General features: G+C 64.6%; 39 protein-coding genes. 25 read left to right on the top strand and 14 right to left on the bottom strand.

Annotation, left to right across the window (positions count from 1 at the left end):
* Nucleotides 1–2571, bottom strand: a 2571-nt coding sequence (gene rne / locus C1H69_RS11245; RefSeq protein WP_102653505.1) for a ribonuclease E, incomplete at its 3' end; no start/stop codon positions are given.
* Nucleotides 2572–3244: 673 nt separating this feature from the next.
* On the opposite strand from rne, the gene C1H69_RS11240 reads away from it, so the two are divergent.
* Genes C1H69_RS11240 through sppA form a run of 3 tightly spaced genes read left to right on the top strand, consistent with a single transcriptional unit; the run spans nt 3245 to nt 5990 of the window.
* The gene (locus C1H69_RS11240; protein WP_102653499.1) at nt 3245–4192 is read left to right on the top strand and encodes an RluA family pseudouridine synthase; all 948 of its coding nucleotides are present in this window, start codon (nt 3245–3247) and stop codon (nt 4190–4192) included.
* Nucleotides 4193–4237: 45 nt separating this feature from the next.
* A complete protein-coding gene (locus tag C1H69_RS11235; protein ID WP_102653498.1) occupies nt 4238–4888 on the top strand; it encodes an HAD-IA family hydrolase in 651 nt (216 codons plus the stop codon).
* Between the two features lie 22 nt (nt 4889–4910).
* A complete protein-coding gene (gene sppA, locus C1H69_RS11230) occupies nt 4911–5990 on the top strand; it encodes a signal peptide peptidase SppA (RefSeq protein ID WP_102653497.1) in 1080 nt (359 codons plus the stop codon).
* On the opposite strand, the gene C1H69_RS11225 is transcribed toward sppA, so the two are convergent.
* Nucleotides 5987–6574: a Maf family protein gene (locus C1H69_RS11225; RefSeq protein ID WP_102653496.1), complete on the bottom strand. Its 588-nt coding sequence runs from the start codon at nt 6572–6574 to the stop codon at nt 5987–5989. The genes sppA and C1H69_RS11225 overlap by 4 nt on opposite strands.
* A 131-nt stretch (nt 6575–6705) precedes the next feature.
* On the opposite strand from C1H69_RS11225, the gene C1H69_RS11220 reads away from it, so the two are divergent.
* The 12 genes from C1H69_RS11220 (at nt 6706) to C1H69_RS11165 (ending at nt 15950) form a co-directional block, all read left to right on the top strand.
* Nucleotides 6706–7233 (top strand): YceD family protein, encoded by a 528-nt coding sequence (locus tag C1H69_RS11220; protein WP_102653495.1) that lies wholly within the window; start codon nt 6706–6708, stop codon nt 7231–7233.
* Nucleotides 7234–7265: 32 nt separating this feature from the next.
* The gene (rpmF, locus tag C1H69_RS11215; protein WP_102653494.1) at nt 7266–7436 is read left to right on the top strand and encodes a 50S ribosomal protein L32; all 171 of its coding nucleotides are present in this window, start codon (nt 7266–7268) and stop codon (nt 7434–7436) included.
* A gap of 35 nt (nt 7437–7471) precedes the next feature.
* Complete coding sequence (plsX, locus tag C1H69_RS11210; RefSeq protein ID WP_102653504.1) at nt 7472–8509, top strand: phosphate acyltransferase PlsX; 1038 nt, start codon at nt 7472–7474, stop codon at nt 8507–8509.
* 5 nt (nt 8510–8514) lie between these two features.
* Nucleotides 8515–9468: an ACP S-malonyltransferase gene (gene fabD / locus C1H69_RS11205; RefSeq protein WP_102653493.1), complete on the top strand. Its 954-nt coding sequence runs from the start codon at nt 8515–8517 to the stop codon at nt 9466–9468.
* A gap of 55 nt (nt 9469–9523) precedes the next feature.
* Nucleotides 9524–10267, top strand: a complete 744-nt coding sequence (gene fabG, locus C1H69_RS11200; RefSeq protein ID WP_102653492.1) for a 3-oxoacyl-ACP reductase FabG — start codon at nt 9524–9526, stop codon at nt 10265–10267.
* A gap of 123 nt (nt 10268–10390) precedes the next feature.
* Nucleotides 10391–10624 carry an acyl carrier protein gene (acpP, locus tag C1H69_RS11195; RefSeq protein ID WP_008956801.1) on the top strand — a complete coding sequence of 78 codons (234 nt, stop codon included), beginning with the start codon at nt 10391–10393 and terminating at the stop codon, nt 10622–10624.
* A 191-nt stretch (nt 10625–10815) separates the two neighbouring features.
* Complete coding sequence (gene fabF / locus C1H69_RS11190; protein ID WP_422666897.1) at nt 10816–12054, top strand: beta-ketoacyl-ACP synthase II; 1239 nt, start codon at nt 10816–10818, stop codon at nt 12052–12054.
* A gap of 38 nt (nt 12055–12092) precedes the next feature.
* A complete protein-coding gene (pabC, locus tag C1H69_RS11185) occupies nt 12093–12881 on the top strand; it encodes an aminodeoxychorismate lyase (protein WP_102653503.1) in 789 nt (262 codons plus the stop codon).
* Between the two features lie 13 nt (nt 12882–12894).
* Nucleotides 12895–13899, top strand: coding sequence for an endolytic transglycosylase MltG (mltG, locus tag C1H69_RS11180; protein WP_102653490.1), 1005 nt, complete (start codon nt 12895–12897; stop codon nt 13897–13899).
* 46 nt (nt 13900–13945) lie between these two features.
* A complete protein-coding gene (tmk, locus tag C1H69_RS11175) occupies nt 13946–14599 on the top strand; it encodes a dTMP kinase (RefSeq protein ID WP_102653489.1) in 654 nt (217 codons plus the stop codon).
* Nucleotides 14590–15591, top strand: a complete 1002-nt coding sequence (locus C1H69_RS11170) for a DNA polymerase III subunit delta' (protein WP_102653488.1) — start codon at nt 14590–14592, stop codon at nt 15589–15591. Before tmk ends, C1H69_RS11170 begins: the two co-directional genes overlap by 10 nt.
* A gap of 23 nt (nt 15592–15614) precedes the next feature.
* Nucleotides 15615–15950 carry a PilZ domain-containing protein gene (locus C1H69_RS11165; RefSeq protein ID WP_102653487.1) on the top strand — a complete coding sequence of 112 codons (336 nt, stop codon included), beginning with the start codon at nt 15615–15617 and terminating at the stop codon, nt 15948–15950.
* On the opposite strand, the gene C1H69_RS11160 is transcribed toward C1H69_RS11165, so the two are convergent.
* The 7 genes from C1H69_RS11160 to frdA are packed head-to-tail and all read right to left on the bottom strand — an operon-like array spanning nt 15938 to nt 22476.
* Complete coding sequence (locus C1H69_RS11160; protein WP_102653502.1) at nt 15938–17347, bottom strand: AMP-binding protein; 1410 nt, start codon at nt 17345–17347, stop codon at nt 15938–15940. The two genes, C1H69_RS11165 and C1H69_RS11160, sit on opposite strands and share 13 nt — an antisense overlap.
* On the bottom strand, nt 17340–18293 hold the full coding sequence (menC, locus tag C1H69_RS11155) for an o-succinylbenzoate synthase (RefSeq protein WP_102653486.1): 954 nt from the start codon (nt 18291–18293) through the stop codon (nt 17340–17342). The genes C1H69_RS11160 and menC overlap by 8 nt, the downstream gene beginning before the upstream one ends.
* Entirely contained in the window at nt 18293–19153 is an 861-nt protein-coding gene (gene menB, locus C1H69_RS11150) for a 1,4-dihydroxy-2-naphthoyl-CoA synthase (protein WP_102653485.1), read from the bottom strand. The genes menC and menB overlap by 1 nt, the downstream gene beginning before the upstream one ends.
* 32 nt (nt 19154–19185) lie before the next feature.
* Nucleotides 19186–19566 carry a fumarate reductase subunit FrdD gene (gene frdD, locus C1H69_RS11145; protein ID WP_102653484.1) on the bottom strand — a complete coding sequence of 127 codons (381 nt, stop codon included), beginning with the start codon at nt 19564–19566 and terminating at the stop codon, nt 19186–19188.
* Nucleotide 19567: 1 nt separating this feature from the next.
* On the bottom strand, nt 19568–19960 hold the full coding sequence (locus tag C1H69_RS11140) for a succinate dehydrogenase/fumarate reductase transmembrane subunit (protein WP_102653483.1): 393 nt from the start codon (nt 19958–19960) through the stop codon (nt 19568–19570).
* 9 nt (nt 19961–19969) lie between these two features.
* Complete coding sequence (locus C1H69_RS11135; protein WP_102653482.1) at nt 19970–20695, bottom strand: succinate dehydrogenase/fumarate reductase iron-sulfur subunit; 726 nt, start codon at nt 20693–20695, stop codon at nt 19970–19972.
* Nucleotides 20692–22476, bottom strand: coding sequence for a fumarate reductase (quinol) flavoprotein subunit (frdA, locus tag C1H69_RS11130; protein WP_102653481.1), 1785 nt, complete (start codon nt 22474–22476; stop codon nt 20692–20694). Before frdA ends, C1H69_RS11135 begins: the two co-directional genes overlap by 4 nt.
* A 351-nt stretch (nt 22477–22827) precedes the next feature.
* Between frdA and C1H69_RS11125 the strand changes: the two genes are divergently transcribed.
* Entirely contained in the window at nt 22828–24297 is a 1470-nt protein-coding gene (locus C1H69_RS11125; protein WP_102653480.1) for an anion permease, read from the top strand.
* A 12-nt stretch (nt 24298–24309) separates the two neighbouring features.
* On the opposite strand, the gene menH is transcribed toward C1H69_RS11125, so the two are convergent.
* From menH to C1H69_RS11105, 4 genes are read right to left on the bottom strand one after another with little or no spacing between them, the layout of a single operon-like run.
* On the bottom strand, nt 24310–25098 hold the full coding sequence (gene menH / locus C1H69_RS11120) for a 2-succinyl-6-hydroxy-2,4-cyclohexadiene-1-carboxylate synthase (RefSeq protein ID WP_240609910.1): 789 nt from the start codon (nt 25096–25098) through the stop codon (nt 24310–24312).
* Nucleotides 25088–26827, bottom strand: coding sequence for a 2-succinyl-5-enolpyruvyl-6-hydroxy-3-cyclohexene-1-carboxylic-acid synthase (gene menD / locus C1H69_RS11115; protein WP_102653479.1), 1740 nt, complete (start codon nt 26825–26827; stop codon nt 25088–25090). Before menD ends, menH begins: the two co-directional genes overlap by 11 nt.
* 7 nt (nt 26828–26834) lie before the next feature.
* On the bottom strand, nt 26835–28133 hold the full coding sequence (locus C1H69_RS11110; protein WP_102653500.1) for an isochorismate synthase: 1299 nt from the start codon (nt 28131–28133) through the stop codon (nt 26835–26837).
* 48 nt (nt 28134–28181) lie between these two features.
* Nucleotides 28182–28664: a DoxX family protein gene (locus tag C1H69_RS11105; RefSeq protein WP_102653478.1), complete on the bottom strand. Its 483-nt coding sequence runs from the start codon at nt 28662–28664 to the stop codon at nt 28182–28184.
* A gap of 435 nt (nt 28665–29099) precedes the next feature.
* Here C1H69_RS11105 and menA point away from each other — a divergent pair, with 435 nt between their 5' ends.
* The 7 genes from menA to C1H69_RS11070 all read left to right on the top strand — a co-directional run bounded on the left by menA (nt 29100) and on the right by C1H69_RS11070 (nt 36836).
* Nucleotides 29100–30101, top strand: a complete 1002-nt coding sequence (gene menA, locus C1H69_RS11100; RefSeq protein WP_422666896.1) for a 1,4-dihydroxy-2-naphthoate octaprenyltransferase — start codon at nt 29100–29102, stop codon at nt 30099–30101.
* Between the two features lie 39 nt (nt 30102–30140).
* The gene (locus C1H69_RS11095) at nt 30141–30986 is read left to right on the top strand and encodes a TatD family hydrolase (protein ID WP_102653476.1); all 846 of its coding nucleotides are present in this window, start codon (nt 30141–30143) and stop codon (nt 30984–30986) included.
* Between the two features lie 48 nt (nt 30987–31034).
* On the top strand, nt 31035–31592 hold the full coding sequence (locus C1H69_RS11090; protein WP_102653475.1) for a DUF1285 domain-containing protein: 558 nt from the start codon (nt 31035–31037) through the stop codon (nt 31590–31592).
* A complete protein-coding gene (locus C1H69_RS11085) occupies nt 31589–33805 on the top strand; it encodes an ATP-dependent helicase (RefSeq protein ID WP_102653474.1) in 2217 nt (738 codons plus the stop codon). The genes C1H69_RS11090 and C1H69_RS11085 overlap by 4 nt, the downstream gene beginning before the upstream one ends.
* Nucleotides 33806–33818: 13 nt before the next feature.
* Entirely contained in the window at nt 33819–34640 is an 822-nt protein-coding gene (locus C1H69_RS11080; protein WP_102653473.1) for a sulfurtransferase, read from the top strand.
* A 99-nt stretch (nt 34641–34739) separates the two neighbouring features.
* Nucleotides 34740–35717, top strand: a complete 978-nt coding sequence (locus C1H69_RS11075; RefSeq protein WP_102653472.1) for a Gfo/Idh/MocA family oxidoreductase — start codon at nt 34740–34742, stop codon at nt 35715–35717.
* A gap of 15 nt (nt 35718–35732) precedes the next feature.
* Entirely contained in the window at nt 35733–36836 is a 1104-nt protein-coding gene (locus tag C1H69_RS11070) for a DegT/DnrJ/EryC1/StrS family aminotransferase (RefSeq protein ID WP_102653471.1), read from the top strand.
* Nucleotides 36837–36881: 45 nt separating this feature from the next.
* Here C1H69_RS11070 and C1H69_RS11065 read toward each other — a convergent pair whose 3' ends face one another.
* Nucleotides 36882–38552, bottom strand: a complete 1671-nt coding sequence (locus C1H69_RS11065) for an electron transfer flavoprotein-ubiquinone oxidoreductase (protein WP_102653470.1) — start codon at nt 38550–38552, stop codon at nt 36882–36884.
* 396 nt (nt 38553–38948) lie between these two features.
* Between C1H69_RS11065 and C1H69_RS11060 the strand changes: the two genes are divergently transcribed.
* Together C1H69_RS11060 and C1H69_RS11055 are read left to right on the top strand one after the other, a co-directional pair.
* On the top strand, nt 38949–39722 hold the full coding sequence (locus tag C1H69_RS11060) for an electron transfer flavoprotein subunit beta/FixA family protein (RefSeq protein ID WP_102653469.1): 774 nt from the start codon (nt 38949–38951) through the stop codon (nt 39720–39722).
* Between the two features lie 14 nt (nt 39723–39736).
* Nucleotides 39737–40611 (top strand): electron transfer flavoprotein subunit alpha/FixB family protein (locus C1H69_RS11055; RefSeq protein WP_102653468.1); only part of this gene is annotated, 875 nt, incomplete at its 3' end.

Genomic DNA, 40611 nt, shown 5'->3' with positions numbered 1-40611 from the left:
CGCATCGGCCTTCGGCTGCTCGGACTGGGCTTCCGGCTTGGGTGCGTCGGCGGGCTTCTCGGCCGGCTTGGGCACGTCGGCTTTCGGCTGCTCGGGCTGGGCTTTCGGCTTGGGCATGTCGGCGGGCTTCTCGGCCGGCCTGGGCGCATCGGCCTTCGGCTGCTTGGCCTTCGGTTGCTCGGGCTGGGCTTCCGGCTTGGGCGCATCGGCCTTCGGCTGTTCGGCCTTGGATGCATCTACGCCTACGGCTACCTGGTTCGGGGCGTTCTCGGCCTTGGCCGGCTCGGCCTGAAGGCGTTTTTGCTCCGCTTCGGCCTGAGGGTTGATGGCGTGCTGACGCGACCGGTTGCGCGGGTTGTTACGGGTGCGCCTGGGCTTGCCGTCGTCTGCCTTGGCGGTCTCGGCCGGCTTGTCATTGGGCTTTTGCGCGTCTTCGGCCTTTTGGCGACGGGGCGCCTCCTCGCGACTGTGCGGAGGCTGCTTGGCCTGTGGCTGGCCACCCTGGCGATTGTCGTCCTGCTGCTGGCTCCTGTCCTGGCGACCCTGTTCCTGTCGGCCTTGGCCACGGCCGCCGCGACCACCACGAGCCTCGCTGCGGCTGCCGGAAGCGCCATCCTGGCGGGCTTCGCTGCGGCTGCCGTCCTGCTGCCGGCCCTGGCCCCGCTGGCTGCTCTGACGAGTGTCGTCACGCTCTTCGGAGCGCTCGTTGCGAGGGCGGCGCTGACGGCCACGGCCATTGCCATTGCGGTCACCGCGCTCTTCACCGGAAGCCTGCCGTGCCTGGGGGGCAGGGGGCGTTGAAGGCTTGCGGGCTTCGCTGCCATCGGCTTCGCTGGTTTCGGCACTGCCAAGCCATTTGGCGACCCCTTTGACCAGGCGGCCGAGCACGCCGGGAGCCGCTTGGGTGGCTGGCTGAGAAGCCTCGGCGGTTGGTGTCTGCTGCTGCTGCAGAGAGGCAGGAGCAGGTTCGTTGTGAATGACCGTCTTGACGGCGGCTTCGGTTCGGAATACCGGCTTGGCGATGCTGGAGTCCGGCTCCTTGCCGACCTCGGTGTCGACCGAAAGCTCGAAGCTCGACTTTTCCTGCTCGCCCTCTTCCTCGACGTGATCATCGCGTAGGCGCTGCACATCGTAGTGAGGGGTATCCATGTCCGGATTGGGCAGTACCAGCACACGCACGTCCTGGCGGCTCTCGATATCGGCCAGCACGGCACGTTTCTCGTTGAGCAGGTAGGTGGCCACTGGAACCGGGAGAATGGCGCGGATCTGGGCGCTGCGCTCCTTCATCGCCTCTTCCTCGATCAGGCGCATGATGGAAAGCGACAGGGAGCGCACGTCACGGATGGTGCCCTGGCCGTTACAGCGTGGGCATACCACGCCGCTGGTCTCGCCCAGCGATGGACGCAGGCGCTGGCGGGACATCTCCATCAGGCCGAAGCGGGAGATGCGACCGATCTGCACGCGGGCGCGATCGAGCTTGAGCGCGTCGCGCATGCGGTTCTCGACTTCACGTTGATTGCGCGCAGGGCTCATGTCGATGAAGTCGATGACCACCAGGCCGCCAATATCGCGCAGGCGAAGCTGGCGGGCGATTTCGTCGGCAGCCTCGACATTCGTCTGCAAGGCCGTTTCCTCGATATCGCTGCCACGCGTGGCGCGTGCCGAATTGATATCGATGGAGACCAGCGCCTCGGTGTGGTCAATGACGATGGAGCCGCCGGAGGGAAGCTTCACTTCACGCTCATAGGCCGTCTCGATCTGCGACTCGATCTGGAAACGCGAGAACAGCGGCACCTCGTCGGCGTAGAGCTTGATCTTCTGTTGGTAGGAGGGCATGACCTGGCGAATGAACGTCAAGGCTTCCTGGTGCACGACCGGGCTATCGATCAACACCTCGCCGATATCCTGGCGCAGGTAGTCGCGCATGGCGCGGATGATGACGTTGGATTCGCGATAGATCAGAAACGGAGCGGGGCGCTTGCCGGCTTCGTCGGTGATCGACTCCCATACCTGAATCAGGTAATCCATGTCCCACTGCAGTTCTTCGGCACTACGACCGATGCCGGCGGTGCGAACGATCACACCCATCTTGTCGGGTACGGTGAGCTCGCCCATGGCTTCCTTGAGCTGGCTGCGCTCCTCACCCTCGATGCGCCGCGAAATGCCACCGGCACGGGGGTTGTTGGGCATCAATACCAGGAAGCGGCCGGCCAGGCTGATGAAGGTGGTGAGGGCGGCTCCCTTGTTGCCGCGCTCTTCCTTGTCGACCTGGACGATGACTTCCTGGCCCTCCTTGAGCACTTCCTTGATGCTGGGGCGGCCGGATGCCTCTTTCAGGAAGTACTCGCGAGAGATCTCCTTGAGGGGGAGGAAGCCGTGACGCTCTGCGCCGAAGTCGACGAAAGCCGCTTCGAGGGAGGGTTCTACCCGAGTGATCTTGCCGCGGTAGATATTGGCTTTTTTCTGCTCCCGGGCACCGGATTCGATGTCCAGGTCGTAGAGGCGTTGTCCATCGACCAGGGCGACGCGCAGCTCTTCCGGCTGAGTCGCATTGATGAGCATCCGTTTCATGTTGTCTCGCAAACTGGACGCACCGGTGGGCATCGAAGAAGGCGAACCTCTGGGTGCTGCGTGCTCGTGCTCAGCGCATGTCGCGGATGCACAGTGGCGCCCGATCGTACCGGTACCCGCGGTGGGTCCAGCACGACATGATCATGTTGAGTACTCGGCGGAGGCAGGACATGTCTCGGTGGGCTTCTTCCCATCCGGCCCTGCGGTCACCGCCAGACACCTGGCATTCATCGATTCGCCAACGCCGGCCACCGGCACGATGTTGAACGATTCCCGTGGCCACCGCCCGCCGAACAGTGGTTGGCGGGCTGGGATCCGGGCGTGGCGTAACTACTTGTTCCTACCGCAGGTAACTACCATCGGTAATCACCTGTCTGTCACCTATCCGTACTATTCGTAACTGCCTTTCGTCATTACCGAGGTAACGGCTTGTCTTCTATCAGTGCCTGTAACGCTGTGTCACTCGTCGGCGGCGGGACCGAGTCTGCGGGTCGTCGCGGCCTGATTTCGTCGCTCCGGCCTGCGTGTCTGTCGGGCAGGCGCCATGGGACCGAAGGGATCCATCCGAGCGAGCTCGCAATATAGCAGTAATGGCAAGGAGCGGCAATTGGCGCAGCAAGCGCCCGAGTGCGATAGAATGCCGGCTCATAATGAGTGATCGAGCGGAAGTGTCATGACCGAAGGGCGCGAGGTACAGTGGGTGGAAGTGGGCGAAGGCCAGGCCGGCCAGCGCATCGATAACTTCCTGATGACGCGCCTGAAAGGCGTGCCGCGTGCCCTTGTCTACCGCATCGTGCGCAAGGGCGAGGTGCGGGTGAACAAGAAGCGGATCAAGGTCGACTACCGGCTGGTGCCAGGAGACATGGTGCGCATTCCGCCGCTCCGGATGGCCCCGCGCGAGGCGGCGAGGGAGGTCAGTGACGGGTTGCGTAACCTGCTGGCCGGCAGCGTGCTGGTGGAAGGCCGGGACTGGCTGGTGATCAACAAGCCGGCCGGTCTGGCCGTGCACGGTGGCAGCGGGGTCAAGATCGGCCTGATCGAGGCGCTGCGCCAGGTGCGAGAGGATCTCGACTTCCTGGAGCTGGTGCACCGCCTGGACCGTGACACGTCGGGTTGCCTGCTGCTCGCCAAGTCGCGTCCGGCGCTGCTGGTGCTGAATGACGCACTGAAGCAGCACAAGATGGACAAGCAGTACCTGGCGTTGGTGTCGGGGCGCTGGCCTGCCCGTCGTGAGTTCGTCAGTGCCCGGCTGGAGCGGTACGATGCCGGCAACGGGGAGCGCCGGGTGAAAGTCGATGCCACCGGCAAGGTGTCCCGTACGCGTTTCGCGGTACGTGAAGCCTTTGCCAAGGCGACCCTGGTCGAAGCCGAGCCGGTCACCGGGCGCACGCATCAGATCCGGGTGCATGCCGCTCACACTGGCCATCCGCTGCTGGGAGATGCCAAGTACGGCACCCGGGAAGGCGAGGTCGTGGCGAGGAAGTTCGGGTTGACGCGGCTCTTTCTGCATGCGGCATCGCTGACGTTTCCCGAGCCGACCAGCGGCCGGCCGGTACAGATACGGGCTCCGCTACCCGATGACCTGGAAGCCGTGCTGAACCGTGCCCGCAAGTTTTCCTGAGCGCCCTTTGGCCATTGCCTTTCATTTTCCTGACTCGGAGCCTTGATGCGTTATCGACTGGTGATCTTCGATTGGGACGGCACCTTGATGGACTCCGCCGCGCGCATCGTCGCCTGCATGCAGGCGGCCTCCCGGGACGCTGGCTGGAGCGAGTTGGCCGACGAGGCCGTGCGTGACATCATCGGACTTGGCCTGCCGGAGGCCATTGCAACGCTCTGTCCCGGCATCGACCCGGCGCGCTCGGAGCTGTTGCGTAGTCGCTATGCCTTTCATTTCGTACAAGGCGACACGACTCCCATGCCTTTCTTTCCGGGCGTGGAATCTGGCGTTGCGGGGTTGCGTGGCCTGGAGGCGCGACGCCTGGCGGTTGCAACCGGAAAGAGCCGTCGCGGGCTGGATCGCATCTTCCGGGAGAGCAATAGCGGACACTGGTTCCATGCCAGCCGCACTGCCGACGAGACGCGTTCCAAGCCTCACCCGCAGATGCTCGAGGAACTCCTGGCTGAACTGGACGTCGATGTCACCGAGGCCGTCATGATCGGCGATACCGAATATGACCTGGAAATGGCCCGGGCACTGGGCATGGACCGGGTGGCGGTGACCTGGGGGGTGCATGCCCCGGATCGCCTGGCGGCCTGTCGACCCGTCTTTACCGCCGAGGCGGTGCCGGAACTCTTCGAGTGGTTGAACCGATAGACGGCTGTAAGGAACACGAGCCATGAGTGATGACAAGCATGAAGATCGCTGGACCGAGGGTCCTGAGCTGACCCCCGAGCAGGCGAGGGAGGCCAGGCGGGCCCAGGCGAGCGCATCGCCGCCTCCGCCGGAGAGCCCCGAGACCCTGCGCGAGCGCCAGCGGCTGGGCCAGCAGGAAATGCTGGATCGCTGGATTGGAGGCGTGCTGGTCGAGCAGCGGCGCACGAGACGTTGGAAGCTGTTCTTCCGCTTCTTTTTTGCGGCGTTGATTCTGGGCTCCCTCGCGGCCACCCTCTACGGCATCTTTGGTGTCCCGGGCGTTCGTGAACCGGAACGGCAACACCTGGGCGTCGTCACGGTGCGCGGGGTGATCGATGGCGAGTCGCCGGCCAGCGCCGAGCGTATCATCACGGGGCTCAACCGGGCATGGGAGGCCGACAATGCGGCGGCGGTCATCCTGCATATCGACAGCCCGGGCGGAAGTCCGGTGCAGTCCCAGCGGGTCTATGACGAGATCCTCCGGCTGCGCGAGAAAGGCGACAAGCCGATCATTGCCGTCATCGAGGACGTGGGCGCCAGCGGGGCCTACTACATCGCCGCGGCGGCCGACGAAATCGTGGCGGCACCGGCGAGTCTGGTGGGTTCCATTGGCGTGATCTTCGCCAGCTTCGGCTTCGAGGAGGCCATCGAGCGGCTGGGCGTGGAGCGCCGCGTCTATGTCAGTGGCGAGAACAAGGCGTTTCTTGATCCCTTTTCACCGGTGGCGCCCGAAGAGCGCGACTTCTGGCAGGGTGTGATGGATACGACGCACCGCCAGTTCATCGATGCCGTGCAAGCCGGGCGTGGCGATAGGCTTCGCGATGACGCGCGGTTGTTCACCGGGCTGATCTGGAATGGGGAGCAGGCTCTGGAGCTGGGGCTGGTGGATGGCATTGGCAGCCTGGACAGTATCTCCCGCGACCTCTTTGGTGAGCTGCGCGTGCATGACTACACGCCCCGGCTGGACCCCTTCGAGCGTCTGACCCGTCAATTCGGCCGGGTTGCCGCCGAATGGGTAGGTGCCCCGTCGAGCCATTCGCCGGTTCGCTACCAGTTGCACTAGCCGTCGCCAAGGGGGTCCAGTCCCGCTTCTCGCAGCAGGGCGCACAGGCGAATGAGTGGCAGGCCGATCAAGGTATTGGGGTCGTCTCCCTCGAGTTTCTCGAACAGGGCGATGCCCAGCCCTTCCATGCGAAAGCTGCCGGCACTGTCAAGCGGCTGCTCCCGCTCGACGTAGCGGGCGATCTCCGTCTCGCCGAGCTGGCGAAACACGACGTCGTAGCATTCATGACAGACCCAGTGACGACCCGAACCCGTGTCGATCAATGCCAGTCCGGTGAGAAAGCGCACTCTCTGGCCGGAGAAACGTGCCAGTTGGTGGCGTGCCGTGGCCGTGTCGCCGGGCTTGCCGAGTATCGTGTCCTCGAAGACGGCCACCTGGTCGGAACCGATGACCAGGTGGGCAGGGTATTGCTCTGCCACATGGCTTGCCTTGGCCAGGGCCAGGCGCTGCACCAGGGCCCGGGGGGACTCCCCCGGACACGGTGACTCGTCGATAGCGGGGTTCGCCCAGGCATAGGGAAGCCCCAGCCGATCCAGCAGTTGGCGGCGCCAGCGGGAACTGGATGCAAGCACGAGACGGGGCATGCCGGACTCCTTGTGAGCACCCGGCGGGGGCTTGTGGGCCGGGGGGTGCGGTAGCGGGAATGAGGGCCATTGTAACCCGTCATGACGGCGTCTTTGACAGGGGCGGGGGGAGTGCCTATCATTGCGCGCCTATGTTGACCTCACGACTCCCCAATAAGGTCGAGCCCTACAAGCTCGCCGCCCGTGCCGAAAGCCTCCAGGGCCTCATGGCGCTCGATCAGTTCGAGCGGCTGGCCGAGGAGGTTGGCGCGCAAGCCGGTGATTGCCAAGTATGGCTCGAATTCGCCATCGATGCGCAAGGGCGCCGCGAGATTCGCGGGCGTCTGGAAGCGGAGCTTCGGCTGCCTTGCCGGCGCTGCCTCGAGCCGCTGTCACAGCATGTCGAAAGTGAATTCCTGCTGGGCATGGTCACGAGCGACGATCTGGCGGCAGAACTGCCAAGCACCCACGAGCCGGTGCTGGTGGAAAACGAACAGCTGAACCTGCTGGCGGTAGTGGAGGATGAACTCATCCTTAGCCTGCCCCAGGTGGTTTACCACGACGAGGCCCTGTGTCGGGTCTCGCGCGACCAGCTGAGCAGTGGTGAGGAGGCCGAGTCACCGGAGCCGACTCCCGCAAGTCCCTTTGAGGTGCTGCGTCGCCTCAAGGACAAATCCTGATTCATTATCGATTCACTCTGGAGTGACATCCCATGGCAGTTCAAAAGAACCGCAAGACCCGTTCCAAGCGCGGTATGCGTCGCAGTCACGATGCCCTGAGCGCCCCGACCCTGTCCCAGGACAAGGAAACCGGCACTACGCATCTGCGCCACCACATTTCTCCGGACGGTTTCTACCGTGGTCGCAAGGTCGTCGACGCCTGAGTCGACCCCTTGCCGGTGATGCTCGGCAGTTGAGCGTGCGGATTGCCGTCGATGCGATGGGCGGAGACTCGGGCCCCGGGGCTGCCGTTCAGGGATCGGCGGCTGCAGTGCTGGCCTGGCCCGATCTATCGATCGATCTGTTTGGCCCTCGTACCTTGCTGGAAGCCGAGCTTGAGAGCCTGCCGCGGCACCTTGCCGCGGCTGGTTCGCATTTGTCTGTCCATCATGCGCCATCAGCAATTCGCCAGGACCAGCGGCCCTCCGATGTGTTGAGGCGGGGTGGCGATACCAGCATGGCACACATGCTTGGCCATCTTGCCGCGGGAAGGGCGGTGGCGGGTGTCAGTGCGGGCAATACGGGCGCCTTGATGGCATTGTCGCGGCGTGAGCTGGGCATGGTGGGTGGCATTCCGAGGCCAGCCATCAGTACCGCCATACCAACGCGCGGCGACGGGCGCTGCTATCTGCTGGACCTGGGTGCCAACGTCGATGTCAGCGCCGATCGCCTGATCGATTTTGCCCGCATGGGCGATGTCATGGCACGCCACGTCGATGGCCTGGTGTCACCCCGTGTCGCGCTACTCAACGTAGGCAGCGAGGGGACCAAGGGCAGTGCCAGCGTGCGTGAGGCCGATGCCTGGCTGGCGGGTACGACGTCGCTGAACTACTGCGGTTTCGTCGAGGGCAACGGCATCTTTGCCGGTATGGCGGACGTGGTCGTCTGTGACGGGTTTGTCGGTAATGCGGTTCTCAAGGCAAGTGAGGGGCTGACACATATGCTCATCGAGCGAGTGCAGGCGACTTTCGATGCGCATTGGGGCAGTCGCCTGGTGGGTCTATTGGCGAGGCCAGCACTGCGTCGGTTGAAAAGTGAGCTGGACCCGGTGCGCTACAATGGCGCCAGCCTGTTGGGGCTCGACGGTATCGTCATCAAGAGCCACGGCGGTGCCGATGCCACCGGCTTTTCCTACGCTGTGCTGCGAGCGGCGAACGAGGTCAGCCGGGACCTGCCTTCCCGACTGGCTCGTGAGCTGGGCAGCAGGCATGACAGGTCTCAACAAGAGCAAAGGTGAACGACATGACTCAACCCCTTGCCCTCGTCTTTCCCGGGCAGGGCTCCCAGCAGATTGGCATGCTGCGTGAGCTGGCCGAACGCTATAGTGTGGTACGCACGACCTTCGAGGAGGCTGCGGAAGCGTTAGGCTATGATCTGTGGAAAGTCGTTCAGGAAGGACCCGAGGAAGCGCTCAATGTGACCGCCTGCACTCAACCGGCGCTGCTGACTGCCAGTGTCGCCATCTGGCGTGTGTGGCAGGAGTTGGAAGGGCCGCGGCCTGGTGCCATGGCCGGGCATAGTCTCGGTGAATACAGCGCCATGGTCTGTGCCGGGGTGCTCGGCTTCGCCGATGGCGTTCGCCTGGTGAAGCTGCGTGGCGAGGCCATGCAGGAAGCCGTGCCGCTTGGCCAGGGGGGCATGGCCGCCATTCTGGGGCTCGAGGATGCCACCGTTGAAAGGGCTTGCGCAGAAGCCGCCCAGAATGATGTGGTTTCCGCGGTCAACTACAATGCTCCGGGTCAGGTAGTGATCGCTGGCAGCAAGGCAGCCGTCGAGCGCGCCATCGCACGGTGTCAGGAGGCTGGCGCCAGGCGTGCCATGCCGCTGCCGGTCTCGGTGCCGTCTCACTGTGCGCTGATGCGTCCGGCAGCCGAGCGGCTCCAGGCGGCCATGGCCGAACTGGACATGCGTCCGCCGCGTTACACCGTTTACCAGAACGTCGACGCGCAGGCGCATGCCGATGTCGAGACGTTGCGCACACGACTGGTGGAACAGCTCTACCAGCCGGTGCGCTGGACCTCTTGCGTGGAAGCGATGGCCAGTGGTGGCGCCGAGGTCTTCATCGAATGCGGGCCGGGCAAGGTGCTGACTGGACTCGGCAAGCGCATCGCCAAAAGCAGCAAGGGGCTGGCGGTCAACGATCCCGACAGCCTGGAAGCGGCTCTGGAGCTGGCTCGCGAGGCAGCCGCCCAATAAGCCCACGGGGGGCGTCAAGCACCTATGAACCAAACAGCACAATGCGGGGACAGCTATGACGAGCGAACGCAGAATCGCCTTGATTACCGGCGCAAGTCGCGGCATCGGGCAAGCCATCGCCCATGAGCTGGGGCGCCAGGGGCGCGTGGTGATCGGTACCGCCACCACCGAGTCCGGCGCGGCAAAGATCGACGCGGATCTCCGTGCCCACGGCATCGACGGGGCGGGGCGTGCCCTGGACGTGACCGACCAGGAAAGCGTCGATGCCCTGGTCAAGTCGATTACCGACGAGTTCGGTGCGCCTGCCATTCTGGTCAATAATGCCGGTATCACGCGTGACAACCTGCTGATGCGCATGAAGGAAGAAGAATGGGACTCGGTGCTCGACACCAACCTCAAGTCCGTCTATCGAGTCACGAAGGCTTGCCTGCGCGGCATGACCCGGGCTCGCTTCGGTCGCATCGTCAGTATCAGTTCCGTGGTGGCGACCATGGGCAATCTGGGACAGACCAACTATGCTGCCGCCAAGGCGGGCATGGAAGGGTTCACCCGTGCGCTTGCCCGTGAAGTGGCCTCCCGGGCCATCACCGTCAACGCCGTGGCGCCGGGCTTCATCGCCACGGACATGACGCGGGCGCTGCCCGAAGAGCAGCACAAGGTGCTGCTGACCCAGATCCCCCTGTCTCGCCTCGGCGAGCCCGGGGAGATTGCAGCTGCCGTTGGTTTCCTGACCGGCGAGAGCGCCGGGTACATTACCGGTGAGACCCTTCAGGTCAACGGCGGCATGAATATGCGTTGAGGCTCCCGCCGGTCGGCGGTTGCGTCGACGGGGGGGCGTCTATAAACTACCCCGCAGCTTGAGGTTGCGGACCAACCGGCTGGTCATCTGAACGGCTAACTTGAACGACTGGAGTACGTCATAATGAGCACCATCGAAGAGCGCGTGAAGAAGGTTGTGGCCGAGCGCCTGAACGTCAAGGAAGAGGACATCCAGAATAGCTCCTCCTTCACTGAAGACCTCGGCGCTGACTCCCTGGATACCGTCGAGCTGGTCATGGCGCTTGAAGAGGAGTTCGATACCGAGATTCCCGATGAGGAAGCCGAAAAGATTACCACCGTTCAGGAAGCCATCGATTACGTCAACGCCCACCAGTAAGGGCGCGGTCGTCACCGCTTGCTGAGATGAGGGGCCTCGCCCGTTGAGGCCCGTGGAAAGCCGTCCTGAAACCCAGGACGGCTTTCCGCTATATGGGTGGTGTGCTGCCCATGGAGGGGGTATGTTCGATATAATGCGCGCAATGACGGCCCTGATGGCGGGTCGTGTCACCAAGGTTGTCTGGAGGAATACTGATGGCTCGTAGAGTTGTGGTGACCGGGCTGGGTCTGGTTACGCCGGTGGGCAACACCGTCAAGGAGAGCTGGGAGAGCATCCTGGCCGGCAAGAGCGGCATCGCCCCTATCGAGCACTTCGATGCCACCAGCTTCAATACCCGCTTCGGAGGGTCAGTCAAGAACTTCGATATCAGTCCTTACCTCAACCCCAAGGACGCCCGCAAGATGGATCTGTTCATCCAGTATGGCGTGGCGGCTGGCGCCCAGGCCATCAGTGATGCGGGCATCGAGTGCACCGAAGAGAACGCCGAACGTATCGGTGTGGCCATCGGCTCCGGCATCGGCGGCCTGCCGATGATCGAGCACAACCACAACGCCCTCAACAAGGGCGGCGCGCGGCGTATTTCTCCGTTCTTCGTTCCCGGCTCGATCATCAACATGATTTCCGGCAATCTGGCGATCCAGCATGGTTTCCGCGGTCCCAACATCGCCATCACCACGGCATGTACCACGGGTACACACAATATCGGCTATAGCGCACGAACCATTGCCTATGGCGATGCCGATGTCATGGTCTGCGGTGGCGCCGAGATGGCGACCACGCCGCTGGGTCTTGGTGGCTTTTCCGCCGCCCGGGCACTCTCGACACGCAACGGTGACCCCCAGGCCGCCAGTCGGCCCTGGGATCGTGATCGTGACGGCTTCGTACTCTCCGATGGCGCCGGTGTGATGGTGCTCGAGGAGTACGAACACGCCAAGGCGCGTGGTGCAACCATCTATGCGGAACTGACCGGTTTTGGCATGAGTGACGATGCCTTCCACATGACCGCTCCACCGGAAGACGGTCGCGGCGCGGCGCTTGCCATGCGCAACGCCATTCATGATGCCGGACTCGACCCTTCGGACGTCCACTACATCAACGCCCACGGGACCTCGACGCCTGCCGGCGACCTGGCCGAAAGCCGTGCCGTCAAGAAGGTGATGGGTGATGCAGCGAAGTCCGTGGCGGTCAGTTCCACCAAATCGATGATCGGCCATCTCCTGGGCGCTGCCGGTGCCGTCGAGGCGGTCTTCAGTGTGCTGGCGATTCGCGACCAGGTGGCACCTCCGACCATCAACCTGGATAATCCCCAGGAAGGTTGCGACCTGGATTACGTACCGAATACGGCCCGTGAAAGAAAGATCGAGGTGGCGCTGTCCAACTCCTTTGGCTTTGGCGGCACCAACGGCACCCTGGTCTTCTCCAAGGTGTGAGGGAGCTTCCCCGGGTGCCGGATGACGACGCGGTGCCGATGGATGATCGCGGCCTGGCCTACGGTGATGGCCTCTTCGAGACCATTCTGGTGCGTGACGGTGTGCCATTGCTGTGGGAAGCGCACATGGCACGGCTGGAGCGGGGCTGCCGGGTGCTGGGCATGCCACTGCCTGACAGTCGTGCCCTTGCATGCCTGCCGGCCGAAGCCGGCCCCGGGCTGTGCGTGCTCAAGCTGATGCTCACCCGTGGCAGCGGTGGGCGGGGCTACCTGCCGCCCGATGCCCCCACCCCCCGGTTGCGTTGGCAGACCGCGGCCTTCACCCCTCGGCCGGAGCACTGGCGTGATGGGGTGCGGGTGCGGCATTGTCGACTCCGGCTCGCGATTCAGCCGCTCCTTGCCGGTCTGAAACACCTCAACCGGCTGGAGAACGTGCTGGCCCGTAGCGAGTGGAGCGATCCAGACCTGGCCGAGGGTCTGCTCTGCGATAGCGAGGGACGACTGGTCGAAGCCACCTGCATGAACCTTATCTGGCAACGGAATGGTCGGTTGGAGACGCCGTGCCTGGACGGGTGCGGCGTGGCCGGTACACTGCGTGCCGTGCTGCTGGACAGGCTCCCCATCGTGGAGGTGAAAGCCGGTCCTGAGATCGCTGCCGATGCCGAAGCCATCTGGCTCGTCAACTCGGTGCAGGGCGTCTGGCCGGTCGCCCGGCTGGACGACGCGAAGGGCGTTCCACTAGCGAACTGGAAGATCGGCACTGGCCACCGTCGCCTGCAGGCCGAGGCTCACGCTCTGCTGGGCTACCCGGTGGCTTTCGCACGTTGATTGAGGAAACCGCATGCTGCGTCTAGTCAAGTTTCTGGCGGTATTGGTGATAGTGGTCGCCGCGGCGGCCTTTGCCGGTTATCGCTATTGGGAGAGTCGGCTCGAGGCGCCGATCGCCGTTGAGGAGGAGACCCTCTACGAGGTGCCGCGCGGTGCGGGTTTCAATCGGGTGGTGGCGGATCTGGCCAGCCGGGACATCATCCGCGATGACTGGGCCTTTCGCCTGTTGACCCGGATCGAACCCGAGTCGATACCGCGCTTGCGCGCCGGTGAATACATGCTGGAGCCCGGCATGAGTGGCCGGGAACTGGTCGAGCTGCTGGGCAGTGACCGCGTCGTCACCTATCCGCTGACCATTCCCGAAGGATGGAATTTCCGCCAGATGCGGGCCCAACTGGATGCCGCTCCCAAGCTGGAGAGCCGTACGGCCGGGCTCTCCGACGAGGAGGTGATGGTGCTGCTGGAGCGAGAGGGGCGTTACCCGGAAGGCTGGTTCTTTCCCGACACCTACCGCTACCACAAGGGGATGAGTGACCTGGATATCCTGCGCCAGGCGCTGGTGAGGATGGAGCGTATCCTCGACGAGGTGTGGGAAAACCGCAGCGACGACCTCACCATCGAAACGCCCTATGAAGCGCTGATCATGGCCTCGCTGATCGAGCGTGAAACCGGAGCTCCCGAGGAGCGGCGCGAGATCGCGGGTGTCTTCAAGCGGCGTATGGAAAGCGGCATGCGTTTGCAGACGGACCCCACTGTCATCTACGGCATGGGAGAGCGTTACGATGGGCGAATCACCCGTGCCGACCTGCGCGAGGCGACGCCCTACAACACCTATGTGATCGACGGGATGCCACCCACACCGATCGCCATGCCGGGCCGTGCCTCGCTGGAAGCGGCCGTTGACCCGTTGCCGGGCGAAACGCTCTACTTTGTGTCCCGTGGGGACGGCACCCATCACTTCTCGCGTACACTGCGTGAGCACAACAATGCCGTGAACCGCTATATCCGCAATCGCTGACCGGGCAGGGCCGCCTGGCGACAGTAACCGGAGTACAGGAGACTCGATGCAGCAGCGTGGACGTTTTATCACCCTGGAAGGGAGCGAAGGTGTCGGCAAGTCGACCAACCTCGACTGGGTGGCCCACTGGCTGACGTCCCGTGGCGTGGAAGTGGTGCGGACCCGCGAGCCGGGCGGCACCCACCGGGCCGAGGCCATTCGTGAGCTGCTGCTGGACCCTTCCGGAGACGAGCCGCTGGATGCGGATGCCGAATTGCTCCTGGTCTTCGCCGCTCGAGCCCAGCACCTGGCGCACAAGATCCGTCCCTCTCTCGATCGTGGAGCCTGGGTGCTGTGCGACCGCTTTACCGATGCCACGTTTGCTTACCAGGGCGGTGGGCGGGGTATCCCGTTCTCGCGTATCGCCGCACTGGAAGCCTTCGTCCAGGGTGATCTCGAGCCGGACCTGACCCTGTTGCTCGACATGTCGGTGGAACGCGCTCAGCTGCGCCTGCAGGGGCGCCTGTCGGCCAGTGGCACGAATCGCGATCGTTTCGAACGGGAACGCACCGCCTTTTTCGAGGCCGTGCGCCATGCCTATCTGTCCCGGGCGGCGGACTCACCCCAGCGCGTTGCGGTGGTCGATGCCGATGCACCGCTGGAAACCGTACAAGCACGTCTGTCGGCCTGCCTGGAAGCACGGGTGGCACCATGGCTGTAGAGAACGCAGAGGTTTCGCTTCCACTTCCGTGGCAAGGCGGCCTGTGGCAACAGTTCCTGTCACAGTATCGGGATCGGCGCCTGCCCCACGCACTGCTGCTGTCCGGCCCCCACGGCGTGGGCAAGCAGCAGTTTGCCGAGGCGGTGATTGCCCGGCTGCTCTGCGTGACGCCCGGCGAGGCGGTCTGTGGACACTGCCACGGCTGCCATATGCTGGGGGCCGGCTACCACCCCGACCTCCTGCGTGTCTCGCCGGAAGAGGGCAAGCGGCAGATCCGTATCGACCCGATTCGTGCCGTCAACGCCTTCGTTGCCCAGACAGCCCAGCAGGGCGGATATCGCGTCATCGTCTTCAATCCGGCCGAGGCCATGAACGTGGCCGCCGCCAATGCCCTTCTCAAGAGCCTGGAAGAGCCGGGGGAGCGAACCCAGTTCATCCTGCTGGCGGACGTGCCGTCGCGACTGCTGGCCACCATCCGGTCACGCTGCCAGCACTGGAACCTGCCTGTGCCGGAAGCGGGGCAGAGCCAGGCCTGGTTGGCCGAGCGGCTTGGCGGCACGGAAGAGGCGGCTTTCTGGTGGCAGGTCTCGGGTGGTCTGCCGCTGCTGGCTGCCGAACTGGCGGCACCCACGGCGCGCGCCTTGCGCCAGCAACTCCACGATACCTTCGATGCACTGGTGCGCGGGGCGGAGCCGGTGATGGAGGCTTCCCGGCTCGACCGCCAGTCCATCGAGTCCATCCTGTGGTACGGTATCGCCTGGCTTGAAGACCTGATTCGGCTGGGGCTTTCCGGCGATGCGGCCCGAGTCCGCAACCCCGACCTGCTGCCGCTTTTCCGTCAGGCGATCAAGAATGCCCGCGTGCGCGACTGGTTCCGCCTGCTGGACTATGCTCGGGAGCAGCGTCGGCTGTTGGCCGCTGGTGGCAACCCCAATCCCCAACTGGTCCTCGAAGCCTGGCTGGTTCGCTGGTCGGCCCTGTTGCGTTCCTGACGCCAGATCAAGGGAGAGATCACGTGGCACCCCAGAAAGCCCTGTCACTGACCATTCAGGACGAGCAGACGCTGCTCTCCGCCTACATGCCGTTGCTGGAGCGGGGCGGCATCTTCGTGCCCACGCGGGAGCGTTACGAACTGGGCCAGGAGGTCCACCTGCTGCTGGCCCTGCCCGGCGACAGCGACCGGGTGCCGGTGACGGGTCAGGTTGTCTGGGTCTCGCCTGATGGTGTCGTGGGGCGCCGTGTAGCGGGTATCGGCATCCACTTCAGTTCGGAAGACCAGTCGGTGCGGGATCGTATCGAGACGCTGCTGGCCGGCCAACTGGACCCGGGGGCGCCCACCTATACGCTCTGACAGGGCTGATCCGACGCGGCCTCGCTGGCGAGAGAGGCGAGCGCCTGGCGCGACGGCTTGAGCCCCTCGCCCAGGTCGGGCCAGGGTAGCCAGGCATCGGGCACCATGTGGCCGGGCAGCATCTCACGCAGCCAGGTGGCGAGCTCGGCGCCGGCGACGGGGTGTCCGTGCCAGTCGACGAAGGCGACCGGACGTGCGCCCCACTCCTCGCTATCGATCGGCACCACGATTGCCTGGGCCACCCCGGGATGGTCAACCAGGCGTTGCTCGATCGCCTCCGGCTGGATATTCTCGCCGCCTGAGATGAAGCGGTGGTCGAGTCGCCCCTCTACCACCAGTTCGCCGCCTTCGGTGAAGTACCCCTTGTCGCGGGTGTGGAACCAGCCCTCGGCGTCGCGGGCTGGGTCGAGGCGATCGCCGTCGACATAGCCGTCGAACAGGGTGTCGCCCCGCACCAATATCTCGCCGTTGGCGATTCTGACTTCACGACCGGGCAGTGGCTGACCCACTACGCCTGGTCCCGTCGGCACGCCACTACATACCTGGCTGGCCATCTCGGAAAGGCCATAGCTCACCTTGGGTGCAAGCCCGAGGGCCGTGAGCTTTTCCACCAGCGGCGCGGGAATCGCCGCGCCACCGAGCAGCAGCTCGCGCAGGCGAGTGCGGCGCGGCGTGAAGCTTTCGCCGAGCAACCGCCAGAGCTGCGTCGGCACCAGCGAGAGGTGGGTGATGGGCTCGCTCTCCAGCCTGGCCGCGAGCGGGCGGTCGCGGTCGTCCATTACCAGGCGCGCGCCGGCCAGAAAGACGCGAAAGGGGATGGCGTAACCGCCGACATGGAACAACGGCAGCGACAATAGCCAGCCGCACTCGGCATCGAGGGGAATGAGCTCGGCTGAACCGCGAGCCGAGGCGAGGTGGTTGCCGACACGGTGCAGCACCGCCTTGGGTTGGCCGCTGGAGCCGGAGGTCAGGATAGTGTCGCATGGCCGCGCCGGGTCAAGTGCCGGGAGCTGGGATATCTGCGCTTCATGGGAGAAGTCGAGTCGCAGGGTTTGCCAGTTCCCGTCGGGTGCTTCCCCGTTCCGAACGTGGAACGTTCGCACGTCAAGCCGTTTGGCCAGAGTGGCCTGCCTGGCGGGGGGAAAGGCGGGGTTGAGCGGACAGAAGACGATGCCTGAGCGTAGGCAAGCCCAGGCCAGCAATACCTCCTCGAGGTTGCCGCGGGCCGCTGCCATCAGCCGGTCTCCGGGTGTCAGGCCGGATGCAGTGAGCTGTGCACAGAGGCTGGCCAGACGTCTGTCCAGGGTACGGTAGCTAAGGCTTCCCTGCGGGCCCTGGATAGCGGTACGGCTGGGGGCAATGTTCGCCCAATGATGAATGGGGCAGATCTCAGTCATGGCGGTCGTCACGATAACATTCGTCGTAGAAGAGACGGGTCAGAAAATCGGGTCGAGGCTGGTGGCGTTCATCCAGCAACGAGGAGGCCAGCCAGTGACGCGTGTCGAGGCCCGGGGCCTGGCCCGGCGCCCACTCGGCGGCCAGCCGCGCCAGTAAACCGAGTCCCAGGTCGGATTCGAAGCTCGAGGAGGCCACTACCTCGAGTCCCAGCGTTCGGGCCTTGGTGACCAGGGCCTCGCTGTGAGCCAGCGAGCCCAGCAGGGTGGGCTTGAGCACCAGGGCCTTGAGTTGCGCGATGGGGTGCCAGGGAGCGCGACGCGTCAGCAACTCGTCGAGTGCCACCGCGATACCGGTGGCCTCGGCGACGGCGGCGATGTCGGCGAAGTCGGCACAGGGGTCTTCGAGATAGTCGATGCGCCCCGGCTCCAGCTGTGTACAGAAGGCGAGAGCCTGTGTCCGTGACCAGCGGCAGTTGGCGTCGAGTACCAGCTCGAGAGAGGGGTGGTGCTCACAGATGTGCTGGATCGACGCCAGTTCGTCGGCCATGGGGTGGCGAGCGACTTTGAGCTTGACCTTGCGCAGCGCTCTCCCGCGCCGAGTGCCGACAGATGCCAGCCACTCCTCCGGTGTACCGCGCAGCAACGGATAGGGTTCGGGCAGTGGTGCGGCACGTGTCGGCCATCGTCGGCGCGCGCAGTCGAAGCCGAACTGGACCGAGGGCAGCCGCGGGGCGATCTTCTCGCCGCGCCGTAGTGCTGCGAGGCATGTCAGGCTTTCCCCTTCGGCATCGCTCAGGTTCTCCCGGGAGAAGCCGGGCAGTGGGGCGATCTCGCCCCACTGCCCGGCGACATGCACCAGTAGTCCCTGACGTTCGTCCAACCGACGGCCTCCGAGCAGCAGGGGGTGCGTCAGAGGCAGGCGGTAGCGATACAGGGCGAGGGTCATCAGGGATTGCGCGGGTAGCGGGAGAAGTCGGGGCGGCGCTTCTCGTTGAAGGCATTGCGCCCCTCCTGCCCCTCCTCCGTCATGTAGAACAGCATGGTGGCGTTGCCCGCCAACTCCTGCAGCCCGGCCTGGCCGTCGCAGTCGGCATTGAGGGCGGCCTTCAGGCAGCGCAGCGCCATGGGGCTGTGTTGCAGCATCTCGCGGCACCAGCGCACACTCTCCCGCTCCAGTTCGGCCAGCGGCACGACATCGTTGACCAACCCCATCTCCAGTGCTTGTCGAGCGTCGTACTGGCGGCACAGGAACCATATCTCGCGGGCCTTCTTCTGGCCGACGATGCGTGCCATATAGGAAGCGCCGAAGCCGCCGTCGAAGGAGCCCACCTTGGGGCCGGTCTGGCCGAAGATGGCATTGTCGGCGGCGAGGGTTAGGTCGCACATCATGTGCAATACATGACCGCCGCCGATGGCGTAGCCGGCGACCATGGCCAGTACCGGTTTGGGACAACTGCGGATGTCGCGCTGGAAGTCGAGCACGTTGAGATGATGGACGCCCTCGTCGTCCCGGTAGCCGCCGTAGTCGCCGCGGATGCGCTGATCGCCGCCGGCGCAGAACGCCTTGTCACCGGCGCCGGTGAGAATGATCGCGCCCACCTCGCCATCGTGACGAGCCGCACATAGGGCCTGGATCATCTCCGCGACGGTACGCGGGCGGAAGGCGTTGCGCACCTCGGGACGGTTGATGGTGATCCTGGCGATGCCGTCGGTGGAGGTATGGTAGAGAATGTCCTGATAACCGGTGGAGCGATCATGCCACTCGATGGGAGCGTAAAGCTCCGCTTCTGTCATGCCTTCGATCATCTTGGCTCTCCTCTGGTCGGGGTGGGAGACGCTCAGCGCAGCATGCCCAGCAGCACGACGCCCAGCGCCAGGGTACTGAACAGGGCGGCGGCGCCGTACATGAGCCACTTGTTGGTGCCGTCGCTGCCCAGCGTCAGGTCGAACAGGCCGTGACGAATCCGGTGGGCGGCGTGGAAGAGCGGCAGGCAGATCGTCGCCCCGACGAAGATCAGGCCGGGCAGGCCGAACAGCAGCGAGGAGGCGCGCTGGTGGCTCAGCGCATCCGCCGGCAGCAGCCCGGCGGGCAGCAGCAGGGCCAGGAACAGTACCGCCGAGGGCACGAACAGCGCGAAGCAGACGCCACCGGCGCTGAACAGGGCCCACCACAGCGGCTCGTCGTATGCCTGGCGGCGCTCCGGATGGTGCTTGGTCATCTCATGCCCTCCCGAATAGCCATACGAACAGCAGCAGCACGGCCAGCACCCCCGCCCACTGGCCCGCCACCATGAGGCTGGCCGGGACGGCGCGCTTCCCCAGGCGTAGCGGCATCACGCGGGGGAAGAGCTGGAAGAAGGTCCAGGCGTGGTAGAGGCTGGCCGCCAGCGCCAGCGCGTTGAGGGCGACGACCGGCGGGGAGCGCATGAAGCCGAGCCAGCTCTGCCAGGCGTCGGGGCCCCGCAGCAGGGCGACCGTGCCGGCCAGCAGGCAGGCGATGAAGAACACCAGCGGCAGCACCGTGGCTTCCCGCGCCATGTAGGCGATGAAGAAACGGTGCTTGAGCCACCAGTTCCGCGGCAGCGGCGGGTGCGCTCTCGGCGGCTTGTGCATGTGATCTCCTTAGCCTTTGAACAGCGCGATCAGCGTGTGCTTGGCCGATTCCACCTTGCCCTGGTTGACGGCGGCGGCCGGATCGACGTGCTTCGGGCAGACCTGGGAGCAGAAGCCGACGAAGGTGCAGCTCCAGACGCCGTCGTGGCGGTTGAGCTCGGGCATGCGCTGTGCCTTGCCCCGGTCGCGGCTGTCGAGGTTGTAGCGGTGGGCGAGGGTCAGCGCCGCCGGGCCCAGGAATTCCGGATTGAGGCCGAACTGCGGACAGGCCGAGTAACAAAGACCGCAGTTGATGCAGTTGGAGAACTGCCTGTAGCGGGCGAGCTGCTGCGGTGTCTGCCGGTAGGTCTCGGTCGCCTCCTGCTGCTGGGCATCGTCGATCAGGTAGGGTTTCACGGCGGCCAGGTGCTCCAGGAAGATCTCCATGTCGACCACCAGGTCGCGCCGCACCGGGAAGTGGGCCAGCGGCTCGATACGGATCTCTGCATCATACTCTCGAAGGAAGGTATTGCAGCCCAGCTTGGGAATGCCGTTCACCATCACCCCGCAGGAGCCGCAGATCGCCATGCGGCACGACCAGCGGTAGCTCAGGCTGCTATCCAGGCTTTCCTTGACGTGATGGAGCGCGTCCAGCAGCGAGGTGCTGTCGTCGACCGGTACCTCGAACGGCTGCCAGAAGGGGGCGTCGTCCCGCTCGGGAAGATAGCGTCTGATGCTGATCTGCTTGGTGGTCATGGGCGTGATCCTTTGCCGGCGTCGCCATAGACTCGGGCCGCGGGTGCGGAGACGCGGGTGTCCACCTCCTGCCAGCGCAGCTCGGCCGGGCCGTCGTGGCGATGGAAGACCTGGCTATGCTGCAGATAACGGGCGTCGTCCCGCTCCCGCATGCCTTCGTCGAGGCGCTGGTGGGCGCCGCGCGACTCGCACCGCTCCAGGGCGCCCAGGCAGGTCGCCTCGGCGATGTCCAGACCGAAGCCAAGCTCGATGCACTCCAGAAGCTCGGTGTTGTAGACCTTGCTGGTGTCCCCGACCCTGATCTCTCGATAGCGCTCACGCAGCCGGCGCACGGTCTGCAGGGCGTGGCTCATGCCGTCCTCGGTGCGGTAGATGCCGCATCCCGACTCCATGGCCTGGACCAGCTCGCGCTTGAGCTGGACCCAATTCTCGCTTCCCCGACCGTCGCAGAGCCGGGCGAGCTTGGTGCGCTGCCCGTCGGCCTGTTCCTCCAGGGCGCGCATGTCGGCGAAAGTCGTCTCCGCTGCTCGCAGACTGGCCTGTTCCCCGGCCAGGCGACCGAAGACCAGCAGTTCTGTGAGCGAGTTGGAGCCGAGGCGGTTGGCGCCGTGCAGTCCCACCGAGGCGCACTCCCCGGCGGCGAACAGGCCCGTCACGCTGGTCTCGCACTGTGAACCGGTCTCGATGCCACCCATGGTGTAGTGCACCGCCGGACGGATCGGGATGGGCTCGCGCACCGGGTCGACGTTGATGTAGGCCTTGGCGAGCTCGCAGATGAAGGGGAGCCGTTCGTGCAGGAAGGCTTCGCCCAGGTGGCGCAGGTCGAGATAGACTACGTCACTGCCGGCGAAGGTGCCGGTACGACCCGCTTGCTGCTCCTGCCAGAACGCCTGGGACAGCTTGTCCCGGGGGCCGAGCTCCATGTACTTGTTCTGCGGCTGGCCCAGCGGGGTCTCGGGGCCGAGGCCGTAGTCCTGGAGATAGCGATAGCCGTCCTTGTTCAGCAGGATGCCGCCCTCGCCGCGGCAGGCCTCGGTGATCAGGATGCCGGAGCCGGGCAGCCCGGTGGGGTGGTACTGGACGAACTCCATGTCGCGCAGGGGCACACCGTGGCGGTAGGCGATGGCCATGCCGTCGCCGGTGACGATGCCGGCATTGGTGTTGAAGCGGAACAGACGTCCCGCTCCACCCGTGGCCAGGATCACGGACCTGGCGCGCAGCAGGGTCAGCTCGCCGGTGGCCACCTCCAGGGCGATGATGCCGGCCACCGCGCCGTCACAGACGGCCAGGTCGAGGACGAAGTATTCGTCGAGACGCTCGATCTCGGGATACTTCAGCGAGGTCTGGAACAGGGTGTGCAGCATGTGGAAGCCGGTCTTGTCCGCCGCGAACCAGGTCCTGGCGGTCTTCATGCCACCGAAGCGGCGCACCTGCACGCTGCCGTCGTCCTTGCGGCTCCAGGGACAGCCCCAGCGCTCCATCTGCACCAGTTCCCTATGAGCGTGACGCACGAAATAGTCCGCCACCCCTTGCTCGACGAGCCAGTCGCCACCGGCCACGGTGTCGTCGAAGTGCGCCTGCAGCGTGTCGTCCGGACTGGTGACCGCGGCGGCGCCGCCCTCGGCGGCCACCGTGTGTGAACGCATGGGATAGACCTTGGAGAGGAGGGCGATGCGCTGTGGCCGGCGGTCGCTCCTGGCCTGCTCGGCGGCGGCGATCGCGGCGCGCAGTCCGGCGCCGCCGCCGCCCACGATGGCGATATCGCAATCTCGATGCTGCATGGTGATGCGGCCCCTGTCCGGTCCCTGGTCTCCCGCGCCCATGTCACAATGTCAGGCGCGACGTCAGGCGCGAAGGTTGGCGGGAGTTCGCGTAGCTCGATTGGCGTACGACTTCGAATCAAGACTAGCATGCCGTTCCGAGAGGGGACCACTTGAGCTCATCCTCATACATGTCGATCTTGATGCACGTCAAGCTCTCGCCCGTTCCGGCTTCTCCGCTGGGGGTTCGTCATCTAGCCTGCGGTCTAGGGAGCGGAGGGGGCATCCTGTCCCTCGACGTTCCCGGCGCGCCACGTCTTGCAACGACCGATTTATCACGACCGGTTGTAACGACTACGAAAGGAACGGCTCATGAACCTCAACGGGACACCCTTCTCCTCATGGAAGTCACTGGCGCCCCTCATCGTCACCGTCGCGGTGGCGCTGTGGCCGACTCCCGACGGGCTGTCTCCCCACGCCTGGTATTTCTTCGCCATCTTCCTCGGCTGTGTGGTGGGCCTGATCCTCGAGCCCCTGCCGGGTGCGGTGATCGGGCTGATCGGCGTCACCACGGCGGCGCTGCTCGCGCCTTGGGCGCTGTTCTCGCCGGAGCAGCTCGCGGCGCCCAACTTCAACGCGGCCAACCAGGCCTTTGCCTGGGCGGTGTCCGGGTTCACCAACTCCACCGTGTGGCTGATCTTCGGTGCCTTCATGTTTGCCCTGGGCTATGAGAAGACCGGCCTTGGCAGACGCATTTCTCTCTGGCTCGTAAACGCCATGGGCAAGCGCACCCTAACGCTTGGCTACGCGGTGATGATCTCGGATTCCATTCTTGCCCCTTTCACACCATCCAATACGGCGCGTAGTGCGGGCACCATTTATCCCGTCATTCGCAACCTTCCGCCCCTTTACGATTCGTACCCTAATGACCCAAGTATGAGGCGTATGGGTAGCTTTTTGATGTGGACAGCGCTGGCCTCTACCTGTGTTACCAGTTCGCTGTTTCTAACCGCCATGGCTCCAAACTTGTTAGCCATCGCTCTGACCGAGAGCGCAACCGGCATTCAGGTCAACTGGGGACAATGGTTCATGGCAATTGCCCCAGCGGGCATTTTGCTGCTGCTTCTGGTACCGCTACTGTGCTACTGGCTATGCGCCCCTGAAGTGAAAGCAGGCCATGAAGTTTCTGACTGGGCTAGAGACGAACTTAAGAAATTAGGCGCTCTTACTCGTAAAGAGATAGTGCTGGTGCTGATGGTCGTCACGGCCCTATTGATGTGGATTTTTGGCGGCAACATCATCTCCGCATCGCTGGTAGGGCTCGTGGTAATTTGCGGCATGCTGCTGACCGGCATCGTAACTTGGGACGATATCCTCAATAACAATGCGGCCTGGAATACTTTTGTATGGTTTGCCACGCTGGTGGCGCTGGCAGGTGGGCTAAGCCAAGTGGGATTTGTGCATTGGTTTGGTACCGTCGTAGGCGGGCAGATAAGTCACTTCAACCCACTGATGGCCATGGTGGCGTTGGTCGTACTGTTCTACGCTTTGCACTACTTCTTCGCCAGTATCACCGCCCACGTGACGGCGCTGCTGCCGGTGATCCTCGCCGCCGCCTCGGGCATTCCCGGCCTCGACATGCAGATGTTCGTGCTGCTGCTGCTGCCGACCCTGGGCTTCATGGGCATCCTGACCCCCTACGGCACCGGTCCGAGTCCGGTCTACTATGGCAGTGGCTACTTGCCCAGCGCACTCTTTTGGCGCCTTGGGGCGATCTTCGGGCTGCTGTTCCTGGTGGTCTGGCTGGTGGTCGGCGTGCCCTGGCTGGCGCTGATCTTGTGACGCATTGAGTGATCACTCCTGCGGGGAGCCGTCGCGACACCAGGCGCGTACCGCCTCGGCCACGTTGCCGGGGCGGGTGGCGTGCAGGTTGTGCCCGCCGTCGAGCGCCACATGCCTGACGTGGTGGCAGCGCTGCGCCAGTCGGCAAGCCAGCCCATGGAACTTTGCATCGCGGCGGCCGGAGAGATACCAGACCGGCAACCCGGCGTCGCTCAGCCAGGCGACAAGGTCGGGCTGCCTGCCGAGTGAGGTGGCACGCAACATCGCCGCCACAGCGGGGCCGTCATTGTCGAGACGGCGGGCGACATGGCGCCTGCGTGTCGCCGCGTCCAGGTCGGCGAACACCGGCTGTCGATACCAATCCTCCAGCACTGCCTCGAGCGGCTCGCCCCCGAAACGCCCGGCCCAGGCCATGTCGTGCGACAAGCGGGCGGCTCGTTCGTCGACCGGCAGGCCTGGGTGGGCACTCTCCAGTAGCAGGCTCACCAGGCCCGGCGGACGTTGGCTGGCGTGGTAGAGCGCCAGGCGCCCGCCGAGGGAGTAGCCCAGCAGCCGATAGCGCGGGACACCGAGTGCCGCCAGGGCTTCGGTGAACCAGCGCTCGGCCTCGTCGAAGGAGTCGACCTGCCGATGGCGGTTGGCGCCGTGACCGGGCAACTCTAGCGCGATGCACTCCTGCTCGGGGAGCCGCTCGATGAGTGCGCGCCAGTCGCGGCGATCGCCGAGCAGGCCATGCAGCAGTACGATGGGCGCTTCGTCCGGTTTCGGTGGTGGGGCCGGTATCGAGAGGTCAGCGTTCACGCAGACTCGCTCCCAGCGCTTCGATATCCTCGGCGACCTGTTCGCCAGGCACCTTGATTTCGATCAAGGTCGCTCCCGATTGCAGCGCCTCAGCGTAGCATGTCTCGAATTCGTCCAGCGTGGTCGGGGCCGCGTAGCCCAGGCCGAACATGGCGGCGGCATGTTCGAAGCTCAGCCCATGGGGCAGCAGATAGTCGCTCTCCAGAAGGCCTTCCTGGCACGGCACCGGCAGCAGGCGGAAGATGCTGCCGCCGTCGTTGTTGAGCAGGATCACCACCAGCGGGTGTGACGCCTGGCCTAGCAGGGCCAGGCTGTTGAGATCGTGCAGTGCGCTGATATCGCCGAGCAGCAGGGTGGTGGGCTCGTCGCGGCTCAGGGCGAAGCCGCAGGCGGTGGCGATCAGACCATCGATGCCCGAAGCGCCACGGTTGGTCGTTACCCGGCTGGGTCCCGCACCGGTGGTGCCGAGCATCTCCATCAGGCGTGCCGGCAGGCTGTTGCCGACCATCAGTTGGCCATGCACCAGGCGGGCCAGGCGGTGGCAGATGCCTACCTCCGAAAAGTGGCTGCAGGCCGCCTCGACGGCGGCGCTGGTCCTCGCCTGACGCTCGGCCAGCCGGTGCCAGGGCGCGCTTGGCGGAGAAGACTGGGACGGCGAGGGGTGGGCCGCAATGAACTCGCTGGGCCGGCACACCAGGCGCCGCCGCACGCGATGATCGGGATCGAGGCGGGAAGGATGGGGGTCGACCAGCCAGTAGTCGCGCCACGTGTGCCATGCGATGAAGCGTCCCAGGCGCTTCGAGATCAGCCGGGCGCCGAACTGCAGCAACACCTCGGCGCGCCTTAGCTCGTCCACGAAGGCGTCGTCGTGGAGTGCCAGGTCGACATGGCGCAGATTGCGCCCATCGAAGCGGATCTGGCTCTGCAGGTCGGCCACCAGCGGCCAGCCGAGCCGTTCGGCCAGCGCCGCCACCCACCGGCCCTCGGCGGGATCGTCGATGCATCCGGCGACGACCAGGCCGGGCCGAGCCTGGAAGGCTTGCCAATCCGGCAGGGGGGAGCAACCGCCGGGTACCGGTTCCCAGGGGCTCCAGGGGCGAGCGGTGCCGAGCCAGTTGCCCAGCGGCGCCAGGTAGGCGCTGGCGTCGATGGGGCGCTCGCCGGGGTAGAGCGGCTCGGGATAGCGGCAGTTGAGGTGGACCGGGCCGGGGTGGCGACGTTGGTGCGCCAGTGCCTGGTCCAGGGTGCTTAGCACGAAGGCCGCCGCGATGTCGGGGGTAGGGCTGGGCAGGTCGCGGTGGAAGACTACGTGGCGGGCGAACATGTCTCGCTGGTCGATCGCCTGATTGCTGCCGTTGTCGATCAGCTCGACGGGACGATCGGCGCAGAGCAGCACCAGCGGTACGCCGCTCTGGGAGGCCTCGATCACCGCCGGATGGAGGTTGGCCACCGCCGTGCCCGAGGTGGTGATGATCGCCACTGGGCGACGACTGCCCTTGGCCAGGCCCAGTGCCAGGAATCCCAGGCCGCGTTCGTCGAAGTGTCGGTGACGGTGAAACCCCGGATGCGCGGCGGCCGCCATGATCAGGGGCGAGGAACGCGAGCCCGGCGCCAGGACGATGTCCCGGACACCGAGCCGCTGGAGTTCCTCCAGCATCAGCGCGGCCCAGAGGTGGTTGAAAGTATCGTGGTGGCGGGGGAAAGGGGGCGTGGCGGCATCGGTGGACATGGCGATCTCATCCCAGCAAGGACATAACGTCGGCGATCTTGGCTTCCAGCTCGTCCCATTCGGCGGCGGGGACGGAACCGATGACGATGCCTGCTCCGGCATACAGTGTCACCGCCCCGGCGGTGACGCGGGCACAGCGAATGGCCACCGTCAGTTCGGTGGTCTCATGGCTCAACATGCCGCAGGCGCCGGCGTACCAGCCACGCCGGTGGCTCTCGTGACGGCGGATGAACTTCAGCGCCGCGTCGCGCGGCGTGCCGCCGACCGCCGGCGTGGGATGCAACGCGGCCAGGAGGTGCCGATCGCGCACCCAGGGATGCAGCTCGGCCTCGATGTCGCGCCGGATGTGTTGCAGCGCGCGCAGCTTGACGATACCGGGCTCCGCGAGGCTGGCGTGGTGGGAGAGCGGGGCGAGCCGCGCCAGAATGTCGGCATGCACCAGTTGATTCTCCCGGCGGTTCTTGGGATCGGCGAGCAACTCGGCCGCCAGCGCCGCGTCCCGGGCGGGATCGCCGTCGCGCCGCGAGGTGCCGGCCAGCGCCTCGCTGAGCAGCCGGGTGCCCTCGCGTCGGTAGAGGCGTTCAGGGGAGCAGCCGATGAAGGCCGCTTCCGGGGCGAACTGGAAGCCGAAATGGAAGCAGTCGCCGGCGAGTTGGCGCCACTGGTTCAGCAGTATCCAGGGATCCACCGGCTGGGCAGTGGCCAGGCGGCTCTCGCGGGAGAGCACTACCTTTGGCGTCCGTGCCTGGTCGGAGAGGAGCGTGGCCTGCGTTATCCACTCGGCCCACTCCCGAGCGGAGGGACGGTCGTGGCGAGTGAATCCGGTTGGCGTCAAGGGGGCGGGAGACAGCGCCGGGCGCAAGGCGTTCAGGGCCGCTTCGGCTGCATCCAGCTCCGCGTCGCGGTCGCGTCCATCGAAGTACAGGTTGAGATAGAGCACGGCTCGGCCCGCTCGATGCTCGAGTTCGAGGCGTGGCAGCACGAAGCGACAGGCGCCGAAGCCGGGCCAGCCCAGTGCCTCGGCGTCGAAGGCCAGGCCGCCGAAGTAGCGCGGCGTCTCGACGCCGTCCGGTGACGCGGCCGGCTCCCATTCATGCGTCGCGGTGACCAGGTGAGCGCAGCCGATCCCCGCATGTTCGCAGGCGTCTTTCCCTCTGGAGCGCCAGTAGAAACGCGGCAGCACGGATTGCGCACGCAGCCACTCCAGGGGACGCTCGACCATGACGGGCCAGCCCAGGCGTACGAAGCCGCTAGGTGTCTGGGTGCGCATGGCACTCAGGCGCCTGGTGATGGCGGAAGGCGGCATGACCAGGCGACCAGGACCATCAAAACACGGGGGTATCATAGTCCGCCATCATCGCAGGCCGAAACGCGCCCTCAAGTAGGGGAGAACCCAATGATCGCCCCCGTAACGCCCTGCATTGGCGCCTGCCACCAGCAGGAATATCGATAGCATGATCATCCAGGGATTGATGGAGACCGTGCCGGCCATGAGGAACGACATGTTCATGACGATCGCGAAGAATGCCGCCGCCGAGGTGAGTACGCCGAATATCAAACCCAGGCCCACCAGCAGTTCCCCCCAGGCCACGCAAAAGCTGATGAGGTCAGCATAGGGCAGGGCGAAACGCTCAAGGAAGGCGACGTAGTTGGGGTATACGAGACTCCCTTCACGCATCACGGGGTTCTCGACGGCATCCGCAAGGAACCACTCGGCGCTGAATCCTCCCGTGATCTTTCCCCATCCAAGCGTGAGCCATGTGATGCCCAGATAGAGGCGTAGCAATAACCACATACCTGCGGCATATTGATTTTTTCTGAAAAATTCACCAAGCATTCCAGCTCTCCTGTTACTACTTCCAATGTCTCATGAGGCCCCGTGTATAAAAAACGGGCTCATGCTGAGTCGATATGGGGTGATGGTTGATCGGTGATGAATGTATTCGTGGCGGTGATTCATCCTGCCGTGGTTCATTGAAGTCGTACTGAAGGAATCGGTGAGAATATTGTTGGTATATGGATCACAGATCATGAGGAATCGTACATGAATAGCCAGGAGGAAGGCTTGATAAACGTCAAGCTTATCTCAACTAGGTGATTGAAATCCAGCGGTTATGTATCGTCGGCCATGGCATGGCGTGCATTGATATTATCTTGAGGTGCCACTGGTCAGTCGCCGGTTGAGCATTGCCGGCATTCCGATTAGGCTAGCGAAGATACTCCAGACGTGCGGTCGTATCGTCTGGTCCCATGTCAAAACCCCTCTTGTGGCTTGGAATCTATCGATGCCGACGGGCACCCTGTCGTTGCTGATGGTGTATTTATGTCGAAAAGGGAAGGGCCCGAGATCAGGAATTATCCGATGAACCGTGGGCTGTATGCTTGGCTGTTGGCCATGAGACTTCGTACATTGCCCTTGGCCTGTTCCTCCGTACTTCTGGGAGCGGGCCTGGCGGCGAGCCATGATGTCTTCGATATGGGCATACTAGCACTGGCATTGCTCACTGCCGTCTTGCTGCAAATACTCTCCAACCTTGCCAACGATTATGGCGATGCCGTGTCAGGGGCCGATGGAGAAGGCCGGTCCGGACCGGCGCGTACCGTGATGGCGGGGCTTATCGCTCCCCGTCGGATGCTCGTGGCGATTGTCCTGACGGCCCTGATGGCCGCAGTGTCAGGCCTGGCCCTGCTCTACGTCTCGTTCGGTGCCGACTGGCCTCGCATGTTGGCTTTCACCTTGCTTGGCGGAGTCGCCATCGTGGCGGCGATTACCTATACCGTGGGAATGGGGTGTACACCGTATGGCTACCGGGGGTTCGGAGACATCTCCGTGTTTCTTTTCTTCGGCCTTCTCGGTGTGTTGGGGGCCTACTACCTCTTCGCCCATGAGCTCGCATGGATACTGCTATTGCCGGCGGCCGCCTGTGGGTTATTAGCGACTGCCGTGCTCAACATCAATAACATACGCGATATTGCAAGCGATTCGGCCAGCGGCAAGATCACGCTTGCCGTTCGGTTGGGACGCCCGCGAGCCATCGTCTATCATTGGGCTTTGCTGATGACGGCCTCGATGCTGACGCTGGTTTTCTTGGCAATGCGTGGTGCGAATGGCTGGTCCTGGCTTTTTCTGGTCGCCCTCAAGCCTCTCGTCGATGCCGCCAGGACCTTGAGCGAGAGTAGTGATGGAGAAATCCTGACGGCGATGCTGAAGAAGACCGTCATCGGCACGCTGCTCTACAGCGTGTTGCTGTCCATCGGCCTGGTGCTTTCGTGATACCCTGCCTGCCTCGATGTTGAACGAAGAAGCGCCGCCATGTTCGTCGACTCCCACTGTCATCTTGATCGCCTCGACCCTGGTACCCATGGGGGGGATCTCGGTGCAACCCTTGATGCGGCCCGTGCCCGCGATGTGAACCAGTTCCTGGCCATTGCCGTGACGCTGGACGATGTATCCGAGCTGGCGCGGATCAGCCGCGAGCACGATGACGTGGTGATTTCCGCCGGTGTCCATCCGCTGCACCGCGTGGATGGCGAGCCCGATATCGAGGCCATCAGGGAGACCGCCGAGCGGCATGGTGCCGTGGCCATTGGCGAGTGCGGGCTCGATTACCATTATCTGGACAAGTCGCCGGAAAAGGTGCCGTCTCGGGAGGTGCAGCTCGAGCGTTTCCGCCGTCACCTGATCGCCGCCCGCGAGCTCGAGCTACCGATCATCGTGCATACCCGCGAGGCGCGCGAGGATACCCTGGCGCTGATTCGCGAGCACGCCGACCCGTCGACAGGCGGGGTATTGCACTGTTTCACCGAAGATATCGACATGGCCCGGGAGGCGGTGCGCCACGGCTTCTATATCTCGTTGTCGGGTATCGTCACCTTCCGCAATGCCACCGCGTTGCGTGAGCTGGCGCGCAAGATTCCGCTGGACCGCCTGCTGATCGAGACCGACAGCCCCTACCTGGCACCGGTACCGCATCGCGGCAAGCCCAATGAGCCCGCCTGGGTGGTCGAGGTGGCCGAGTGCATCGCCGCCGAGCGGGGCATCAGCGTGGAGGAGGTCGCCATGCAGACCACCGCCAATTTCTACCGGCTGTTTCGGGCTGCCGTTCCCGAGGCACCCGCCGCGATTCGTGACGCCTTGTCCAATGCCGGCCTGGTATAGACTGGTATTCAGCGTCTCGTATCGAGCGAACCAGCCGGAGAGGTGGACATGAACCTGGAACCATTGCTTGAGCACGTGGAGCCTGTCGGCGAAATCCCGCCGCTGGACCGTTGGCACCCCGGCCAGGCCGGTGAGATGGATCTTCTGATCGCCGCGGATGGACGCTGGATTCACGAAGGTACCGTCATGAGCCGGCCTCGCCTGATCAGGCTGCTGTCGACGCTTCTGCGCCGCGAAGAGGACGGTCACTATTACCTGGTGACCCCGGTCGAGAAGCAGCGCATCCAGGTCGAAGATCGTCCCTTCGTGATCGTCGACGCCGAGCATGACGACGAGAGCGACAGCTGGTGGCTGACCACCAACGTTGGCGATAGGCTGCGCCTTGACGGGGAGCATCGCCTGGTGGTGAGCGAGACGCCCGATGCCGTGGCGGTGCCTGAAGTGGCGGTTCGCTTTGGGCTATCGGCTCGTCTGGGACGCAATGTCTTCTATCGCCTGGTGGAGCGTGCCGAGCAGCGTCAGGGCGAGGAGGGGCGCATCGAACTGGGTCTGACTAGCGCCGAAACCTGGCAGCCACTCGGCGATCTGCCGGCCGAGGATTCGTGAGGCTGACGGAAGAACAGCGGGCCGTGATCGAACATGGCCCGGGTCATGCCAGGGTGGCGGCGGTTGCAGGCGCTGGCAAGACAACCACCCTGGTTGCCCGGGTATTGCATCTGCTGTCTCGGGGAGTGCCCGCGACACGTATCCTGGTGCTGATGTTCAATCGCTCGGCGCGCGAGGACTTCCAGCAGCGCCTGGCGGCGATGGCACCTTCCGGACAACGGCTCCCCGATGTCCGTACCTTCCACTCCCTGGGTCACCGGTTGACCGGTAGCCTGACCCGTTGGGGAGTCTTGGCACCGCGGCAACTGCTTTCCGCCGACTGGCAGGTGGAGCGCCTGCTACGCCAAGCGACCCTGGGCGTGCTGGAGGACGATGCCGAGCGTCGCGAGGCGGCCCTGGAGGCGGATACCCTCGAGGCGTTCGCCCATTTTTGCGGCCTGGTAAAGGCCGAGATGACAGCACCCGACGCTCTGTATGAGCATCACGATTACAGTGACGAGACCAAGCATTTCGTGGCGGCATTCCAGCGTCTCGAGACCCTGTTGGCCGATCAGGGCCTGATGACCTATGCCGATCTGCTCTATCGCCCCGTCCGTGCGCTGGAAGCCGACCCGCAGTTGGCACGTCGCGTCCAGGGTTTCCTGGATCATGTGATCATCGATGAATACCAGGACATCAACCAGGCTCAGCTACGTCTGCTGGCGACACTGGCCGGGCGTGAAGCCGATGTGATGGCGGTCGGGGATGCCAACCAGTGCATCTACGAGTGGCGTGGGGCTCATCCCGATACCATGCGTGAGCATTTCACCGCCACCTTCGGGCCGGCCACCGATTACCCGCTTTCCACCACCTTTCGCCACGGCCATGCGTTGGCATTGACGGCCAACCATGTCATTGCCGCCAACCGTCGAGGACCCGATCAGCTGTGCCTGGCTGCCACCGGAAATCCCCGCACGAAGGTAGCCGTCGAACAGGAAAGAGGGGCGTTGCTGGGCGCCCTGGGACGCTGGCAGCGGGAGGGACGCCAGCTCCATGAGGCCTGTCTGCTGGTGCGCAGCTGGGCCTTGTCGGTGCCGTTCCAGCTCCAGTTGCTGCAGGCGGGAATCCCATTCAGGCTTGCCCGGGAGGATCGCTTCGTGTTCCGCCTGCCGCTGGTGCAGGCCCTGTCCGGCTACCTTCGGCTTGCCCGCAATCCTGCGCTGCTCCACGACCCGGCGCTGGTGTTGCGGCTGCTGGAGCAGCCAACGCCTTTCGTGGCGCGTGAACGGTTATCGGCGCTGGCCCTTCGATTGACGGAAACCCAGGCCTTTCCCGGACGGGAGGATTCCTTGCTATCCGGACTCAAGCCGATCCAGCGCCGCAACCTGAAACGGCGCTGGGCCCTGCTTTGTGAGCTGCCGCGTCGCGGCAACTGGACACCGGCTCGCCTATTGGCGCACGTGGTGGAGAGCCTGGATGCCGAGAAGGTGCTCAGGCGTGCCGCGGCGCGCCGTGAAAAAGGCGAGGAGGACGTACGCCTGCTCGATGTGCTCGTCGAGCAGGCGGGTGAGGTGAAAGACATCGATGCCTTCATCGAGCTACTGGAGCGCCCCGTGGAAAACCATGCCGATGGCATGCTGATCACCACCGTGCACGGTGCCAAGGGGCTGGAATGGCCGATGGTGCTCCTTGCCGGCGCCAATGAGGAAGACTTTCCGCACTACAGCAGGGACAACCCGCTGACGCCCGGACGGCTGGAGGAAGAAAGGCGGCTCTTCTATGTCGCGATCACCCGTACACAGGAACGCCTGCTGATCCTGCATGACGGCGGCGAGCATCGACCTAGCCGCTTCATTGCCGAAACCGCCTGGCAGGACTGTGCGAAAGTCGATGCCCGCTTGACCGGCGCCGATACGGACACTTCCCCTCTGGCCGTCACCTCTCCGCCGCTGATGTCGGGCTATCTCGAGGCACTGGGCCGCGAGCTGCCGCTGATAGCCAGTGAGGCATCGGTTGTGGCAGAGCCCGGCGCCGGTTATTCGGTCCATGAGTACCGACCGGGGCAGCGGTTGCGTCATGCCGTCTTCGGTGAGGGTGAAGTTGCCGTGGTGGAAGGGGATCCGGCGGACCCGATCATAGAAGTGCGTTTTTCCCAGGCCGGCCGCCGACGTCTGCTGGCGCGGCGTGCGCCCATCGAGCTGTTGCCCCCTTGGCCGGTACCATCGATACAGTGAAAGGAGAGCGAGCATGCGACACGTGCTGATCACCGCCAATGAACTGGACGAATGGCTGGAGGGGCCTCACCCGCCCCGGATACTCGACTGCCGAGCGCGCCTGGGCGATCCAGGAGCCGGGCATGGCCTGTGGCAGGCAGGCCATATCCCCGGCAGCCATCACCTCGACCTGGACCGCGACCTGGCCGGGGAACCGGGCGAAGGCGGACGCCATCCACTGCCGGCACCTGCCGACTTCACAGCCGTTCTCCAGAGGCTTGGCGTTGCCCCTGGCATGATGGTCGTGCTCCATGATGACATGGGAGGACAGATGGCTGCCGCCCGGGCCTGGTGGATGCTGGCCTGCTGGGCCGGCCACCCGGATGTCAGGGTGCTGGATGGAGGCCTGCGTGCCTGGCAGGAGAGTGGCGGCGAGCTTGTGACAGGAAGCGAACCCCTGCCCATCGCCAGCCACTGGCAGCCACGCTTCGACACCGCGGCCCTGGTTGATGTTGACGAGGTGTTGTCCGGGGGAGACCTGAAGGTCGATGCGCGTAGTGAGGAGCGCTTCCGTGGAGAGGCCGAGCCCATCGACCCGGTGGCAGGGCACATACCCGGAGCCCGGTGCCGCCCCAGCGCCGCCAACCTGACCGATAGCGGCCACTTCAAATCGCCTGCCGAGCTCGATGCCGAGCTGCCCCGGGCCGATTCGACCGTTGCCTATTGCGGGTCCGGCATCACCGCCTGTCACAACATCCTGGCCTATGCCATTGCCGGGCGCGCTCTGCCTCGTCTCTATCCCGGTTCCTGGAGCGAATGGGTCCAGGATCCGTCACGGCCGGTTGAACGCGACTAAGCTTTGATGGAGGCTGGGATAGGGGAGGCTCATCCCCAGGCTATCGACTCTTGGCGATGGAGTGCGGTATTCGGAAGCAAAAGGCCAAGGAGGCATTTCATGAACTTTGCGCTGATTGGTGCGGCAGGATATATCGCGCCTCGCCATATGCAGGCCATCAAGGAAACGGGGAACCGCCTGGTGGCAGCTTATGATATCAACGATTCGGTGGGTATCATCGATTCCATTTCGACGGATTGTGCCTTTTTCACCGAATTCGAGTACTTTCTCGAGCATGCCTGGCGCTTGCGCAGGCAAGGCGAAACGGCAATCGACTACTGGGTCGTATGCTCGCCCAACCACCTGCATAGCGCCCATATCACTGCCGGGCTGCAACTCGGCTGCGACGTCATATGCGAGAAACCTCTCGTGTCGATGCCGTCACAGCTCGATGAGCTGCGCAGTGTGGAGAAGGCGACGGAGCGGCGCGTCTATAGCATCATGCAGCTGCGCCATCATCCGGCGATCCACGAACTGCGCGACAAGGTGAGCGCCGAGAATCGCGCCGGGCGGTACGAGGTCGAGCTGACCTACGTCACGGCGCGGGGACCCTGGTACCTGGCCAGTTGGAAGGGCGATCCGCGCAAGTCGTTCGGCGTCATGGCCGAAATCGGCATACATTTCTTCGACATGCTGCGCGTGATCTTCGGTGACTTGACGCATCAGGTGCTGCATTACCACGACGAGCACAAGGCTGCCGGCTACCTGGAGTACGAGAAGGCCCGTGTGCGCTGGTTTCTCTCCATCGACACCGAAGACCTGCCTGAACGCGTACGTGCACACCATTCAACCTATCGCAGCATTACCTGTGATGGCGAGGAGTTCGAGTTCTCCAGCGGCTTCACTGACCTGCATACCGTCAGCTACCGGGAAATCCTGGCCGGCCGCGGGTTCGGAATCGAGGCCGTGCGTCACTGCCTGGAAACGGTCTATCAGCTGGGCCTGGCCACCCCCGAGCCGCCGCATGAGGGGGAGGCGCATCCCCAGTTGAGTACGCTCGGGCCCGCTCGTCTCGCTACCGGAGCCAATGACCGTTAAACAGAGGGCGTGCCCATGCAATTCATCGATCTCGCGGCCCAGCAGGCCAGGATCAGGCCACGACTGGAGGCCGCCATGCAGGACGTGCTGAATCATGGCCGCTACGTCCTGGGGCCAGAAGTCGGCGAGCTGGAAGCTCGCCTGGCGGAATATGTGGATGCCTTGCACTGCATTGGCTGCGCCAGTGGGACCGATGCCCTGCAGATCGCCCTGATGGCGCTCGATATCGGCCCCGGTGACGAGGTCATCGTGCCCGGCTTCACCTTCATTGCCAGCGCCGAGAGTGTGATGTTGGCAGGTGCCAGGCCAGTCTATGTGGATATCGATCCGGAAACCTACCTGCTCGACCCCGAGCGGCTGGACGCGGCCATCACACCGCGGACCCGTGCCATCATGCCGGTTTCCCTGTTTGGCCAATGCGCCGATATGGAGGCGATGGAGACCGTGGCCTTGCGCCATGGCCTGGTAGTGGTGGAGGACGCCGCCCAGAGCTTCGGTGCCACGCGCCACGGTCGCCGTTCCTGCGGCCTGAGCCGGATCGCCTGCACCAGCTTCTTTCCCAGCAAGCCGCTCGGCGCCTATGGAGACGGCGGGGCGCTGTTCACCGACGATGACGAGCTGGCCGAGGCAGTGCGTCTCGTTGCGTGCCATGGCGAGGCGAGTCGCTACCGTCATACCCGGCTAGGCATGAACAGCCGGCTCGACACGCTGCAGGCGGCTGTCCTGCTGGCCAAGCTCGATATCTTCGACGACGAGTTGATGCAGCGTCAGCAGGTCGCCGAGCGTTATGATCGGCTGCTCCAGGACGTCGGGACCACCTCCACGCCACGTATTGCCGACGGCAATACCAGTGTTTACGCCCAGTACAGTATTCGCGTACCGCGCCGCGAGGAGGTGAGGGCCAGCCTGGCCGAAGCCGGTGTGCCAACCGCGGTGCATTATCCGGTACCTCTGAACCAGCAGCCCGCGGTGGCGGATCACAACGGTCGACTATCGGTCACCGAGTCGGTATGCGAGGAAATTCTCAGCCTGCCCATGCATCCCTACCTCGAGGCCAGCCAGCAGGAGAGGGTGGCACAGGCGCTGCAGCAGGCGCTTGCCTGGCCATACCGCGCATAGCGGTAGAGACATGACGGGGCGCGCCACGACACGCCCTTTTGCCTCTTACATGTTGGGATAATTGGGACCGCCGCCACCTTCCGGTGCCACCCAGGTGATGTTCTGGGCCGGATCCTTGATATCGCAGGTCTTGCAGTGCACGCAGTTCTGGAAGTTGATCTGGAACCGCGGCTTGCCATCGTCGCCCTCGACCACCTCGTAGACGCTCGCCGGGCAGTAGCGCTGTGCCGGCTCGGCGTATTTGGGCAGATTCTCGCGGATCGGCAACTCCGGGTCGTCGAGCTTCAGGTGGCAAGGTTGGTCCTCCTCATGGTTCGTGTTCGACAGGAACACCGAGGAGAGCTTGTCGAAGGAGAGCTTGCCGTCCGGCTTGGGGTAGTCGATCTTCTCGAACTCGCTGGCGGGCTTCAGTGCGGCGTGGTCCGGTGTGGTGTCATGAACGTTGGGCAGCTTGCCGCCGAGCAGCTGGTTGATGAAATTGTAGGCGCCGCCGCCCACGGTGCCGTACTTGTGCATCGCCGGACCGAAGCTGGCGCTCTCCTTGAGTTCGGCATAGGCCCAGCTCGCTTCCCACTTCGCGGTGAACGCGGTCAACTCGTTGCCGCCCTCGTCGCCACTCTTTATCGCCTCGAACACGGTTTCCGCCGCCACCAGGCCGGACTTCATGGCCGTATGCAGGCCCTTGATCTTGGCGAAGTTGAGGGTGCCGGCGTCGCAGCCGATCAGCAGGCCGCCAGGGAAGGTCATCTTCGGCAGGCAATTGAGGCCGCCCTTGGTGATGGCCCGCGCCCCGTAGGCCACGCGCTTGCCGCCTTCCAGGTGCTGCTTGAGCACCGGATGATGCTTCATGCGCTGGAATTCGTCGAACGGCGACAGCCAGGGGTTCCGGTAGGAGAGGTCCATGATCAGGCCGACCACGACCTGCTGGTTCTCGGCGTGATAGAGGAACCAGCCACCGTGGGTATCCTTGGCCAGCGGCCAGCCGGAGCCATGCAGCACCAGACCCGGTTCGTGCTTGTCGGCAGGGATGTCCCACAGTTCCTTGAGCCCGATGCCGTAGTGCTGCGGGTCCCTGCCTTCATCGAGCTTGAACCGGCTGATCAGGCGCTTCCCCAGGTGACCACGAGCGCCTTCGGCGAAGAGGGTGTACTTGGCGCGCAGTTCCATGCCCGGCATGTGACTGTCCTTCGGCGTGCCATCTGCCGCAACGCCCATATCGCCGATCAGGATGCCCCTGACGGTACCATCCTCATCCTGGATGATCTCCTGCGCCGCGAAACCGGGGAAGACCTCGACGCCGAGCCCCTCCGCCTGCTCGGCCAGCCAACGGCACAGGTTGCCGGCGCTGATCACATGGCGGGTCATGCCACCGCCGGTGTTGTGCATGCTCTTCGGCACCAGAGCGTTGGGCAGCTTCTGGGCTTTCTCGGCATCCTTGAGCAGATAGAGCTCGTCACGAATGGCCGGCGTGGTGAGCGGGGCGCCACGTTCCTCCCAATCGGGGAAGAGTTCGGCCAGGGCGCGGGGCTCGAAGACGGCGCCCGAGAGAATATGCGCGCCCACCTCGGAACCCTTCTCCACCACACAAACCGTCAGCTCCTGCCCGGCCTCGCCCGCCTGCTGCATGAGGCGGCAGGCTGCCGACAGGCCCGACGGACCCGCACCGACGATGACCACATCGAAATCCATCGAATCACGCTCTACTTGCTCTGACATCCGGCTGCTCCTCCCTCGGCCACGACGCGGACGGCTAGCGGTTCCGCTCCACCCAACCCGCTATACCACCAATGTCGACGTTTTTAAAACGGTCGTTTGCTTCTAGATATTCTCCATGATAGGCATAATAAACGACTCGGGACACCCCTACGATGGGCAATGTGCCTGACTTGGCCCAGTGAGTCGCCAAGGTTCGAGCGTTGCGGGGATTGTTGCCACAGGCCGGGCTGTGGCACATTGGAAAGGTTTTTCGGTGCGGCGCCTATCATACGCTTGCATGAAACATGAAGGGCATGTCAGCCGGTTGTAAGGAAGCGCTGAGAGACTGGGCACTGACCGGGTCGCTCGGCGTGTCCCTAACCAGACGGTTCCTAGAACGAACCAAGCGAGGACACCATGAAAGTACTCGTCGCGGTCAAACGCGTCATCGATTACAACGTCAAGATCCGCGTCAAGGCGGATCACTCCGACGTCGACCTCACCAACGTCAAGATGGCCATGAACCCCTTCTGCGAGATCGCCGTGGAAGAGGCCGTGCGTCTGAAGGAGCGCGGGGTGGCCACCGAAGTGGTCGCCGTGACCATCGGCCCCAAGGCCGCCCAGGAGCAACTGCGCACCGCGCTGGCGCTGGGCGCCGACCGTGCCGTGCATATCGATACGTCAGCCGAGACCGATGAGCGCGTCGAGTCGCTGGCGGTGGCCAAGCTGCTGGCCAAGGTGGTCGAGGAAGAACAGCCCGGCCTGGTGATCCTGGGCAAGCAGGCCATCGACACCGACAACAACCAGACCGGGCAGATGCTCGCCGCGCTGGCGGGCCTGTCCCAGGGCACCTTCGCCTCCGAGGTGAAACTCAGCGGTGACGAGGGTGACAAAACGCTGCAGGTGACCCGCGAGATCGACGGCGGCCTGCAGACCGTCGAGCTGACGCTGCCGGCCATCGTCACCACCGACCTGCGCCTCAACGAGCCGCGCTACGCCAAGCTGCCCGACATCATGAAAGCCAAGAAGAAGCCGTTGGTCGTCACGACCCCGGCGGAACTCGGCGTCGAGGTGGCGAGCAAGGTCACGCTGCTCAAGGTCGAGTCGCCGGCCGAGCGCCAGGGCGGCATCAAGGTGGGCTCCGTGGACGAGCTCGTGGACAAACTCAAGAACGAAGCCAAAGTGCTTTGAAGGGAGCGGATCGCATGAGCATCTTGATTCTGGCCGACCATCACGACGGCCAACTCGCCGGCGCCACCGCCCACGTGGTCGCGGCAGCCCGACAGATCGGTGGAGAGATCGACATCCTCGTGGCCGGCGAGAACGTCGGCGCCGTGGCCGAGGCCGCCGCGAAACTCGATGGCGTGACCAGGGTGCGCGTCGCCGACCACGCCGCCTACGCCCACCAGCTCGCCGAGCCCATGGGCGCACTGATCGCCGAACTCGCCGGCGACTACGGCCACGTACTGGCGGCCGCCTCCACCACTGGCAAGAATATCCTGCCGCGGGTGGCCGCGCTCAAGGACGTGTCGCAGATCTCCGAGATCGTCGCCGTGATCGACGCCGACACCTTCAAGCGCCCGATCTACGCCGGCAACGCCATCGCCACGGTCAAGAGCGCCGACACCCTCAAGGTCATCACCGTGCGCAGCACCGGCTTCGATGCCTGCCCTGATAGAGGGAGCGAGGGCGGCAGTGCCGCCATCGAAAGCGTGGACACGGTGGTCGACAACGGCCAGTCCACCTTCATCAAGCAGGAACTGGCCGCCAGCGACCGGCCCGAGCTGGGCGGTGCCCGGGTGGTGATCTCCGGCGGGCGCGGCATGGGCAACGGCGACAACTTCAAGCTGCTCGACGGCATCGCCGACAAGCTGGGGGCGGCGATCGGCGCCTCGCGCGCGGCGGTGGACGCGGGCTTCGTGCCCAACGACATGCAGGTGGGGCAGACCGGCAAGATCGTCGCGCCGGAGCTCTATATCGCCGTGGGCATCTCGGGAGCGATCCAGCACCTGGCGGGGATGAAGGACTCCAAGGTGATCGTGGCGATCAACAAGGACGAGGAAGCGCCGATCTTCCAGGT

The organism is Billgrantia endophytica (genome assembly GCF_002879615.1).
Lineage (GTDB): Bacteria > Pseudomonadota > Gammaproteobacteria > Pseudomonadales > Halomonadaceae > Halomonas > Halomonas endophytica.
The sequence above is the reverse complement of the archived record's forward strand: the minus strand, read 5'-3'. Positions and strand labels throughout refer to the sequence as shown.

What these genes read in the sequence shown, in the direction of transcription:
- frdD (WP_102653484.1), bottom strand. Translation starts at nt 19,566, where the DNA reads ATGACCAAGCACCATCCGGAGCGCCGCCAGGCATACGACGAGCCGCTG.
- C1H69_RS11140 (WP_102653483.1), bottom strand. Translation starts at nt 19,960, where the DNA reads ATGCACAAGCCGCCGAGAGCGCACCCGCCGCTGCCGCGGAACTGGTGG.
- C1H69_RS11125 (WP_102653480.1), top strand. Translation starts at nt 22,828, where the DNA reads ATGAACCTCAACGGGACACCCTTCTCCTCATGGAAGTCACTGGCGCCC.
- acpP (WP_008956801.1), top strand. Translation starts at nt 10,391, where the DNA reads ATGAGCACCATCGAAGAGCGCGTGAAGAAGGTTGTGGCCGAGCGCCTG.
- C1H69_RS11170 (WP_102653488.1), top strand. Translation starts at nt 14,590, where the DNA reads ATGGCTGTAGAGAACGCAGAGGTTTCGCTTCCACTTCCGTGGCAAGGC.
- C1H69_RS11240 (WP_102653499.1), top strand. Translation starts at nt 3,245, where the DNA reads ATGACCGAAGGGCGCGAGGTACAGTGGGTGGAAGTGGGCGAAGGCCAG.
- pabC (WP_102653503.1), top strand. Translation starts at nt 12,093, where the DNA reads ATGGATGATCGCGGCCTGGCCTACGGTGATGGCCTCTTCGAGACCATT.
- tmk (WP_102653489.1), top strand. Translation starts at nt 13,946, where the DNA reads ATGCAGCAGCGTGGACGTTTTATCACCCTGGAAGGGAGCGAAGGTGTC.
- menC (WP_102653486.1), bottom strand. Translation starts at nt 18,293, where the DNA reads ATGACCCTCGCCCTGTATCGCTACCGCCTGCCTCTGACGCACCCCCTG.
- C1H69_RS11160 (WP_102653502.1), bottom strand. Translation starts at nt 17,347, where the DNA reads ATGACTGAGATCTGCCCCATTCATCATTGGGCGAACATTGCCCCCAGC.
- C1H69_RS11235 (WP_102653498.1), top strand. Translation starts at nt 4,238, where the DNA reads ATGCGTTATCGACTGGTGATCTTCGATTGGGACGGCACCTTGATGGAC.
- C1H69_RS11225 (WP_102653496.1), bottom strand. Translation starts at nt 6,574, where the DNA reads ATGCCCCGTCTCGTGCTTGCATCCAGTTCCCGCTGGCGCCGCCAACTG.
- fabG (WP_102653492.1), top strand. Translation starts at nt 9,524, where the DNA reads ATGACGAGCGAACGCAGAATCGCCTTGATTACCGGCGCAAGTCGCGGC.
- menB (WP_102653485.1), bottom strand. Translation starts at nt 19,153, where the DNA reads ATGATCGAAGGCATGACAGAAGCGGAGCTTTACGCTCCCATCGAGTGG.
- C1H69_RS11220 (WP_102653495.1), top strand. Translation starts at nt 6,706, where the DNA reads ATGTTGACCTCACGACTCCCCAATAAGGTCGAGCCCTACAAGCTCGCC.
- C1H69_RS11105 (WP_102653478.1), bottom strand. Translation starts at nt 28,664, where the DNA reads ATGCTTGGTGAATTTTTCAGAAAAAATCAATATGCCGCAGGTATGTGG.
- C1H69_RS11135 (WP_102653482.1), bottom strand. Translation starts at nt 20,695, where the DNA reads ATGACCACCAAGCAGATCAGCATCAGACGCTATCTTCCCGAGCGGGAC.
- C1H69_RS11110 (WP_102653500.1), bottom strand. Translation starts at nt 28,133, where the DNA reads ATGCCGCCTTCCGCCATCACCAGGCGCCTGAGTGCCATGCGCACCCAG.
- C1H69_RS11065 (WP_102653470.1), bottom strand. Translation starts at nt 38,552, where the DNA reads ATGTCAGAGCAAGTAGAGCGTGATTCGATGGATTTCGATGTGGTCATC.
- C1H69_RS11095 (WP_102653476.1), top strand. Translation starts at nt 30,141, where the DNA reads ATGTTCGTCGACTCCCACTGTCATCTTGATCGCCTCGACCCTGGTACC.
- C1H69_RS11060 (WP_102653469.1), top strand. Translation starts at nt 38,949, where the DNA reads ATGAAAGTACTCGTCGCGGTCAAACGCGTCATCGATTACAACGTCAAG.
- frdA (WP_102653481.1), bottom strand. Translation starts at nt 22,476, where the DNA reads ATGCAGCATCGAGATTGCGATATCGCCATCGTGGGCGGCGGCGGCGCC.
- rpmF (WP_102653494.1), top strand. Translation starts at nt 7,266, where the DNA reads ATGGCAGTTCAAAAGAACCGCAAGACCCGTTCCAAGCGCGGTATGCGT.
- C1H69_RS11090 (WP_102653475.1), top strand. Translation starts at nt 31,035, where the DNA reads ATGAACCTGGAACCATTGCTTGAGCACGTGGAGCCTGTCGGCGAAATC.
- C1H69_RS11070 (WP_102653471.1), top strand. Translation starts at nt 35,733, where the DNA reads ATGCAATTCATCGATCTCGCGGCCCAGCAGGCCAGGATCAGGCCACGA.
- fabD (WP_102653493.1), top strand. Translation starts at nt 8,515, where the DNA reads ATGACTCAACCCCTTGCCCTCGTCTTTCCCGGGCAGGGCTCCCAGCAG.
- C1H69_RS11075 (WP_102653472.1), top strand. Translation starts at nt 34,740, where the DNA reads ATGAACTTTGCGCTGATTGGTGCGGCAGGATATATCGCGCCTCGCCAT.
- mltG (WP_102653490.1), top strand. Translation starts at nt 12,895, where the DNA reads ATGCTGCGTCTAGTCAAGTTTCTGGCGGTATTGGTGATAGTGGTCGCC.
- C1H69_RS11080 (WP_102653473.1), top strand. Translation starts at nt 33,819, where the DNA reads ATGCGACACGTGCTGATCACCGCCAATGAACTGGACGAATGGCTGGAG.
- sppA (WP_102653497.1), top strand. Translation starts at nt 4,911, where the DNA reads ATGAGTGATGACAAGCATGAAGATCGCTGGACCGAGGGTCCTGAGCTG.
- menD (WP_102653479.1), bottom strand. Translation starts at nt 26,827, where the DNA reads ATGTCCACCGATGCCGCCACGCCCCCTTTCCCCCGCCACCACGATACT.